We start from the raw sequence: 57,007 nt of genomic DNA, 5'->3' as shown, positions 1-57,007 counted from the left end.
GCGGGGCCTGCCGCTCAGCCCGCCTCGGGCGCGGCGTCGCCCATCTGATCGGCCAGCACGACGTCGTCGCCACCGGCGAGGGCGCGCTCGGCGCGGCGCCCCAGGACGAGCGCGTATGCCCACAAGACCGCCAGGGAGACCAGCCCCAGCGCCGCCTTGAGCAGCCACGGGATCTGGGCTCCGGTGACGAAGCCCTCCAGGAGCCCGGCGATGGCGAGCGCTCCCGTCAGCCCCACCGCGGCGGTGATGAGCAGCCGGCCGTCCTCGGCGAGCGCCCGTCCACGGGAGCGCGGTCCAGGGGCCAGAAGGGTCCAAAAGAGCCTGAGGCCCACGCCGCCCGCGAAGAACACGCAGGTCAGCTCCAGCAGTCCATGCGGGATGATGAGCGCGAGGAACTGGAGGAAGCGATCATGGTCGGCCATGACGGCGCCGGTCCGGCCCAGGGCCATGGCGTTGACGAGCATGAGGCCGGCGGGCACGACACCGATGATGCCCGCGCCGACGCAGATCGCCGCGATCCGGGCGTTGTTGGTCCACACCAGGGCGAAGAACTCGTGGGAGTCGTAGGTCGAGTAGTAGTCCTCGAAGCTCTGGGCGGCGTACCTGTCCAGTTCGGCGGGCGTCCCAAGGGCGCCCATGGCCTCCGGGCTGCGCAGGGTCCATACGCCGACGATGACGGCGATCGTCGTGAACGCGGCGCCCACGCCGATGGCCCACCAGCGCGCCCGGTAGAGAGCGAGGGGGATCGTCTCGGTCAGGAAGCGGGTGATATCCCCGGCCCGGATCTCCCGAGCGCCGGTGAGCCGCCCCCGCGCTCGGGCCACCCGCGCCGACATCTCGGCGATGAGTTGGGGGTCGGGCGCGGACGCTCTGAGGCGGGACAGGTGCTGCGCGGCGATCCGGTACAGGATCACGAGCTCATCGGCCTGGGCGCCGCTCAGGCGGCGCCTGGCGACCAGGGCGTCCAGCCGCTCCCACTCATCGCGGTGCGCGGCGGCGAAGGCATCGATGTCCACGGTTAGGAGCATGGCATGGAGGATGGAACGACGGCCTCATCCGAGCGGATGATGGAGGAGGTCCGGATCGTCACGGGCGAGGCGGCGCTCCTCGACGCCGCCCCGGCCTCGGCCGCGGTGCGCATGCTCAGCGGCCTCATCGACTACGGCCTGATGATGATCGGGCTCTTCGTGTCCCTCATCACGCTCGTGCCCCTCCTGCGCCCGAGCTCGGCGGCCTCGGAGCCACTGTCCATCATCACGGTCTCGCTCCTCCTCCTGACCTGGCTCATCGCCCTGCCGCTGACGATCGAAACCGTCTCCCAGGGCTCCTCCGTGGGCCGATGGGTCCTGGGACTGCGAGTGGTACGGGACGATGGCGGCGCCGTGAGGATGCGGCACTCCCTGGTCCGCGTGCTCGTGGGCAGCATCGAGATCTACGCCGCCCTGGCGACACTGGCGATCATCTCGTGCACGGTGACCAGGCGCGGCAAGCGGCTGGGGGATCTGCTCGCGGGGACCTACGTGGTCCGCGATCGGGTGGAGACGGCCGCGGCACCGCCGATCCTCATGCCGCCCGAGCTCGCGTCCTGGGCGGAGCGGGCTGATCTGCGCGCCCTGCCGGGGGACCTGGCACTGGTCGCGCGGACCTTCCTACAGCGGGCCTCGACGATCGAGCCCCGTTCGCGGGAACGGATCGGCGCCGAGCTCGCCGCGAGCATCTCCTCCAGCGTCTCTCCCCCGCCGCCGGAGGGCACGCACCCGGAGAGATTCCTCGCGGCAGTGCTGGCGGAGCGGCGGGATCGCGAACTCGCCCTGGCGTGGAAGGACCGCCAGGTGGCCGAGTCGACTCGCGCCCGGATGGCCCTCCTGCCCCACGGCGTCGGCGAGCAGGAGGGCATCCCACCCACCTCGCCCACCCATAACTCCGCCTTCTGAGCGAGACCGGTCGAAAATAGGAGCGAGACCGGTCCGCGGACCGGTCTCGCTCCTATTTTCGACCGGTCTCGCTGGGAGAGAGGTCAGTCCTCCTTCTCGCCGCGCAGGACCCGGAGATGGCCGCGGCGGGTGATCTCCCCATCCCCGAGGCCCGTGAGGTGGTCTGGCAGGACGTCGGGGTCATGGGTGAGCGGGGCCGGCATGATGCCGCCGGGGCGGCCCACGTGCTCGGCGGGCCGGGCCGGGGGCCGGGGCGCGCGCGAGGCCTCGCGGACGGCATCAGCCAGGGCGAGCAGGTCATCCTCCGAGGGCGGCGCGGGGGCGAACTCGGTGGCCAACCGGATGATCTGCCACCCCCTGGGGGCGGTGAAGGACTCGACGTGCTTGGCGCACAGGTCGTAGGCCTCGGGCCGGCGCTCCGTTGACAGCGGTCCGATGACGATCGTGGAATCCGCGTAGACGCTGGTGAGCGTCGCGACAGCAGGGTTCTCGCAGCCGGGCCGCCGGCAACTCCTCACATTCCTCACCAGCGCAGGTTATCGCGCCCGGCCATCGGGAATCACTCCGGGCGACGGCGAGGCGCGCGCGGCCGCCCCTCAGCCCGGCACGTATGGTGGCTGCGTGAGACGCCCCCGCTCCTTCCAGCCCCGAGCCCTCCCGGCCCCGGCCCCGAGGTCGGCCAGGCGCCACCGGGACCGTCACGGGCACGGCCTGCGCGGCCCGCTCATGCCCCCGGTGCTGCCGGCCTGGCGGACCCGCGCCGAGCGCTTCGACGCCCTGGTCATCGAGGTCGCCGACGATCTGGCCCGGAGGCACCCCTTCGTCGCGGACGTGCAGTTCGCCGTCGAGGAGGTTCCGCCCTCCGACCCCGCGCCCTGGGAGCCGGGGATCGTCCTGGGGCGCGGTTTCGCGCCGGAGCCCCGCGCGGGGCTGCCCGGACGGGTGGTGGTCTACCGCCGGCCAGTGGTCTCCCGGACCCGGGACACCACCGAACTGCGCGCGCTCGTGCGCCACGTCGTCGTCGAGCAGGTCTCCACGATGATGGGCCGCCGCCCGGAGGAGATCGACCCGGACTTCTTCTGACGCCCTGCCCGGGCCCCGGCGGCGCGGCTCGCGCCCGGGGCCGGTCAGCCGAGGCTGATCCGCGTGGAGGCCCGCGCGGCGGAGTCGGCGATGACCGGCAGGACGGCGATGAGCGGGCCGGCCGCATCCCCCGAGGCCTCGCGGGTGAGCAGCACGGCGGCGCTCAGGCCGTCAGGCCGCGCGGCGCTCAGCCGCACGGCGCTCACCCCCGCCGGCACCTGGGCCGTCACGCTCGACCCCGCCGGGATGTCGACGGTGGTCGACCACGACCCATCGGGACTGGCCAGGTCCACGGTCCTGGCCTCGCCCGCCGTCGAGGAGATGACGAGCTCCGGCGAGACGCCGTCGCGGGGCATGAGGGCCGTCGCGGAGGCGAGAGCGCCGGACGGGGCCGCCTGGCTCCAGGCGACGTCGTGGGCCAGAGCGCCGGAGCGCGCGGGCAGCTCGCCGCCGACGCGGACCATCCTGGCGGCGGCGCTGACGGGAGCGTCGGAGGTGACCCGGATGCCGTAGGCACCGGGGTCGACGCCAGTCAGGGTGATGTCGAAGACGGAGCCGGGATCGATGGTGACGGCCTGCGCGCCGGGCAGTGGGGTGGGGCCGGCGCTGCCGAGGAGCGTGACCGCGACGGTGGCCGGGGTGTCCCCGGGGTTGACCACGCGCAGGACGGGCTCGTCGGAGGACACCGCCCCGCTCACAGCCTCGGAGCCCTGCTCGGCGGCCTTCGCCAGGGCCACCGCGGGGATGGTCTGCTCGGTGGCGGGCGCGGCGCCCGGGGTGAGCATCTCCACCCCGGCGGGGGTCTCACCGTCAAGGCCCTCGGTGACGAGGGTGGACACGATGCTCCCGCCGTCGGATTCAACGGACAGGGCAATCCTCGGATCGGCGGCGCCAGCGGACTCCAGGAGGAGGGACGAGGTCTTCCCCGGCTCGACGACGACCTCGCCATTGGAGGGAAGGGAGATCGCCCCGGCCGAGCCGTACAGGCGCACGCGGGCGGACACGGTGGTGACGCCGGGGTTGGTCAGGCGCAACTCGGCGGAGGAGCCGAGAGCGGTCGAGCCCCCGACGATCCAGGCGACGGAGCGGCCGGGCGCGCAGGGCGCAGCGGCCAGCCCGCGCAGGTCCCCCGCATCAGTGGCCGAGGTGACGGCGCCGGCGGCACCGGCGGGGCTGGAGTCGTTGGCGGGGGCGGCGGTGAGGATTCCGCCGCCGGAGCCCTGGGGGCCGGTGAGCGTCGTCGGGGAGGAGGGCCCGGCATTCACGGCCGTGCCCGCGTAGCGCAGCGAGGCAGGCGATCCGACGGGGAGGATCGTGGTGGTCGTGGTGGCCTGCCGCACATCGACGCCGCTGAGGGTGTTGGCGGGGGCGGCGGGGCAGCCGTAGGCCGCGGTGCCCGCGGGCGCGTCGATGCCGACGGCGTCGACCTCCCGGATGGGCGCCGCGGGAGCGGGGCCAGCCCAGGCCGCCAGGCCGACGGCGCCGGCGAGGAGGACGACCCCGGCGCCCAATCCGGCGGCGCGCCGAACGGGGCTCGGCCCGAGGCTGAGGTGGGGGCTCATGCGGACCTCCTACGGCGCAGCGGGAGCGCGGCCAGGGCTGTGATCGCCCAGACCGTCATGATGGCGACGGCGAGCATCCGCTCGTCGGCGGAGGAGTGGGTGAGGGTGAGCTCGCCGCCACTGGCGGGGACGAGGAAGGCCTGCTGCCACTGGCCCCGGCCATCGGTCCGGGTGGTGGCCTGGAGGGGCTCGCCGTTGAGGGTGGCGCTCCAGCCGGGATCGGCGCGCTCGGCGAGCACGAGCACGCGGTCGCGCCCGGAGGCGGAGCCGGGGATGGTCGTGGTGGTGCTCTGGCCGGTGAACGGGACGGTGGAGGCGCGCGGGGCGCCGCCGTCGGCGGTCTCGAGGAGGACGGCGCGCGCCGACTGCGCGGCATCGCTGGGGATGACGCGCCAGGAGACGGCGGCGTCCGTGCGCGCGAGCTCCTCCAAGCCGGGGGTGGAGGCCAGCCCGGCGCGGGCGGAGGCCGTGACCTCATCGCCCTGCCTGGTGGTCAGCAGGACGACGCCGATGCCGTGCGCCGAGAGCTCGTCGGCGGCCGTCTCGCCCTGGCCCGCGACGGTGCTGGCGATGGCCGCCGCCAGTGAGGAATCGGCGGTGTCAGCGAGGCCTTCGGCCCCGTCCGCGGCCGAGCCCGCTGAGGCGGACCGGCCAGCGCGGCTGTCGAGACGGGCCCCGGTGGGCTCGGGCAGCGCATCGGTGAGCAGGAGGCCGTCGCCGCGCCAGATGGAGGCGGTCAGCACCGACCCGTCGCCGGTCCCGGTCGAGCCCAGGACGAGGACGCGACTGGCCTCGGGGGCGCGCTGGAGCTCGCGGGCGATGAGCGGGACCTGCCGGGCCGCCGGCCGCAGGGCCATGAGGGGGGCGCCCGGGTTGGTGGCCCGCGCCTGGCCGGGGACGCGGTCGCCATGCGCGACGGCGAGGGCCCATCCGCCGCCGAGCAGCAGGGGCGGGACGAGGGCGAGCGCGCAGGCCAGGGGCGCGGCGATCTGGAACCAGCCGCGGGAGCGCTGGACCAGGGCGGCGCGGGTGGCATCGGCCCCGGCCAGGGCCGCGGCGAGCACCCCCGCCAGGGCGAGGCTCTGCGCGGCGCCCGGCCAGCCGACCACGGTCATGCGGGCGCCGCTGGGCGCAAGGCCGGTGCCGATGATGGTCCCGGCGGTGACGACGGCGAGGGCGAGGGCTCCGATCGCCGTGAGGGCGCCCGCGCGGGCCCTGCCGCCCCGGCGCCCGGAGGCCAGCAGGCCGGTGAGGGCGAGGAGTGGGGCGAGCGCCAGCAGGAGGCGGACGGCCAGGAGCGCGTGCTCGCCGGGAATGAGCGAGGCCAGGTCGATGGGCGAGCCGAGAAGGAGGTCCGCGCGGCCGGGCGCCGGGGTGACCACGGGCGCGCCGGGCTCAGTGAGGAGGAGGCGGAGCGCCGCGGCCCCGTCGCCCGCCTCGCGCAACTGCCAGGCGCGCCACCACACGGGCGCCGGGGTGACGGCGGCCGGGACGAGGGTGAGCAGGAGTCGCCGCGCCCCGCCGGGGGCCCGGCTGGGGCCGAGCGCCCGCTGGAGCGCCTTGACGACGATGAGCAGGAGCAGCGCGGGGACGATGATGGCGGCTGTGGCGGGGACTGCCGCGGTGATGGCGGCCAGGAGCAGCCCGGCGACGGCGGCGGCCGTCGGGGAGCCGGGGCCGTAGTGCTCGACGGCGGCGGTGGCCCGGGCCGCGGCGGCCGCCTGCTGGATCCTGGCGGCCAGCCGTTCGGACAGGGGCTGCCTCGGCGGGGCCCCGGCGCCTTCCCCGGGGCCTTCCTGGGCGTCGTCCTGGGCGTCATCCTCCCCCGCCTCGTCGGCGTGGGGCCCAGAGTCGTGGGGCCCGGAGTCGTCGGGCCCGAACTCTTCGGCGTCGTCAGGGCTCCGGGTGAGCTCCCCTGCCCCTTCGATGGCCTCAGCGGGCTCCTCCGGGCCGGCGGCGTCCGCCCGCAGCCCCGGGGCCCCGGAGCCCCCGGGCCCGTGCTGCTCGCCCGGCTCCCCGAGTTCCGCGAGCTCCTCTTCCGCGAGCTCCCCGAGTTCCTCGACGCGGGCGCTGCTGATGCTCTCGGCGTGGGCGAGTTCGTCGTCGGAGATGCGGTGGGCGCCCGCCAGGCCCGAGAGCACGCGATCGCGGCGGTCGGCGCCGACGGCGCGGGCCAGCGCGACCAGCGCCCAGGGCAGGAGGATGTGGACGATGAGCGAGGTCAGGCGCCCCTGCCCGGCGGCGAACAGCAGGCTGGGCGCGGCCGCCCAGGTCAGGGCGGCCCAGGCTCGCAGGGCGATACGGCGGGTGACCGCGCCCGCGGCAAACCAGGCGCCGGCGGCGGCCAGTGGCAGCGAGGCGAGCAGGAGCAGGTGGACGAGCGCGTCCCCGCTGATACCCGCCGCGCCGGCCAGCGCCATCGGCAGGGCGAGGACCGCGAGGAAGGGCGTCATCGCGGTGGGGTAGCCGTCGGCCGAACCCGCCCAGGTGCTCCAGGCCGCGTCCCACAGGGCCCGCCAGTCCTCGCCGAGCGAGGCGAGCGCCCCGCCCATGACGGAGCGGGCGGTGAGCGCCTCGCTCAGGGCGGTCAGGCCGCAGATGGCGGCCAGGGCCAGGACGGCCCCCAGAGCCCGCCGACGGCGGGTGGCCAGGGCCGCGAGCTCGCCGAGCTCGAGCTCACTGGGCGCGGCGGCGCGGGCGAGGCGCTGGCGCTCCTGGCGGCCCCGGTCCCTCCTGGCCGCGCGGATCTCGGCGGGGTCGAGGTAGAGCTCGGCGAGCACACCGCGCGGGACGGCGGTGAAGGAGGCCAGGCGCCGCCGGCCGCGCCGGATGCGGGCGGGCCGGGAAGCGGCGGTGAGGGCGGCCGCCAACTCGTCGCCCGCCAGGCCCGGGGCCTTGGTGAGCAGGCGCCAGGCCCCCCGCCCGAGGGCGAGGAGGATCATCCAGGCGAGCAGCGGGAGCAGGGGCCGGGTGGAGATCGTGGCCCAGGCGACCAGTTGGGCGGTGCGGCGAGCCCGGAAGGAGCGGTCGAGATCCGGTGGCTCCTCTGAGGCGGCGGCCTCGGGGGCCTGCCCGGCATCGGGGGACTCGGCGCGCTCCACCGGGGAGGGCGCGCCGGCAGCCTCATCGGCGTCGGTGGGAGCACCGCCCGCATCGGCGCCGCGCAGGCCGAGGTAGGTGGCGCGCCGGTGCCGGATGACGGCGCTCGGGACGACGACGACCCTGTGCCCGGCCAACCGCAGGGCGTGGGAGAACTCCAGGCCCTCGGAGAGCAGGGGCATGTCGGGCGAAGCGCCGCCGACCTCCTGCCAAGCCTGATAGGAGATGAGCGCGCCCGCGGTGCCCACGGCGAGCACGTCGCTGCGGTCATCGTGCTGCCCCTGATCGATCTCGCCGGGGACGATGTCGTTCGCGCGGCGCGCCGAGCCCGTGGCCCGCAGCCCGACCTCGAGGAGCAGATCGGGGTTGTCCCAGTCCACCTGCTTGGGGCCGGCCAACGCGATCGAGCGGGCGGTGGTGACGGCCTGGAGGAGCTCGGCGAGGCAGTCGGGCTCCGGGGCGGAGTCGTCGTGGAGGAGCCACAGCCACTGGGCGTCGGAAGGGTCGAGGTCGAGGCTGAGGAGCGGGCGGCCCTCATCCTCGTCACTGACCTCCGGGCGGGGCCGGGCCGCGGCCCGCTCCTGGGCAAGAGCGAGCCCTCGGGCGACGGCGCCGCCAAGGGTGAGCGCGGCGGGGGCGCGCAGGATGCGCACGGCGGTGACGAGGTCGAGGCCGGAGGCCTCCACGGCCTCTTCGACGGGGGTGCCGTCACCCAGGCCGTTGGCGCGCGAGGCGACGTCGACGATGAGCACGGCGGCCGGGAGGGCGGTCTGCGCCGCGAGCGCGACCAGCGCCCGGGGCAGGAAGGCAGTGACCCCCGCGGTCACGACGACGGCGAGGGTCTCATCCTGAGCACGGCCGGCCCCGGCGCCGGGAATACCCTCGGCGCTCGAGCGGGCTTCGGGGCCCGGCGCGGTCATACGGCCCGGCGCTTGAGCTTGCGGCGCTCCCGCTCCGACAGGCCTCCCCAGATGCCGAAGCGCTCGTCATTGGCGAGGGCGTACTCAAGGCACTCCTCGCGGACCTCGCAACTGGCGCACACGCGCTTGGCCTCGCGGGTGGAGCCGCCCTTCTCCGGGAAGAAGGCCTCGGGATCGGTCTGGGCGCACAGCGCGCGCTCCTGCCACGGCAGCGGGCCGGACTCGTCCCCACCCCCGAAGAGAAGGATGATCGCGGCGTCGTCAGCATCATCGGACAGCGCCAGAGGCCCGTCACCGAGGATGTTCCACACGATGGCTTCCCTTCAGAGAGGATCAACTGATGAAACCAAACTACACGTCTGTAAGACCAGGTATCAAGCCGAGAAAGGCCACATGATCTGCTGAGACCGAGTTGAGACGCGCCACTCAAGCCCGCAGATCACCCGCCGTTCCGCGGAAAACCCCGTCACCGAGCCTCGCCGGGGACCCTCAGAAGCGCCTCAACTCTGATTGAATCCGGCTATGAACGACCCCCTCATCCCACTCCTCCCGACCTCGGCCGACGGCGATCGCCCCTGGCTGATCTGGTACGCGCCCGAGGAGCGCATCGAGCTGACGGGGCGCGTGCTGGCGATGTGGTCGTCGAAGACCGCCGCCTTCCTCGACGCCGAGGCGGGCCCCGCGCCCCTCGTCCACTGCGCGCTGGAGCCCCACTGGAGGACGGTGACCTGGTGGCTCGGGACCTGGCAGGCGGGGGGCGGCGTCCTGGACGCGGGCGCCGACGAGACCAGCACCGCCGTCGCGCCCGCCGTCAGCGTCGCCTTCTCCCCCGACCGGCTCCACCAGGACGCCGACGTCCAGGCCCTCGTGGCCCGGGCCTCGCTCGCCCTGCGCTGGCCGGGCGCGCTGCCGCCCCTGGTAAGCGACGGCGTCGCCGATCTCATGGCCCATCCGGACTCCTTCCCAGCCCTCCCGGCGGCGCCCGGAGCCCCCGCGCTCATCGAGGCCACCGGGGCGCCTGGCGGGCCCGGCGCGGGGCGGAGCCTCGACCGGGGGGCGCTGGTCGACTCCCTGCCCCCCGCCACGGGCCCGGCGGGCGCCACGCCCGGGACTCCCGGCGCGGTCCTCATCCGCCACGAGACGATGCCGGCCGCGATGCGCGCCATCCTCGCCGCCTGGAGGGATGGGCGCGCCGCCGTGCTCCTGGCGCCGGGCGCCGACGACGCGCTCGCCACCGCGGCCGCCCGTCAGGAGGGGGCCGCCTGAGGGTCAGGGCACATCCGCCTGGACGACGCTCCCGTCGCCCTCGACGGTGAGCGCCCGCTCGTCCGCCCCGACGAACAGCGCCTGCCCCCGCTGGAGCCGCTCGCGCCCCGCCGTCGTCGAGACCTCTACGCGGCCGTCGATGCCGAGCAGGATGCGCGGACCGCGCCCGGGGACCCCCACGGCGCCATCGGCCGCCGCGACGTCGGTGACGAGCAGTTCGAAATCGTCCACCGGCGCGTAGTAGGCCCGGGTCGCCCGCGAGAGGTACTCGGGGGCGGGCCGCACCGGCGGCGCGGCCACGTAGTCGACGCAGGCGAGCATCTCCGGGATGTCGATGTGCTTGGGGGTGAGCCCGGCCCTCAGGACGTTGTCGGAGGAGGCCATGATCTCCACGCCGAGCCCGCTGATGTACGCGTGGACGGAGCCCGCGGGGACGAAGAGCGCCTCCCCTGCGCGCAGGGTCACCGGGTTGAGCAGGAGGGCGGCGGCGATCCCGGGGTCGCCGGGGAAGGCACGGGCCATCTCCACCGCGTTGGAGTCCGCGCGCCGCGACGGCGAGACCCCCGCGGCCAGGCGGGCCGCGAGCTCGGCGACGAGCTCGGAGATCTCCTCACCGCTGGGACGGCTGTCCACGGAGACGATGTCGGTGAACGCCTGGCGGATGCCGAAGCGGCCGGGCGCCAGGCGCAGGGTCCGGCGCATGCGGCGGGCCAGGGGGGAGGAGAGCCCCGAGAGCACCTCCGCCGCGCGGCGGGGGGCGCGGAAGCCCGCGACCGCCTCGAAATCGGTCAGGGCCAGGACCATCTCGGGCTTGTGGTTGCGGTCCTTGTAGTTGCGCACGGGGCTGGCCAGGTCGATGCCGGCCCGATCCTCGGCCTCATAGCCCTCGATGGCCTGCCCTATGGAGGGGTGGACCTGGAGGGACAGGGCACGCGCGGGGGCGATGATCTTGAGCAGGAAGGGCAGCCGGGGCCCGAAGCAGAGCATGACGTCCTCACCCAGGAGGCGGGCGGGCTCGGCGGCGATCCGCTGGGCGAGGGTGCCCGCCCCCTCCCCCATGGTGGCCGGCCCGAGGGGGTGGGCGCCGAGCCACTGCTCGGCCCAGGGCGCGCCGTCGGGCGCCTCCCCCAGGAGTTCGGGGATGGCGGTGGGGTGCCCCCAGTCGTACCTCTGGCGGAAGCCGTGGAGTCTCTCCATAGGCACACCGTAGCTGCAGCACCGGCGGGTTTCACCCGTGGGAGGGTCGGATGGTACACACTTGGGGACTATGCGAGGCATCATCCTGGCCGGCGGCTCCGGCACACGACTCAACCCGATCACCCTGGGCACCTCCAAGCAGCTGGTGCCGGTGTACGACAAGCCGATGATCTACTACCCGCTGTCCACGCTCATGCTGGCCGGCATCCAGGACGTCCTGGTCATCACCACCCCGCACGACGCCCCCAGTTTCCACCGCCTGCTGGGCGACGGCTCGCAGTTGGGGGTCAACCTGTCGTACGCGGTCCAGGAGACGCCCAACGGGCTGGCGCAGGCCTTCGTGCTCGGCGCCGACTTCATCGGGGGCGAGAGCGCGGCCCTGGTCCTGGGCGACAACATCTTCTACGGCCCCGGCATGGGCACCCAGTTGCGCCGCCACACGAGCCCCGACGGCGGAGTCGTCTACGCCTACCAGGTGGCCGACCCCACCGCCTACGGCGTCGTGGAGTTCGACGCGGACTTCAAGGCCGTCTCCATCGAGGAGAAGCCCGCCCACCCCAAGTCCGACTACGCGGTGCCCGGCCTGTACTTCTACGACAACGACGTCGTCGCCATCGCCCGCGACCTGGCCCCCTCGGCCCGTGGCGAGTACGAGATCACCGATGTCAACCGCGCCTACCTGGAGGCCGGGCGCCTCACCGTGGAGGTCCTGCCCCGCGGCACCGCCTGGCTGGACACCGGCACCTTCGACTCGTTGGCGGACGCCACCGCCTTCATCCGCACCATCCAGCACCGCCAGGGCCTCAACATCGGCTGCCCGGAGGAGATCGCGTGGCGCATGGGCTTCATTGACGACGACGGCCTGCGCCAGCGCGCCGAACCCCTGGTCAAGTCGGGCTACGGCCAGTACCTCCTCGACCTCCTGGCCCGCGGGCGCCGCTGAGGACCGCCGACGAGACGAAGGCAACACGGCCTCCTGTTCAATTTCTGAGCACATGGGACTAGCCTCGAACATACGAGATTCCCATTCAGATCCGAACAGGAGGCCGTCCCATGCCCGGCACCCTCACCCAGCCCCAGTTCGACACCCTGGCCGCGCTCCTGCGCGCGGACGCGGCCCTGACCCAGCGGCAGATCCAGGAGTCCACGGGCATGTCGCTGGGCAGCGTCAACGCCGCGGTGCGCGAGTGCGAGGCCGCCGGCTACATCGCCGAGCGCGAGCTGACCGCCTCCGGCAGGGCCGCACTGGAGCCCTACCGGGTGGACAACGCGATCATCCTGGCGGCGGGCATGTCCAGTCGCTTCGCCCCGATCTCCTACGAGCGCCCCAAGGGCATCCTCAAGGTGCGCGGGGAGGTCCTCGTCGAGCGCCAGATCCGCCAACTCCACGAGGCCGGGATCACTGACATCACGATCGTCGTGGGCTACAAGAAGGAGTACTTCTTCTCCCTGGCCGAGCGCTACGGGGCCAGGATCGTGGTCAACAAGGAGTACGCGACCCGCAACAACAACGGCTCCCTGTGGCTGGTCAAGGAGGACCTGGCCAACACCTACATCTGCTCCTCGGACGACTACTTCACGATCAACCCCTTCGAGTCCCACGTCTACCAGGCCTACTACTCGGCAACGTACATCGCCGGCCCCACCCAGGAGTGGTGCCTGACCACCGGCGCGGGCGGGCGGATCACCGGGGCAACCGTCGGAGGGGCTGACGCCTGGACGATGCTCGGCCACGCCTATTTCGACCGGGCCTTCTCCACCGCGTTCCGCACGATCCTGGAGTCCGTCTACGAGTTGCCCGAGACGGCCCCCAAGCTGTGGGAGTCCATCTACCTCGATCACATCAAGAGCCTCGACATGGTGATCCGGAAGTACCCCGACGGCGTCATCCACGAGTTCGACTCCATCGACGAGCTGCGCACCTTCGACCCCGCCTTCATGGAGAACATCGACTCGGAGGTCTTCGAGAACATCTCGACCGCCCTGGGCTGCGAGCGCGGCCAGATCGGCGCCTTCTACCCCCTCAAGCAGGGCATCACGAACCTGTCCTGCCACTTCTCCGTAGGCGAGGACGAGTACGTCTACCGCCACCCCGGCGCAGGCACCAACCAGCTCATCGACCGCCGCGCGGAGATCGAGGCCCTTCGGCTCGCCGGCGAGCTCGGCCTGGACTCCACCTTCCTGGCCGGGGACCCGGAGCAGGGCTGGAAGATCTCCCGCTACGTCCCCGACTGCCGCAACCTGGACGTGTCCAATCCCAGCGAGTTGGAGCGGGCCATGCGCATGGACCGCGCCCTGCACGAGTCGGGACGCGAGCTCGCGCGCAGCTTTGATTTCGTGACCGAGGGGCTGCGCTACGAGTCCCTTCTGGCGGCCCGGGGCCCCATCGACATCCCCGGCTACGACGAACTGCGCGCCAAGGTGCTGCGCCTCAAGGAGTTCGCCGACGCCGACGGCTTCGGGCTGGCCCCCAGCCATAACGACTTCTTCCCGCTGAACTTCCTCGTGGACGCCTCCGGCGAACTCTCCCTCATCGACTGGGAGTACGCCGGCATGTCCGACGTCGCCGCCGACTTCGGCACGATGGTGGTCTGCGCGCAACTGGGCGCCGAGCGCGCCGAGGACGCCCTGGGCTACTACTTCGGCCGCACCCCCACCCCCGTCGAGCGGCGCCACTTCTGGTCCTACGTCACCTTCGCCGGCTGGTGCTGGTACGTGTGGTCCCTGGTCAAGGAGGTTGAGGGCGACGACGTCGGCGAGTGGTTCCTCATCTACTACCGGCACGCCGTCGACTACGTCGACTCCCTCCTGGACTCCTACATCTCCGGCACGGACCTCACGGGCCCCCCGGAGGCCCTGAGCGCGAGGAGGAGCGCCTGATGCGCTACGGAGCCATCAGCGGGGCCACCTGGGGCCTCGACACCGTCATCCTGGCCATGGCCGTCGCCCTCGCCCCGTTCCTCGGGGCCCCGCAGGCGCCCATCGCCAGCGCCCTCCTCCACGACGTCATCTCCGCGCTGCTCCTCATGGCCTACATGGGCGCACGGGGGCGCCTGCGCCACACGCTCGCCGCCCTGCGCACCCGCTCGGGAAGGGTCGTGGCGCTGGCCGCCCTCCTCGGCGGGCCGGTGGGCATGAGCGGCTACCTCATCGCCATCAACAACATCGGCCCCTCCTACACCGCGATCATCTCCACCTTCTACCCGGCCCTGGGCACGCTGCTGGCCTACCTCATCCTCGGCGAGCGCATGAGGCCGCGCCAGGTCGTGGCCCTCCTCGCGGCCCTGGCCGCCATCATCGCGATCGGCTGGTCCTCCTCCGCCGACTTCGGCGGCGGCAACGCGATCCTGGGGATTATCGCGGCCCTGGCCTGCGTCTTCGGCTGGGGATCCGAGGCCGTCATCCTCACCTGGGGGATGCGCGACGACTCCGTGGACAACGAGACCGCCCTGCAAATCCGTCAGACGACATCGGGCCTGACCTACCTGCTCGTGGTGGCCCCGATCGTGGGGGCCCTCGGATTCTCCGCGCGCGTCTCCCTGACGCCGGCCACCGGCGTCATCGCCCTGGCGGCCATCGCCGGGACCACCTCGTACCTCTTCTACTACAAGGCCCTGGGCACGATCGGCGCCTCCCGGGGCATGGCCCTCAACATCTCCTACTCCGCGTGGGCGGTCATCTTCGCCCTCGTCCTGCAGGGGACCATCCCCACCGCCTCGCAGGTGGTGTGCTGCGCCGTCATCCTCGTGGGCACGGTCCTGGCCGCCACCGCCAACTGGTCCGACCTGCGGCTCACGCGCCGCGCCCCCGCGCTCGCGAAGGAGGCGTGAGGACGGGGCCGCGCCCGGCCCCACCCGCTCGCCACGCCGCGCGCCGCGGGGCGGTCCGACACGTCGCGCCGCGGCTTCCTGGTCGGCGCCCCCGCGGGAGAGGATGAGCCCATGAGCACCACCGGCTACGACGATCCCGCCCTCCTCAAGCGCGTCCAGAGGGCCACCGCCCTCGCACTGGCCGAGCTCGACCGCGTCTGCGCCGAGTTGGGACTGGAGTACGCCGCCTACGGGGGCACCGCGATCGGCGCGGCCCGGCACCAGGGCTTCATCCCCTGGGACGACGACGTCGACGTCGTCATGCCGCGCCCGGACTACGAGCGCCTCCTCGCCGAGGCCGATCGCGTCCTGGGCCCCGGCTTCGTGCTGCTCAGCTCCCGCAACTCCCCGGACTACCCCAAGACCTTCGGCGTGCTGGGCCTGGCCGGGACCGCCTTCATCCCGGAGATCGCGCGTGACCGCGCCTACCGGGTGCCCATCGGCGTCGACGTCTTCCCCTTGGACGTCCTGCCCGACGACGAGCGCGCCTTCAAGCGGATGGCGCGGCGGACCTGGGTATGGGGGCGGCTCATGTACCTGCGCGGGACGCCCACCGCTGAGGTCCCGCTGCCCGCGCCCGCGAGGCAGGCGGCCGCCGTCGTCCTGCGCGCCATCCACTGGGGCTTGAGGGCCGCCCGGGTCTCACCGCGCGCCCTGTACGAGCGCTGGGACCGCGCCGCGCGCTCCCACGAGGGCGAGGACTCGGTGTGGCTGGGCGATTTCTCCACCCAGGACCCCAGGCGCTGGTCCATCCGCCGTGATGAGTTGCTGCCCACCGTCGCCCTGCCCTTCGAGGACATGACGATCCGGATGCCCCACGCCTATGACGCGGTGCTCACCCGGGGCTATGGCGACTACATGACGATTCCGCCGGTCTCAGAGCGGGTCAACCACAAGCCCTCACTGGTGGACTTCGGGGATCACGACCTCGGGGAGGAGTGAGACGGCGTCAGCGGGGGCTCCCCGATCCGGCGGTAATCGCGGGCCAAGAACAGGGCCAGCAGTACCACGGCCAGGGAGTAGGACAGCACGCCGACCCAGCTGACCCCGTTCATCCCGAAGGCGTCCACGAGCATCTTCATCGAAACCAGGGAGGCCAACGCGGCGAGGGCGTTACCCAGGAAGCTCGCCTTGAGGTCGCGCACGGCGATGAGCAGGTCGTTCATGAACCAGGCGAAGGCCGTCATGACCGTGCACACGACCGCGGGCAGCAGCAGGTCCGTGTGCCCGATGATCTTGTCGCCGAAGATGAGCCGCAGCACGGGATCGCCCAGGAGCAGCAGCAGGGCCGCCGTGACGGCGGTGACCACGAGGATCCCGCCGATGGTCCGCCACAGGAGGGTCAGGGCCGAGCGCTTATCGGAGTGGAAGCGGTCCGCGAACTCCCCCATGAGGGGGCTGTAGACGTAGACGGCGCCCATCTGCACGATGACGACGGGCGAGGCCACGGAGTTGTAGATCCCCAGCGCCTCGCTCCCGACGGAGGACTCCAGGTACTGGCGGGGCAGCGTCAGGACGGAAGAGCTGCAGACCTGGGCGATGACGAGGGGGAAGAGGGTGACCAGCAGGGACGCGGCGGCGCGGAGGTCGATGACGGGGCGCAGGCGCTCGAACTGGGCCGAGCGCGGCACGTCGTAGACGACACCCACGAGGATGGTCACCACCGCCATGGTGATGATGGCCGCCATGAGGGAGTTCGCCAGCCACAGGACAACGCAGAAGCCCGCCAGGGTGGTGACGCCCTGGAGCATGTAGGACTTACCGATGTAGTCCATCCGCCGGTGCCGCTGATCGATGGCGTGAAGGACCTCGATGAAGTTCGTCGCCAGGGAGTAGACCAGGTACACGGCGATAAGCGGCAGGGCGTCGAATGACGCCGTGGCCAGGGAGTAGACGATGCCAAGGAGGAAGGCCAAGGCAGTGGTCAGCACCCGCAGGCCCACGTACTCCCCGGCGCTGCGCTCGCCCTTGGTGTCGGTGACCTGGATCGTGCGCAGGCGGTAGTCGGCGAAGGGGTTGATGAGGTTCGCGATCGCCATGACGAGCGCGAGCCCGCCCGCGGCGTCGAACCCGTGCGAGAGCCGCACGACGGCGACCCCCACCAGGTAGTTGCAGGCCAGCCGGATGATCGACCCGGCTGAGCTCCACAACATGTTCGTCCGGAGGGACAGGGCCTCCACCTGCGCCATCGGCACTCCTATCTGAACAACGCGTACCTGGCCACCAGCGCGGGCAGGTAGCAGGCCAGGGCCACCGGCTTGTTGGGCGCCATGCGCAGGGCTCCGGACTGCCCGGCCAGTCGGCAGCCCACAAGGTACAGCAGCGTCTCGCGGACCCTGCCCTTGATCGTGGTGGAGCGCTCGGCGCAGTAGCGCTTGTGCTTCCAGTAGCCGATGGGGTTCCGCTTGGCATTGGCCGCGAAATTGTGGGTGAGCCCGTCGGGCAGGTAGTGGCAGATCGTGAGGATCGTGTTGTCGGCGAGCATGACGTAGCGCTCGTCGAGACGGTAGTAGACCGAGGTCTCGGCGATGAAGATCTCCCCGGGGGCGACGTCGTAGGGGTAGTCCCGCAGGACCTCGGTGCGATGAATGAGGGAGGTGTCCCCCCTAAAGCCCATCGTCTCGAAGAGGTCCCAGTACTTCACGTCGCGCGCGCCCTCGGGCATCCACGTGTCCATGGGGGTGCGCTCATCCGTGCCGCGCAGGGCGACGATCCCGGCGTAGCGGTCCTGCCCCTCGATGGTCGCCCAGGTGGCCAGCACGTGCTCGATGGCGCCGGGGAGCAGCCAGTCGTCGGAGTCGACGACGAAGAACAGCGGGCTGGTGGCCCGCTCCACACCGAGGTTGATGGCCCGGGGCTTGCCGCCATTCGCGGTCTTGACGTAGTCGATCTCGATCTCGCCGCGCTCGATCCATGAGGCGACGAGCTCCTCGGTGCCGTCGGTGGAGCCGTCGTCGACGATCATCCACACGAAGTCGTGGGAGGTCTGCGCCACGAGGCTGTCGTAGAGGACGGGCAGGATGTAGGCGCGCTCATAGGTGGGGGTGAACACGCAGACGGTTTTGGGCGCGGGGCCGGTGCGGCTCTCCGCGGGCGCAGGGCTCTCAGGCGTCACGGTCGGCCCCCTCCACCCAGGTGACGGCGCGCAGGTGCGCAGGCGGGCGCTCCTCGGCGGGCGGGATGCGCTCCCAGTCGCCGTAGTAGTCGGCCAGCACCTGGGCCGCCTTGGCGGGCACGGGGTACGTCCCGCCCTCGAAAGCCGCGCGGGCCGCGGGGAAGAGCGCCCGGGGCTCCAGGGTGTTCTTATCCATGTGGTCGTCCACGAGCAGGACGTAGCGGATGTCGTCATCCTGGGCGGAGGCGTCCTTGATATTCACCCCGCGCGCCAGGGCATCGGCCTTGGCGGCGATCCGATAGGGGTCGAGGCGGCGGGTGACCGGGTGGATGACGCGCTTGACGAACTTGGCGGCGCCGGAGGTGGCGTAGCGGGGATCGGTGGCGGCGAGCGAGCGCCATCGCACGAGCCGGGCCGCCTTGGCGCGCACGCGGCGCATGCTCGGGTCGGACAGCCTCACGCGCTCCAGGGGGAAGATGTCGACCCACAGGCCCAGGGCCAACTCCTCATCGATGAAGGTCTCCTCCGCGCGCGTACGGGTGTCCACGAGCTTGAAGAAGGGGTAGATCGACGTGCGGTCCCGGTAGGAGACCAGCTTGTAGCGGTCCGCGAGGGCGCCCGCGCGGCACAGGCGGAAGAGGGCCTCGTAGTCGTCGCGGGGCATGACGACGTCGATGTCGTCGTCCCAGGGGATGAAGCCCTCGTGGCGCAGCGCGCCGATGAGAGTGCCGTAGGCCAGGAAGTAGGTCAGGCCGTGCTCCGCGCACACGCGATCCAGCTCGCGCAGGACGTCGAGCTCGATCTTCTTGATCTCCTCTTGTGAGAGCGCTTCCATCGCTGGCCTTTCTCATCGCAGGCGCCGGATCGTGCGGGGATCGAGCGGGGCGGGCACCCCGGTCGCGGAGGCGGGCGCGCCGTCGATGCTACCCGCTCCCTCCCCACCGCCGGGGACGCCCGGGGGCCGCCACCCCAGCACCGCGTCATCGATGGCCCCGCGTGTGAGACCATTCCCCCTGGGGCGCACCTTCGCCACCCCGCATCCCACCGATGGAAGCACGCATGAGACTCGCCCTGGTCATCAACACCTACCCGCCCCACCTGGGCGGCCTTGAGAACCACGTCTCCAACCTGGCGCAGGGGCTGCGCGATCTGGGCCACGAGGTGTGGGTGCTCACCCTTTCAGACAGCCCCGGGCTCCGCGATGACGACGGCGTGCGGGTCCTCACGGGGCGCGGCCACCTCCCCATCGCGGAGGTCATCAGCTTCCCGAGCGTGGGCACGACCAGGCGCATCGCCCGGTTCCTGCGCGAGAACCGGATCGACATCGTGGGCACGCACACGCGCTTCTTCCCCATGAGCCTCGTCGGGCTGCGGGCGGCGCGCATGGCCGGGATCCCGGTGATCCACACCGAGCACGGCTCGGGATTCGTGGCCACCCCCTCCCCCATCATCTTCGCGGGCTCGCGGGCGGTCGACCTGACGATGGGCCGCTACGTTCTGCGCCACGCCGATCGAGTACTGGCGATCTCCGCGCAGTCGGCGGCCTTCATCAAGCGCTTGGCAGGCGTCGGCGCCGAGGTCTTCCACAACGCCATCCCCGCGCCCGAGCCCCATCCCGCGCCCGCGGACAGGCCTGGCCACCTCGTGTTCGTCGGGAGGGTCGTGGCGGGCAAGGGCTGGGACGCCTTCCTGTCCTCCGTCGCCGCCCTGCGGGGGCGCGGCATCGACGTCGACGGCGAGTTGCTGGGCGCGGGCGCCGAGCTGGAGGACGCCCGGGCGATGGCCCGCGAGCTGGGCATCGATGACGCCGTGTCGATCCCGGGGCGCGTGCCGCCCAGCCAGGTGCGCCAGGCGCTGGCCGGGGCGACCCTGGTCAACCCGACAGTGCTCTCCGAGGGCTTCCAGACCACGCTCCTGGAGGTGATCGCCGAGAGCGGCCGCGTGGTGACCTATGAGGTTCCCGGCGCCCAGATCCTGGCCGACCAGGGGGCGCCCGTCGTGATCACCGGGGAGCGCAGCGCCGAGAACCTCACCGACGCCCTGGCGACGATGCTCGCCGCCCCACCGGCGCCGGCCCCCAGCGGCCTTATCGAGCAGTGGACCTGGCCCGTGCGCTCACGCCAGTACGCGGATATCCTCGCCGAGGTCCTGAGCGATCACCGGGCCTGAGGGCCCGGCCCCTCGCCGCTGGCCGGGCCCGGGCGCCGCGCGTCGATCCCCGCCTCGTCGATGCGGGCGGTGAGCCGATCAACCTCGGCGCGCAGGATGGCGATCTCCTCGGCGAGGCGACGCCGATCCTCGGCGTTGTGGGACAGGTCCACGCTGAAGCGCAGGGAGAGCAGCAGGAGGATGATCCCCGCGACGAAGAATCCCAGGTTGAGCGGCACCTCGACGCCCAGTCGGCTGGATACCGCCCGCAAGCCGCCGGGGATGAGGGCGAAGAAGACGCAGCCGATGGAGATGATGATCCACCACGTCGCGTAGGCCTCCTTCATCCCGGAGTTGCGCATGCGCAGGAAGATGGAGACCAGCACGATCATCGCGAAGATGATGCCGAGTATGTAGGTGGAGCTCATCGTCGTCCCTCCTGGTCCTCCGATGGGGGTACGGCGCCCGGGGCGGCCCGGTTGGGGCGGCTGAGCGCGATCCCCAGGGCGAGGAAGGCCCTCAGGAGGAAGCGCGCGGCCTTGAGCGGGTTGTGGGAGGGCTCGCCACCCGCGCGGGGGCGCATCCGCACGGCGACCTGGCGGACCCGCAGGCCGGATCGCTTGGCGACGACGAGCGCCTCGATGGTGTCGCCCAGGTACTCGGCGGGATAGTCCTGGGAGAAGACCGCCAGGGCCCGGCGGTTGTAGAGCTTGAAGCCGCTGGTGGTGTCGGTCAGGCGGGTCCCGCTGACACGGGAGAGGATCACGGAGAGCACCCTCATCGCCCAGTGGCGGGGACCGCGCACCGAGTAGTCGCCCTTGCCCGCGAAGCGCGCGCCGATGACGAGGTCCGCCCCCGTGGCGCGCGCGCATTCGAGCATCACGGGGACCTCGGAGGGATCGTGCTGGCCATCGGCGTCGAGCTGAACCGCGTAGGAGTAGCCGTAGCGCACGGCGTAGACGAAGCCGGCCCGCATGGCGCCGCCGACTCCCAGGTTGATGGGCAGATCGAGGACCGTCACCCCGGCGTCGCGGGCGAGCGCCGCCGTGCGATCCGTCGAGCCGTCCGAGACGACGACGGCATCGGCGGTGCCCCCGAGCGTCGCCAGGACCTCGGCGATCACCCCCGGCAGGGCGACCTCCTCATTCCATGCGGGGATGATGACGAGGAGGTCGTGGCGGCGCTCAGCGCTCATGGGACTCCTCTGCGGATGAATCGGTAGGGCCGTCCACCGGCAGGGCCGGCGGCCGACTCGCAGGATCGATGGGGCGCGTCGCGCTCTCGGCGGCGCCAGGCGCGTCAGGGGCGTCAGGGGCGCCAGGAGCATCGGGGCCCTCCGGGGCGGTCGCCTCCCCCTGGCCGGCCTGGATCCGCGCGTGCCGCCCCGGCGAGCTCCGGCTCACGAAGTCCTCGGCCGGCTCCTGGCGCTCCGGCTCGGCCTGGCCAGCCGCGCTAGGGGCGGTCGGCCCGGTAATGGCCCGCGCGGGTCGGCCCCACACCAGGATGGACAACGAGGCGATGGCGACGGCGTAGACCAGGACGAGCGCTCGCCAGGTGTACTCCGGGGTGAGCGGGAAATCCGGCCACCACCATCGCAGGAAGAGGTCGAGGCTGTAGATGGGGTGGTCGAGGTCGAGGCGCCCATGCGTGTAGCGCTCCATGACCCGCCGCAGCGCGAAAGCGTTGACGAGCACCGAGCCGATCCCGATGAGCCAGACCTGCACGCCGACCACGTGCCTGCCCTTGACCGACATCGCGAGCCAGACGAAGAGCAGGATCGCCAGGAGCGGCAGCATGTAGCGGGGCTGGTACTGGTAGACCCGCGAGAAGCCGGCCTGCAGGGAGACGACCAGGGGGACCCCGGCGATGGCGCCGATGACGATGAGGATGCTCAGCGCCTTGCGCCGCCCCACTCTCCGGGCGCCGGCGAACAGGCAGATCGCGGCCAGGCCGATGGCGATGCTCGCCGGGGCGCCGTCGAGGGGGATGTCGAACCAGCCCGCGCCCCAGCGCTGCCCGTAGAACCCCGCGAAGTACTCGGGAAGGGAGGTGAGCAGGGAGTGCAGGCGCTCCATCGACAGGTCGGTCTCCCCCGAGGAGGAGGTGGATTCGAGGGCGCTGGCCTGGCCCGTGGACCGCATGATCCACACGCCGATGGCGCTGGCGGTCAGGGCGAGAGCGGCCTCCGGGAGGATCCTCCTGGTCCATGGGGCACCGACGAGCACGGCCAGCGAGATGACGAGAATGAAGAAGGCCGAGTCCCCGCGCGCGGAGCACGCCAGGAGCGCTCCGACCGCCGCGAGCCCCAGGAGCGCCCAACGGCGCCGCCCCTCCGCGCGCAGCGCGCCGAAGAGGGCGGCGGCGTACCCCAGAGTGCCCGATAGGGCCCAGGAGGTGGGGTTGTTCGAGGCCACGAAGTAGAGCCCCATGGGCATCCAGGCCACGAGGATGGTCAGGGCGAGGCTCTCCCTGTAGCGCGCTGGCAGGAGGAACCCGATGGAGCCGAGCAGCACCATCGCGATGAGGAGGTTGACCCCGCGCATGATGAGCACGGAGCCGGTGACGTCGGCACTGACGAACTGGTGGTGGAACCAGTAGTAGCCGCCCGGGTAGTTGCCCGCGTCGTAGCGACGCGAGTACGTGTACTCGTCGTCGGACAGGGCCTCCTTGCACCGCATCGTCCCATCGCCGTCCGGGTAGGAGAAGCAGGAGGTCCGCTGCGAGACGGTCTCGGGCACGTAGACCTGGACCTCATTGTTGATGACCTTGGTCGCGCAGCCCGAGGATTCCACGGGCGGGGGGCACCAGATGGCGCCCAGGTGGTAGTCGTCGTCCGGGGAGCCGCCGACCGGCGAGGCTAATGCCCAGCCGAGGCCGGTGACGAGCACCGTGAGTGCCAGGAGCGCGCCGAGGATCCAGCGGGTGGCGGGCCGGTCCAGCCAGGCGGCGCGGCGGGAGGAGGGCACGGCGGCCGGGGAGTCGCCCCGCTTGGGGGAGTCGGGAAGGCCGGGGGCCTCGCCGGACCGGGCGGCCGCGGCGGCTGCGGGAGGAGGGTCCTCGTGGTCCCGCATGGTGTCGTGGCTCATAGGTTCGCGATGTAGGCGTCGAGGCGCTCCATCGAGTCGCCGGGGGTGAATCCGGTGGACTTGATCCGGCTGAGGTCCAGGGCGGACTTCAGGGGCCGGGGGGCGACGTCCTGGCCCGCGAAGTACTCCTCGGTGGTGATGGGGGTGACCTCGGAGGGATCGTGGCCGAGGCGCTCGTAGACGCGCTTGGCCACGTCCGCCCAGGAGACCACGGGCCCCTCGCCGGAGAGGTTGTAGGTGCCGTGGGGGGCAGAGGAGGACAGCAGGTGGATGATGCCGGCGGCCAGGTCGGTGGTGAAGGTGAGGCGGCCGGTCTGGTCATCGACCACCTTGGGGGCGATGCCGCGCTCGGCCAGCGAGGCCATGGTGCGCACGAAGTTCTTCCCGTCGCCCACCACCCAACTGGTGCGCACGAGGTAGTGGCTCGGGGCGGCGACGACGGCGGCGTCCCCACCGGCCTTGGATTGCCCGTACACGCCCAGGGGGCTGGGAGGCTCATCCTCGGCGTGGGGCTCGGTGGTGCCGTCGAAGGTGTACTCGCTGGAGACGTGCACGAGGGTCAGGCCGTGCCTGGTGGCGGCGCGGGCGAGGTTGGCCGGGCCGGTGGCATTGGCGCGCCAGGCGGCGGGCCGGCCCTCGGGGGTCTCGGCGCCGTCGACATTCGTCCAGGCGGCGGCGTTGATGATGATGTCGTAGGCGGACCAGTCGAGCGCGTCCATGGCGGCGGCGTCGGAGATGTCGAACTCGGGCAGGTCCACGCCGGTGGCCGCGTAACCGGCGTCGGCGAGTTGGCTCATGAGTTCGCGGCCGAGCTGGCCGTTGGCGCCGGTGACGAGCACCCGGCGCCCCGGGCCGGCGGGCCGGCCGACAGCGGGGAAGGGGGTGACGGCGGCCAGGCGCGGGTGGGCCCTGTCCTTGTCCGACAGGATGGCGTCGTCGAGGGGGATGGGCCAGGGCACGGCGACGGTCTCGTCGGCGAGGTTGAGGAAGGTGTACTGGGCGTCGGGCGACCAGTGATCGTTGACGAGGTAGGTGTAGGCCGTGCTCGGCTCGAGGGTCTGATAGGCGTTGCCCACCCCGCGGGGCACGAAGACGGCGACGGAGGGGTCGATCTCGCAGGTGTAGACGGCCCCGAAGCTGGGGCCCTCGCGCAGGTCCACCCAGGCGCCGAAGACGCGCCCGGTGGCCACCGAGACGTACTTGTCCCAGGGCTCGGCGTGGATGCCGCGGGTCACCCCGACCTCGTCGTTGAAGGAGATGTTGTTCTGCACCGGGCCGAAGTCGGGCAGGCCGAGCGCCACCATCTTCTCGCGCTGCCAATTCTCCTTGAACCAGCCCCGGTTGTCCCCGTGAACGGTCAGATCGATCCGAAGGAAGCCAGGGATGGGGGTGGTCTCAACACCGAGGGGCTTCGCAGTGGTGGTCATGGGCTGGTAGTCCTCATTCCTCGTTGCGCCCAGCGCGCACCGGGCGCTGATTGGGATCGGGCCGAGTCTATCCTCCGCGCGGGGTGGCGGGCACCGTGATCGCCGCAACCAGGCCGGGCGCGGCGGCGGCGCATTAGAGTGGCGCTGCCAGGTCCACCCCCGCGCCACGCGGGCCGTCTTGGGAGAGCCCATGAACAACCCCGGGATCAGCCCCATGAGCAGCGCCACGGTCGCCGTCGTCGTCACCTATGAGCCCGGGCCCCTGGGAGGCCTCCTGAAGGCGCTCGCCTCCCAGTGCAACGCCGTTCTCGTGGTTGATAACGGATCCGCCGCTCCCGGGTTGGAGCGGGCGCGCGAGGCCTGCGCGGCCCATGGCGCCAGGCTCATCGAGCTGGGCGAGAACCTGGGGATCGCCGCCGCGCAGAACCGGGGCATCGCGGCCGCTCGGGCCCAGGGCGCCCGGTACGTGCTGCTGTCGGACCAGGATTCGATCCCCTCGCCCACCATGGTGGCCCAGCTGCTTGAAGCGATCGATGAGGACCCGCGGATCGCCGCCGTCGGGCCGCTGCCGACCGAGGAGCGCGAGGGCGCCGATGAACTCGTCTACGTGGACCGGGGCTGGAGCCCCAAGCGCGCCACCAAGGCCGAGCTGTCCCGGCCCAGGCTGGAGGCCGCCTTCCTCATCGCCTCGGGCTGCCTGGTGCGCGTCAGCGCGCTGGAGGAGATCGGGCCGATGCGCGAGGACCTGTTCATCGACCATGTGGACCTGGAGTGGGGAGTGCGGGCCCGGCGCTCGGGATGGCGGCTCGTCGCGGTGCCGGCGGCCCGGCTCGCCCACTCGCTGGGCGATGAGGTGGTTCGCCTGCCGGGGCGGGAGCAGCCGATCCACGTGCACGCCCCGATCCGCAACTACTACATCCTGCGGAACACCCTCGCGCTGGTGGGCCGCGGCTCGCCGCTGCCGGCGCGCTGGCGCGTCCGCTACTCCTACTGGGCGGCGAAGTACGCGCTGTTCAACGCCGCCCTGCCGGATCGACGCGCCGAGCGCCACCGGATGCTGCGCCGGGGCCTGGCCGATGGCCTGCGCGGCCGCCTGGGCCCCTACGCCTCCCGCCACCCCAACCGCTGATCCCCGCGAGACCGGTCGAAAACAGCGCCGAGACCGGTCGAAAACAGCGCCGAGACCGGTGCGCCGGCGCGGGGCCCTCAACTCCAGATGGCCTGGCGCAGAGCGAGGAGGTAGGTGCGCCCGTAACGCGTGGTGGGCTCCAGGACAGCCGACTCGGCCCACTCGTTCCAGGCGTTGATGAACACGAGGCGGTCGGCCTCCTCGCGCCCGGCGACGGCCCGGATGAGGCCCGCCACCCAGCGGTGGAAGCTGTAGGGGTTGGAGCCGTACCAGGCATCCGCCCTCCACTGACGGCGGGCGGTGTTGTCGAAGGTGACCATGGCGCCGGGGTACTCGTGCTCGGTCAGGCGCACCGCGTTGCGCAAGGAGGCCTTGAGGGTGGCCTGATAACTCATGAAGTTGCCGCGCCAGCGCTTGTCCAGGCCGACGTCGAGGGCCGGGCCCGCGATCCACGGCAGGTTGTGGGGGGCGAACTCCAGGGTGCCGTCGAGCCCATTGGCGTGGTAGTCCTCGCCGACGCCGTCGAACTCCTTGGCCACGGACACGGCGATGACGTGGAGCTCACCGACGCCCGCGGCCCGGGCGCGCTCGCGCCAGGCGGCCACGACCTGCGGGAAGTTCTCCATCTGGGCGGGTCGGTAGACAGCGATGAGCGCCTTGCCGTCCACGCGCATGTAGCGGGGGTCCAGGAGGAACTCCATGACGTCGTCGATGAAGTCCTCGGCGGGGACCTTGTGGTAGTCCTGGCCGATGAGGACGTCCTGGCTGCGGCCGTCCCAGCGGCGCGTCCAGTTCTCATTGGCCCACATGATGCAGTACGGGAAATCGAGGTCCGAGGCCCGCAACTTCTCGATGGGGCGGTTGAGGATCCGCTCGCCGGAGAACCAGTAGTAGTAGTACATGAAGCCGGCCAGGCCGTGGGAGCTGGCCAGCTCGGCCTGAGCGGCGCGCACGGAGTCCATCTCCAGGTCGTAGTAGCCCAGCTCCGTGGGCTGCTTGGGCTGGTAGTGGCCGCGCCACGCGGGCACGGCGCCCACGACGTTGGACCACTCGGTGAAGCCCTTGCCCCACCACACGTTGTTCTGCGGGGAGTCGTGGAACTGGGGCAGGTAGAAGGGGATGACGGTGGCGGCCGGGACTCGCTCGGCATCGCGGTCGAAGCGGTGCCAGCCCTGACGGTCGGTGCCCGGGGCGGCGAGGATCTCCTGGATGGACTCGGGCTCCACGGTGCGCAGCCCGGCCTCCCTGGTGACGATGCCGACAATCCTCTCGACGGCGTGCGCGGTGGTGCCGTCCACCTGGCCAGCCTCGGGGTCGAAGTCGGCCGCCTGGAGGTTGAGGGCGCGCAGGCCCTGGAGTATCAGGCCGCGGCACCAGTACATGGAGCCGGAGGCGAACTCGAGCTCGTCAGGATCGATCCTCAGTTCGAGGCGGCGCAGGAGCTGCTCAACGATGCGCTGGTCCCCACCCCAGAACTGCTTGCCGACGATGGAGTCGGTGGCGGTGAGCACGCCCAGGGCGGGATCGGCGGCGAAAGCGGCAAGGATGCCCTCGATCGTCTCCCGCGACCCCGCGAGGTCGTCCAGGAACTGCTGCTTCCAGGTCTCACCGCTGCCGGCGAGCTCGGCGTGCTCCTCGCGCCAGGGGCTGCGCTTGGTGTGCATCTTGAGGATGAGGTCGTAGGGGTCGAGGATCCCGGAGTTGACCAGGTTGACGGTCGGCAGGATGTCACGGCCGTGGTTGTCCACCTCGACGACGACGCTGGTCCCCAGGTGGGACAGGTCGTCAGGGACCCGGACCGCCTCGCCGGAGGCGTTGGTGATGAACAGGTCGAAGTCGACCGGCATGAGGCGCAGGTGGGCGAAGAGCTCGTCCATGAGCTCGGGGTAGAAGCAATGGATGACGACGGCGATGCGCGCCGGCGACTCGACGCGGAAGGCGGGGTCCACGCGCCACTTGTCCGGGAAGCCGGAGTCCTGGCGCCCGCCGAGGCGGTCGACGAAGGCGGCGAAGTCCGCGGGATGCTTGGGCCGGTAGCCGCGCACCGAGCCGGTGGCGATGAGGTTGGCGGCGGCGTTGCGTCCGCGGGCCGCGAAGTAGGTGGCGCGGCGGGCGGCGCCGTGCTTGGAGATGCGGGTCATGTCTCGTGCCTCTTGCTCACCACTGGTGGATGTCGATGTTGTACATGCGCTGCAGATATTCGGCGCTGGCCGCCGCCTCAGCGGTCAGGTCCGGATGGGTCAGGATCGTGCGCTTGAGGAAGGGGGCGCCCGAGGTGATGATCCCCTGCCAGGCGCGGATCGTGGGGTTCTCATAGCCGGCCCCGATGTCCGGCCCGGCCACCCACTCGTCAATGGAGTAGGCCTCGGAGAAGGCGAGCCGGGACAGGCCCAACTCATAGGCCATGACGACGTCCTCCTTGGTCGGCTGGACGCGGATGCCGTCGAAGAAGCGCACCCAGGCGCGCTCAGCGAGGATCCCTCCCCGGAAGGACAGGAAGTAGCTCTGCATGTGCCTGCCGAACTGGTGGGAGGTCGTCAGGCAGCGAATGTCGGGTCCCGGGGGCTCGGCCGCCCACTCCAGGAGGCCGTCGATGGGGGCGAAGGGCCCGAGCATGGAGTCGTTGGTCAGCAGGACGACGGGCTTGGAGCGCACGCCCGGGATCCAGCCCAGCCCGGTAGTCCAGGAGCCGAAGTCGTAGCCGAGGTTGGGGCGGCGGATGATGATGGTCCGCTCGGGGATGCCGTGTGGGAACTCAAGGGGCTCTGGGCTCTCGCAGGTCGACACCACGATGGTGGCGTAGTCGGAGGCGTCCAGGGCTGCCAGGTAACGGCTCAGGGAGAGCGGCTGGTCCGGGGTGGCGGAGTACTGGGCGACGATGGCGACGCGCTCGGCGGCGTCGACCGTGCTCCTCTTGCCGCGCTCGACGCGGATCCGGCCCCGGGTGACGTCGACGACGCGCGGCCCCTCGTTGAGGGCCTGGGCGCGCTGGGCGCGCTGGAGGCGCCCCAGGAGGCGGCTCACCGGGGCAGCCTTATGCGGACGGCCGACTTGACGAGCCGGACCGGTGCGGTGAGGTGCCAGGAGGTGGAGTGGCGGATGTCGCTGAGCTGCTCCCAGGCGCCGTCGAGCTTGCGCTGCATGATGCGCTGCTCCTTCTCTAGGCGCTGGATCTCGGCGTGGAGTTCCCCGGCCTCGACGTGCGCGTGGCGCAGCGCGGCCCGCAGGCGGCGGATCTCGTCATCCTGACTGACTGTCATCGGTCCTCCTCGTTCAAGGGCTCGGACTGCTCGGCCTGGGGTGCCCCCGTGGCATCGACGCTCAGGGCGGGGCTCCAGCGCCCCTCGGGCATGGTGATGAGGCCCGGCTCGTCGATGACCCTGCCCTCGTGGATGAGGAGCTCGGTCTGGCGGTCGGAGTAATCGTAGGTGGCGCCGTCGCGCAGGAGGCAGGTGGTCAGCCACAGGCGCCCCGGATGGAGGACCACGGGGTCCATCGTGTAGTCGATGAAGCCGTCCTCGCCCGCGCGCAGGTCGTAGAGGCGCCCGGCATGGCGGGAGTTGGGGCCGGAGATCATGACCCCGCCGTCGGTGATGAAGGCCAGGCCGAGCTCGACGTCGCGCAGGTCCTTCCGGGCGTGGACGTGGACGCGCAGGGTGGCGGGCCTGCCGGTGGTGAGGAAGGGGACCTTCTTGCCCTCGCCGTCGAAGATCTCGACGCCGGTCATGCGGCACTCCCCCGAGCCCTGGTTGAGCCGGAAGTCCTTGTCCTCCTCCCGCTCGGCCTCGGTCTGCTCGGCGGCGCGCTTCTCGGCCTCCTTGGCGTTGACGGCGGCGATGTAGGCCGAGACGCCCTCGTCGGCGGGGCCGATCATCTTGACGCGGCCGTGGTCAAGCCAGACGACCTCGTCGCACATCTCCTTGGCCAGGGACAGCGAGTGGGTGACCAGGGCGATGGTGGTGCCGTGGTCGCGCAGGTCGCGCATGTACTCGAAGCACTTGCGCTGGAACTCCTCGTCACCCACGGCGATGATCTCATCGACGATGAGGATCTTGGGCCGGATCGCCACGGCGACGGCGAAGCCTAGGCGCACGGTCATTCCCGAGGAGTAGACCTTGACGGGCTGATCGATGAAGGCGCCGATGTCGGCGAAGTTGATGATCCAGTCGATGGTGGACTCGATCTGCTTGCGGCTGCGCCCCAGGATGGCGCCGTTGAGGAAGATGTTCTCACGCCCGGTGAGTTCGCCGTGGAAGCCGGCTCCGAGCTCGAGGAGGGCGTCGACGCTGTCCGAGACGGTGACGGTGCCGCTCGTGGGGCGGTAGACGCCGGCCAGGAGCTTGAGCATCGTGGACTTGCCCGAGCCGTTGTGACCGACGAGCCCGAAGGTGCTTCCCTTGCGGATCTTGAAGGAGACGTCGTCCAGGGCGTGGAAGACGCGCTGCTCGGAGGTGGCGCGCCCGCGCACGAAGCGCTCCTTGAAGGTGGAGCGGCGGTCGGCCTGCATCTCGAAGGTCTTCGAGACGTGGTCGACGACGATGGCGTAATCCTCAGGCGCGGAGGCCGCTGAGCCCGCCGTGGCCGCCTCGATCATGTCAGCGCTCATCTCAGATCATCTCCCCCAGGTCGGCGCCCCACTTTCTGATCACGACGCGGGCCGCGAGGTAGGCCAGCAGCGCCCAGCCCAGGCAGGCGGCCCAATGCGTCAGGGCCCCGGCCTGACCAAGGTAAGCCAGGTCCCGGAAGAGCCCGATGTACTCGGCGACAGGCATGTGCGTGACCAGGGACCGCAGGGGGATGCCCCAGTGGTGATTCGGGACGAGGTCCGCGTTGTAGATGATGGGGGTGGCGTAGAACATGAGTTGGAGGATGACGCCGACCAGCTGGGCCAGGTCGCGCATGTAGACGTTGCCGATGGCCAGGATGACGGAGACCGCCTGGACGAAGACGACGACGAGCGCGACGAGCAGCGGGATCAGCAGCCAGGACCAGTTCAGGAATCCCATGAGGGCCAAGACCACGAGGAGCAGTCCCGCCTCGATGCCGCTCTGGATGCCGACGGCCATCCCGGCCCCGAGCACGGGGGCGTAGGCGGGGAAGTAGACCTTCTGAAGCAGCCCTCCGGAGGACAGGAGCCCGTTGATGCCCGCGTTGATCGAGTTCTGGAAGTAGCCCCAGATGGTCAGGCCGGCGAAGAGCCAGAGCGCGAACAGCGCGATACCGCCCGTGCGGTCCGCGACGGCGGGGGGCTGCATCTTGAACAGGCCGCCGAAGATGAGGGCGTAGATGCCCAGGGTGGCCAGGGGGACCACGAGGGACCAGACCCATCCCAGCAGGGTCCCGTTGAACTTGGCCTTGAGGTCCCTCTGCCCGAAGGCGTTGACGAGGCTCGCCTGCTGGGCGAGGGTCAGGGGCGACCTCACGTCGATATGCTCCGCCATGGCCTCACTCATCCGGGTCCGGGTGCGAATCCGCCGCCCTGGGAGATGGCGACTCGAAGCCCCAGTCTAGACCAGGGCCGACGCCGCGCGGGCCACCCGGCCTGTGCGTCCGGCTACGACCGGCGCGGTCAGGCGATCCAGGCGCCGGAGGGGGCGAAGCGGTAGTTCCTCCCATCGATGCTCTGCGTCCCGGTGACCATGCGCCCGTCGCCCGGGCCCAGGTAGTACCAGTCGGAGCCGATGCGGTGCCAGCCCGTGGCCATGCCTCCCCAGCCCTCCGCCAGGTAGTACCAGCCGCCATTGACCAACCGCCAACCGGTGGCCATGGCCCCGCTGGAGGGGTCGAGGTAGTACCAGTCGGGGCCGATCCTCTGCCAGCCAGTGAGCATCGCGCCGGTGGAATGCAGGTAGTACCAGCGTCCGCCGGCCTTCTTCCAGCCGGTGGCCATGGCCCCGCTGGAGGGGTCGAGGTAGTACCAGGCATTGCCGTCCCACAGCCAGCCGGTGGCCATGCGGCCGGAGCCGGGTGAGAGGTAGTACCAGGTCGAGTCCACCTCGAGCCAGCCGGTGACGAGCTTCAAGTCGTCGGAGTAGTAGTACCAGGCACCCCCGGCCCGCACCCATCCGGGGCGGAGGGCCGGGGCGCTCATCTGGGTCGCGGCGATGGAGCGGATCTGGTCCAAGCGGGAGTAGCCGACGTCGCCAGGGCAGCTGGTGTAGCCGACGTCGCGGTGGGCGAGGATGCGGGGCAGGGAGACGACCTGCCCGGCTTCGTACTTCTGGGAGGAGCGGATGGTGAAGTCCGCCCAACCGCTCACGTCCGTCACCCCGCCCCGGGCGAGGAACCACCCGGCGAGCCCGCCGACGCGGTCGAGCTGGGCCCGCGTGGGGGCGACGGCCGAGTAGTCGCCCATCATGGAGACGCCCATGGTCCCGGTGTTGGCGCCGTAGGCGTGACCGCCCACGGACATCGTCCCCGGAGCGGAGTCAAGGGTGCCCAGGCGGCCCTCGTAGACGGTGCCGTACTTGTCGACCAGGAAGTTGTAGCCGATGTCCCCCCAGTCCAGCGTGACCGAGTGGTAGTGGTAGATGCCCTGGATGATGCCCTTGGACTGGGCGGCGGTGTAGTTGTTTGTCCCCGCGGTGTGGTGGACGACGACGTGCTTCGCGCTCGCGTACTCGACGTCCCAGTCGGAGCTGGAGGAGGCGCCCCAGGCCGAGCGCGGGATGACGCCGAAGGGCAGGCCGTCCACGGCGATCGCCCCGGCGAGGCTGGCCAGCGAGCCCCCCGCCCCGGCGGCGCCGGCGCCCGCGCCCGCCGGAGTGGGGGCCTCGACGGTCCCGGCGGCGGCGGCCTGGCGGGCGGTGGCGGCCCGGTCGACGGGCGTGGCGGGCGCGGTGACGGACTCGAGCTCGGAGGCCTCGATGGTCTCCTCGGAGCCGCTGGGGGCGTCGGGGACGAGGTGGAGGCGCAGGCCGGCGGGGATGGAACGGGCGTCGTCGATGATGAGGGCGGCCTGGACGGCGTCGGCGCCACCGGTGACGAAGGGCTCGGTGCCGGTGGATCGGGCGGGGCCCGAGTCGCGCCCCCCGGGGCCCTCGACCTCGAGGAGGTGCCAGGTGGACCACTCGCCGCCCTCGCGCACGCGCAGGTAGGCGCTCGCCCCGTCAGGCAGGCCCCCGTCGCCCCAGGTGAAGCCGGCCACCACGAAGCCGTCGACGGCCAGCGGCTCGGTCAGGATGGTGGCGTCACGCTCGGGGTCGATGCCGGAGGAGAGGTCTGCCGTCGCCAGGGGGAAGCGGGCCGTTCCAACGCCGGTGCCGGAGGCGGCTGGCGCGCTGCCGGCCGGGCTGGGGGCGGCGGACGGCGAGGCCTTGAGGCCCGCCTGGGCGAGGGGGGTGGGGGCGCCGTCCCCCGAGGTCAGCTCCAGCACCTTCGCGGGAGCGCCGTCGGGAGGAAGGGCGAGCGGACGGGCCGGGACCGCCGCGGGCGGGGCTAACGCGGAGGACGCCGCAGACTCACTGGCAAGGCCGAGGGCGATCAGGGGCAGGGTGGACATCATCCCGAAGGAGCGGCGGCTGAGCATGGAATCCTCTCGTGTCGCGCCACCGGCGCGACAATGCCGGTGTGACAATTGGGGTGAATGAGACTATTGGGGCCAGTTCGACACCCTACCCTCCCCTTTCGGGCCCTTTCACTGTGAGCCTGGCGATGATCATCGAAATGCAATGTTTGCCGGCTCCGGCAGCCCACGCGCCGCCCGCCCGCCCCGTGGGGCCCGGGGCCCCGTGGGGCGCCGCGCCCGGGGCCTGTGGCATGATGGCGGGCGGAAGAACTCGGCGTTCTCACGGCATCGCATCCTCATTGCCTGTTGGCCGAGCAGTGTCGACCACGGAGTCCCTCATGAACGTCCTCATCACCGGTGGCGCCGGCTTCATCGGCGCGAACTTCGTCCACCAGACCCTGTCCCGCTACCCCGACGCGCGCGTCGTCGTCCTCGACAAGCTCACCTACGCGGGCAACAAGGGCTCCCTGGCGGATGTGTCGGACCGCGTCGAGCTGGTTGTCGGCGATATCGCCGATATGGACACGGTGGACCCGCTGGTGGCGGACGCGGACGTCGTCGTCCATTTCGCCGCGGAGTCACACAACGACAACTCCCTCAACGACCCCTCCCCCTTCATCCGCACCAACCTGGTGGGCACCTTCACCCTCCTGGAGGCGGTGCGCCGCCACGGGACGCGCTTCCACCACGTCTCCACCGACGAGGTCTACGGGGACCTGGAACTCGACGACCCGGCCAAGTTCACCCCGGAGACGCCCTACAACCCCTCCTCGCCGTACTCGTCATCGAAGGCGGGCTCAGATCTTCTCGTGCGCGCCTGGGTGCGCTCCTTCGGCATTGAGGCCACGATCTCCAACTGCTCGAACAACTACGGGCCGTACCAGCACATCGAGAAGTTCATCCCCCGCCAGATCACCAACCTCATCGACGGCGTGCGCCCCAAGCTCTACGGCGCTGGCGAGAACGTGCGCGACTGGATCCACGTCCTGGACCACAACGACGCCGTGTGGGACATCGTGGAGAAGGGCCGCATTGGCGAGACCTACCTCATCGGCGCCGACGGCGAGAAGAACAACAAGGAGGTCGTCGAGCTGATCCTGGAGTTGATGGGCTTCGAGATCGACGACTACGAGCACGTCAACGACCGTCCCGGCCACGACATGCGCTACGCCATCGACAACACCAAGCTGGTGACCGAGCTCGGCTGGGCGCCCAAGTTCACGGACTTCCGCTCCGGCCTGGCGGCCACCATCGACTGGTACCGGGACAACGAGGCCTGGTGGCGCCCGCTCAAGGCGGAGGTCGAGGCCAAGTACGCCGCCCAGGGCCAGTGAGGCCGGCAACGGGCCTCAGCCGCAGGCGGTGATGCGCCAGAGGGTCGCCGTGGACCCGGCGCCCGACGGCGCGGAGTCGACCTCCTCCAGGTACTCGTGGGGCACCTGGTCCATCCGCCAGCCCCACAGGGGTTGACGGCCGCCACCGGTGGCGCCATCGGGGCGGGCGTCGTCGGAGTAGTAGTGCGTCACTCCGCGCTCGTTGAGGATCCGGCACACCTCGGGATCGGAGCCAAGCTGATCGAGGTGCTCCCCCAGCCACTCCAACTCCGGGCTGATCGGCAAGAGCCGCGTGGGGTAGACCGTGCGCACACCGGCCACGCTCCACAGGTAGGCGCTCCCGTTGGACGGGTTCCCTATGACGAGCGCGTGAGCGCCAAGCTCCTGGGGGGCGCGGCGGATCATCGCCAGCTCGGCGTCGGAGAGCATCGTGCCGTAGGAGATGCGCCGCGGATCGTGGACCGCTTCCATGATCTCTGCCTTGAGCCCCCACCTCCACGCGGGGGCGAGGACGAGTGAGGCCGCGAGCGCGGCCAAGGCGACGCGGCGCGGGTGGGAGCCCAGCCGCCCACGCCATCCGGGCAGTGCGGCCCAGGCGCGGGCGAGGTCGCGGGCGCCGAGCGTGGCGAGCACGAGGAGCCCGATCGTCACGAGGACGATGATGCGGGCCCGCTGGGTGTACCACGGCCCGGCCAGGACACGCAGGGGCCACTGGGGCCCCGCGGCGAGGAGCAGGATGAGCGCGGCCGCCCCGGTGCCGATGGACCACAGGCGCGCCTGCTGGGCATCGCTGCCCCGGGCGCCCCGCCATGCCCCGACCACGGCGACGAGCGCCAGGGCGACCACCAGGGCATTGCCCGGGATGTAGGGGGTGAACCGGGCCAGCAGGGGATGATCGGTGGTGAGCGCGTAGACGGTCTCCGCGAGGTTGCTCGGGGGGCGCTGGTAGGAGAAGACATCCACCAGCGAGCCGCGCACCCGCCAGCCGGCCCCGGCCGCCAGGAGCCCGCCCGCGGTGGCGGTGGCGATCAGGCCTCCTCTCCCCCGCCCGCCGCGGCGCCAGGCGGCGGCCACCGGGCCCCACGAGCCCCGCACCACCAGCGGACCGGCCAGCACGATGAGGTTGAAGACGGCCGCGCCGTGCGCGCCAATGACCCCGAGACCACCCAGGGCGGCCAGCGTGAGGGCATGCGCGCGCCGTCGGCCGCCCATGGCGCCGGATCCGCAGGCGCGCGTGACCAGGGCGAGGCATCCGGGCAGGAGGCACACGGACAGCGCATAGGGCCACACGCTGGTGAGGAGGAGGAGGACGGAGACCACGGAGCCGGACAGGGCGGTCCCCAGCCCCAGGAGCGCGCCCGCGCCCCGATCCTCATCGGAGCCCGCGCGCCTGAGGGTCTCGCGCAGGAGGGCGGCCATGCTCAGTGGCCAGATGGCCGACGAGAGCACCACCACGAGCGTGTTGGAGCCCTCGATGACTCCGCCGGGCAGGAGCGCGGCGATGGCGTGCCAGACCATGGGGTAGTAGATGCGCTGGCCGTCGTAGAGCGGCCAGGTGCCGCCGAAGGAGCTCGCGTCCCCCGTCAGGCGCACGAAGGCGGTGGCGGACAGGTGGTAGATGGAGTCCGAGGCCTGCATCGGGGAGTCAAGCGCCCCGGTCGAGCGGATCACCGGAACCGCGGTCATGAACGCGGCCAGCCCCAGTCCCGCGCACAGCGCGAGTCGGCCCCGGGCGTCGAGGGGGGCCGGACAGGACGGTGGTCCGGCGGCGCCGGGCTCCCGGGGAACGCGGCGCGCGAGCGCGCCCGCGGCGGCGCACGCGGCCCACAGCCAGCCGACGGGGCCGATGAGCAGGTGGCCGCGGTCCCAGGGGATCCCCAGCGGCTGGGCCAGCGCGCTGCCCAGGGTGAGGATCCCGGCGGTGAGCGTCGGCGCGGCCCCCAGCGCTGTCACTCCGCGCAGCCCCCAGGCCTGGGCGATCGACCAGCCGGGGATGATGAGCCCGCCGAGGGCCGCCACCGCGATCGGCGGGGCGGCCGCCCACGAGGGGCCAACGGCGCCGCCGAGCCGGATCACCAGCGCGAGCGCCGCGATCCCGGCCAGCGGCAGGATGACGACGCGGGTCGCGGTGGATCCGATCCACGCCGCGGGACGCAGGCGCCAAGAGCCGCTCATGGAGTCGCCTCCTTCTGCTCGCAGGCGGTGATGCGCCACAGGGTGGCGTCCCCCTCGGAGTCGACGAGCTCGAGCCCCCGCGCGGGCGGGCGGATGAGCGACTCGTCCCACCACGCATCGGCGGCGCCGTACTCGGCGCCGGCGGCCGTCGGGTCCTCCTGGGCGAGGAAGTACTTCACGTTCAGGCGGTCCAATCGCGAGCAGATCTGCGCCGTCGTCGTCTCATCGACGCCGAGAGCGGGCCATAGGCGGGCCACGCTGCCCATGTCGGAGGGGTGGTAGGGCTCGCTGCGGGACATGTAGACCCCGTGGATGCCAGTCATGGGCCACACGTAGCCCGCGCCCCGGGCGGGGGCGCCCAGGACCACCGCGTCGTCGGGGAGGACGCTCCTCGACCTCTCCAGCAGGACCAGCTCATCGACGGTGGCCAGTGTGCCGTGCTGAATCCGGCGCGGGTCCCACACCGAGGCGACCAGGCCGTGCAGCAGCGGCACCCGGCAGGCCACGGTCACCAGTACGACGGCGACGAGCGCGCCGCTCAGCAGCCGGGCCCCGCCGCGCCGCAGCGGCGGGCGCGCCCGCTCGACGGCGAGCAGGCCGCTGATCCCACGCGCGGCGAGGAGTATCGCGGGGATGGTCACCAAGGGCATGATCCGCGCCTCCTGGAGGTACCAGGGCGAGCCGATCTGGCGTCCTGGCCAGGCGGGGCCCGAGGTGAGCAGGACGATCACCGTGGCCATGAGCCACAGCGCGACCCAGGGGCGCAGGGAGGGGTCATGGCGCGCCTGCCACGCGCCCGCGAGCGCGAGGGCGGTGAGCACCGCCCCGGCGGGGATCCAGGCGACGGGGGGCACGAGGCCGTACTGCGGGGCGTCGAGGATGATCCTCTTGAGCGCATCGAGGGTCCCGCCCCAGCCTCCCGCGGGCCGCTCGTAGGAGAGCACCGAGACCACCTGCTCGCCCATCACCCATCCGCCGAGCAGGGCCGCCGCGGTGAGCACGGGGAGGACTCGCAGCATGATGCGCCGCCCCCGCCCTCCCAGCCGGATGACGTGGCTCATCGCCGCGGCGACGAAGGGAAGGCTGATCACCAGCACGTTGAAGGCGCCCGCGCCATGGGCGAGCACCGTCCCGCCCCCGATGACGACGAGCACGCCCAGGCTGGTCCCGGGCGTGCAGGTGCGATCGAGGATGTCGCGCAGCGCGGTGCCCAGGACGGCGAGAACCCCGGGCAGGGCGATGACGGACAGGACGTAGGGCCATACCGTCAGGGAGGTCATGAGCACCGGCAGCGCCACGGTGGTCGAGGCCAGCGCGACGGTCAGGCCGGTGGCCCTGGCCCACCCCTCGCCGAGGGTCCTGCGCAGCGCCGTGAGCATGCCCGTCAGAGCCGCCGGCCAGACCAGGACGGCGCACCCCAGGAGCAGGGCGTTGGTGGCCTGGATGGCGCTGCCCGGGATGAAGACGGCGATCGCGTGCCAAAGCGTGGGGTAGAAGACGCGGTAGCCCTGATATATCGGCCACAATCCACCGAAGGGGGAGGCATCTCCGACCTCCCTCATGACGGTGATGGCGTTGACGTGGAAGGTGACGTCGTAGGCCTGGGCCGGCCAGGAGCCCTTGGGCGCGCCCGTCGCCGCCGCCATCGCCACCGCCCCGGCCACGACGGCGCCGCCGAGCAGCCAGGCGAACTCATCGGCCCGCAGCCTCGTGGAGCCCGCCAGGGTGGGGCCGATGCGAATCCACCCCTTGCGCCGCAGCGCGCGCGCGGGGAGGCCGAGCAGCGCCATGAGGCCGATGACGACCGGCGGCCCCCAGGCCATCCAGTGCAGTGACAGGACACTGGTGAGCATCTGCGCCACGGAGATGATCGCGGCGCTGACCGCCGGAGCGAGGGCGAAGGCGGGCAGCCTGCCAACCCCGGCCGACCGGGCGACGGCCCAGCCGGGCGCGAGGAGGACGGTCGCCCCGAAAAGCGCGCCGAGAAGGAGTGTCAGCACGTGCTCGTCCCCCGGCCTCGCCTACCCTGATACCCGGCCCTGTCCCGGGCTCGCATGAACGGCACCGGCCTCAGCCCAGACGCTGGCCCCCGCCGATGGTCAGACGGGGCGCGCCCGTCCGCCTCTCGGCGTCGGTGGCGGCGCCGCCCTTCTCGCCGATGGCCTCGCGGCCCTTCTCAGCGCACTGGGCGGCCAGGGGAAGCCCGATCCTCCCCAGGGCGACGACGGCGATGCGCATGGTGGTCCTTCCAGGCCGGGCGGCGGGTCTGACCGTATGGTACGGCCTCTCCGCGCCGCTCCCCGCAGACGGCTCCGCGACATCGGACAACGGCCCGACGCCGCCCCCTGCGGCGCGGCGGCTGACTCGGCGATCCGCACCGCCATCGCGGCTCCTCGCCGCCCAGCGGGAGAAGCCCGGCCGGGCGCCGTCGTTCACGCGGGGGTCAGGGGGCTATCGGCCCGCGCGTGCGACAATGCCGTGGTGAGCACGCCCGCAGCCTCCAGGCAGGACCCCTCCCCGGCGACCGACGCCTGGCTCGTCATCCCGCTGTACAACGAGGCTCAGGTCATTGGCAGCGTCATCGGGGCGGCTCGCGACGCCTTCCCCCACATCGTCGCCGTCGACGACGGATCGAGGGATGACTCCGCGCGGCAGGCCGAGCGCGCCGGGGCGATCGTCGTGCGCCACCCGGTCAACAGGGGCCAGGGCGCCGCGCTCCAAACCGGCATCGACTACGTCCTGGACAGGACGAACGCGGACTACATCGTCACCTTCGACGCCGACGGCCAGCACTCCCCCGATGACGCCAGGGCCATGGTGTCCGCCGCGCGCGAGGAGGGGCTCGGCTTCGTCCTCGGCTCCCGCTTCCTCGAGGGCCCCTCCCCCGTGGGCCCGGCCAAGCGCTTCATCCTCGGGCTGGCGGCCAAGGTCTCTTCCCGATCCTCGGGGATGCGGATGACGGACGCGCATAACGGGCTGCGGGTGCTGCGGCGCGACGCCGCCGAGAGGATCAACCTGCAGCAGGACCGCATGGCCCACGCCTCGGAGATCATCCGCCAGCTCGCCGCCACCGGCCTGCCCTGGCGGGAGCACCCGGTGACGATCACCTACACCGACTACTCCAGGGCCAAGGGCCAGTCCCTGTGGAACTCCATCAACATCCTCGTCGACCTGCTCTTCAGCTGAGCGGGCATCGGAGCACCGCACCCGCCGCCAGTCCATAGGACCAATCCATAGGAGCAGTCAGTGAGTCACCAGATCATCATCCAGGCCATCCTCGTCATCACCGTCGTCGCGATCGGCTGGACCATGGTGCGTACCCCGACCGGCGCGCGGCACGAGGCCAGCCGGCGCCTCCTGACCCTGACCTTCGTGCTCTTCGCAGTGATCGCGATCTGCCTGCCCCAACTGACCACCCAGGTGGCCAACGCCGTCGGGGTGGGCCGCGGCACCGACCTCCTCCTCTACGCCCTCGTCATCGCCTTCCTGCTCAACGTCCACTCCTCCTTCCGCCGCAAGGCCTCCCTGGAGCGGCAGATCACCCGGCTGGCGCGCCGGGTCGCGATCGACGCCGCGCCAGAGCCCCCTGCTAAGGCCCGCCGGGAGCGCCCCTGAGGGCGGGCGCGGACCGGCGGACGCGAAGCCCGGGAGAAGCCCCCTGTGAGGAGGCCGGGGCCCCGGGCTCAGCCGCGCCGGGCGGCGCGCACGGCGATCTCCTCGCGCGCGCGCAGGCCGGCGGACAGCGCCCAGCGCAGCGGCGCCTGCCAGGGAGCGGGGTGGGAGGCCCGCATGTAGCGGCGCGCCGAGGCGTGGTGGGCGCGGATCATCCGCTCGGGGCGCGCCTTCCAGCTCACGCCCTGCTCGTGGATGACGACAGCGTCGGGCACCTGGAGGTTGACGCGCCCGGAGGCCCCGACCCTCGCCCCGAGATCGACGTCCTCGAAGAACATGAAGTAGCCGTCGTCGAAGCCCCCGAGCTCGCGCCACACGTCAGCGGGCAGCAGGAGGCAGGCGCCCGAGAGCCAGCCCACGGCGTGGGTGACGTCCTCATTGCCGCCGTGGTAGCGGGCGGAGAAGGGGTTGGAGGGCCAGACCCTCCCCAGCAGGGCGTGCCCGGTGCCCGCCGCCAGCGAAGGCAGGGCGCGCCCGGAGGGGTAGACGGTCCCGTCGGCGTTGAGGAGCCGCGGGCCAAGCGCGCCCGCCCCGGGGTGGGCGATCGCGGCTTCGATGAGGACGTCGAGGCTGCCGGGGCGCCACACGAGGTCGGGGTTGGCCACGACGATCCAGTCCTCATCCAGCCCCTGGGCCGCGAGGTTGGCGCCCCCGCCGTAGCCGCGGTTGACGCCGTCGCCGACGACGCGGGCGCCGTGCGCGGCGGCGAGGGACTCGACGACGTCGTGTTCCTCGCCGTTGTCGGCGATGACGACGGTGATCTCGCGGGAGGTGGCGTCCTTGAGCGAGGAGAGGAAGCGCTCGAGCTCGTCCCCGGGGTTGTAGGCGACGGTGACCACGCGCGCGCGCCCGCCCCGGGCGCCCTGCCGGCCGACCCCCGGATCGGGCTCGGACCGAGCCACGGCATCGGGCGACACGCCGGGCCGGCGGCGCGAATCAGCCGGATCCGGCCGATCGGAGGGCGCGGGGACGAGGTCGGTCACGGGAAGAGCCTAAACGAGAAGGGGTCTTGCCGAGGCGGTGTGACGCCAGTCATCCAGACCGGAGGAAGATCATGTCTCGACGCAGTCACGGTGCTAGGTCACGCCTAGCGGATTCTCTAGACTCGCCACGTGCCCTACACCGAGAAGCCACGCGCACGGCATTCGATCAAGGACCTGGGGAGGCGAACCGCCCGCCGGGCCGGCTTGGTGTTCCTGTCACTCGCCCTGTTCGTCACCTCAGCGGCGGGATTCGCCTACATGGACCTGCAGGGCCAGGTCAAGCGCTTCGACATCTCGGGCTACCTGGACGGCTCCGCCACCCGCACGGACGCCATCGGCGACTCCTACGACGGGCACGCCCTCAACATCCTCATCCTGGGCTCGGACACCCGCAGCGGGGCCAACAACGTCGACGGCGCCGACGGCAGCGAGGACACCTCCGTCGCCCGCTCGGACACGGCGGTGATCATGCACGTGTCCGCCGACCGCTCCCGAGTGGAGGTGGTCTCCATCCCCCGCGACCTCCTCGTGGACATCCCCTCGTGCAAGACCTACGACGGCACCGAGTCGGCCCCCCAGCCGGACACGATGATCAACAACGCCTTCGCCACCGGCGCCGGCACCGGCACCAATGAGAAGGCCCTGGGCATCGGCGCCGCCTGCGCGATCAACACCATCGAGAAGATGACCGGCGTCAACATCGACGAGTTCATGGTCGTCGACTTCCACGGCCTGGAGACGATGATCGATGCCCTGGGCGGCGTCAACCTCTACGTCTCCGAGGAGATCGACGACCCCGATTACACCCAGCTCCACCTGCCCGTGGGCTGCCAGCACCTCAACGGCCCCGACGGCCTGAAGTACGCGCGCGCCCGCCACGGCTACGGCAACGGCTCGGACATCGGCCGCATCGAGCACCAGCAGAACCTCATGGCAGCCATGATCCGCACCGCCAAGAGCAAGAACATCCTCTCCAACGCCAACCAGCTCTACTCCTTCGCCCGCACGGCGCTGGGGTCGCTGACCACCTCCGAGAAGATCGGCGACCTGACCAACCTCCAGGGCCTGGCCAACTCGATCCAATCCATCGGCCTGGACCGCATCACCTTCCTCACCGTGCCCAACGAGCCCGCCGCACGGGACGCCAACCGCGTGGTGGCCACCAATGACGCCAAGGCGGTCTGGAAGGCCCTCAGGGAGGACACCCCCGTGCCCACCAGCTCGGTCAGCGGCAAGGCGGATGGCTCCCCCGCTTCTCCCGCGCCCGGCTCCTCCGACGCCGTCGCGGGCCCCTCCTCGACCGATGCGGCCGAGCAGACCGATGCCCCCGCCGGCAAGCCCAGTGGCGCCCCGGCCCCCCAGGCCCCCGCTCCCGCGTCTCCCTCCGCAGGCTCCGTCACCCAGTGCAAGTGAGGCGCGCGCCCTATGACGTCGAATGACGGTCTTCCCCCCAGCGTCACCCCGGGCTCTGGAGGACGTCCCGCCGGGCCCCCGAGGGTGCCACGCGCGGTGGGGCAGGGCCAGCAGCCGGATCCCCGGCCCGCGCCGGAGGCCCCCGCGCGCCGCAGCGTGCTCGGCGGGAACCAGGCGCAGGCGGGACCGCGGCCCCCAGCGCCGACGGCGGTCCCCCGCCAGCGGCCCGCGCCGCCCTCCGGCGGCAGCCATGCCAGGCCCGGATCATCGGCCCTCGCGCTCGGGGCCGCGCCGCGGCGCCCCGCCCCTGACGCCACGCGGGCCCTGCCCTCGGGCCACCCGGATACCCTCCCCGCGCCCTACGGACCCGTGCGGCCGGACCTACCCTCGGGCCCGATCAGCCCGGGGCGCCGCGCCCCCCGGCGCCGCCGCTGGCGCCGGGCCCTCGGCTGGACCGCCCTGGTGATCGCGCTCGTGCTCGGGGTCATCGTGGGCCGGGTGGCCTGGCTGGCCCACGAGGTCGATGACAAGCTCGGACGGGTGGACGCCCTGTCCGGCAAGAAGGACACCGCTGGGGAGACCTGGCTCATCGTGGGCTCAGACGCCCGTGGCGACGGAGGCATCGCCGACGACGGCACGGAGGGCTCCCGCGCGGACTCGATCATGCTGCTGCACAGGAACAACGGCCAGTCCTCGCTGACCACCCTGCCGCGCGACACGTATGTGGAGATCCCCGGCCACGGCGGGGACAAGATCAACGCCGCCTACGCCTACGGAGGGCCCGAACTCCTGGTCCAGACCGTGGAGCGGCTCAGCGGCCTGACGATCGACCACTACATGGAGGTCGGGATGGCCGGTGTCAAGGAGACGGTCGACGCCGTCGACGGCATCGACGCCTGCCTCGACTACGACGTGGACGACCGCGACTCCGGGCTGGTGTGGGACACCTCGAAGGGCACCTGCCAGCACATCGACGGTGAGAAGGCCCTGGCCTACTCGCGCATGCGCAAGTCGGATCCCACGGGGGACATCGGCCGGGGCCTGCGCCAGCGCGCGGTGATCAGCGCCGTCGTCGACCGGGCCGTGTCCGCCAAGACGCTCATCAGCTGGCCCCGCCAGGACAAGTTGGTCGACGCGGGCACGAAGGCGCTCACCGCCGACAAGGACACCGGCCTGACGGATATCGGGAAGATGGTGCTCGGCTTCCGCGAGGCCTCATCCCAGGGCCTCGCCGGGGCCCCGCCGATCGACTCCCTCGACTATGAGCCCGGCGGGATCGGGGCGGCCGTCCTCCTCAAGGACGAGACCGCGCCGGACTTCTTCTCCAAGCTACGCGCGGGCAGGCTCACATCCTCCGACTTCAACAAGATCGAGCCCACCTCCTAACCCCCTCGAGACCGGTCCTAGGGCCAGGAACGATGGCGAGATTTGAGGATTCCTTTTTATGACACACTGTCACATCTTGCGTTTGCCCAGGCCAGAGGCCTGCTCATAAAACTGAAGCCGGGCCCACACCCTCTTGGAGCCCGAGCAATCCTCAAACCGCGCCACTTCGTACTCGTCCCAGAACCCGCCGCACCGAGACCGGTCGAAATAACGATCGAGACCGGTCCCGACCTCGGGGGCGCGGGCGATCCCCCACCCGCGCCAATCCCGCGCGGAGCCCTGTGCCCCTACTTGACCGCGCCTGAGGTGATCCCGGAGATGATCTGCCGCTGGAAGATGGCGAAGAGGGCCACCAGGGGCGCGCTCATGACGAGGACGTAGGCGAAGATAAGGTTCCAGTTGTTGAGTTGGACTCCCGAGCTGGCCACCATGAACAGGTTGAGCGGCAGGGTGTCCATGCGTCCACCCACAATGAACAGGGCGTAGAAGACGTCGTTCCACACGTACAGGCTCACCTGGATCGCCGCGGTGGCCAGCACCGGGCGCAGCAGGGGCAGGATGATGCGCGTGAACACGCCCACCGGGCCGGCGCCGTCGATCCTGGCCGCCTCCTCCAGGGACTCGGGCACCGTGCGCACGAAACCGGTGATGAAGAAGATGACCAGGGACAGGTACATGCCCGAGTAGGTCGCGATCATGCCCACCGCCGTGCCGGCCAGCCCCAGCTGGCGCAGGAGGAGGACCAGCGTGACGATCGCCGGGGGCAGGATGATCCCCGAGATCATCACCGCGTACAGCACGGCCGCCCCTCGGCCGGAGCGCCGGGCGAGAACCCAAGCGGCCATCGATCCCAGGAGCAGGACCACGAGCACCGAGGGGATGAGCAGCACGAGGCTGCCCAGCAGGGCCGTGTCCACTCGCGCCTGCTCGACGATCTTGCCGAGGTTGTCGAAGAGCTCCCAGTGGCTGGGCAGGCCCAGGCCCGGGGACAGCGCCTCGGCCTGCGACTTGCCCGCGGTCACGAGGACGGTCCACAGCGGGACGCCGACGACGATGAGCGCCAGGACGATGCCCAGAGCGGGCTGGAGGATCCTGCGGTAGAGCCTCACGCGATGCTCCTCTCACGGCGGCGCAGCATCCCGATGACCGGGAACGCCAGGACGACGACAGTCAGGAAGAGCACGAGGCTCATCGTCGTGGCCTGCGCGTACAGGCCCTGGCCGAAGGTGCGGTAGATGAACAGGTTGAGCAACTCGGTGGACCCGCCCGGCCCGCCGTTGGTCGTGGCCTGGACGACGTCGAAGGAGTTCATCGACCCCAGTAGCGCCGTCGTCACGTTGAAGGTGATGGCCGGGGCGATGAGCGGCAGCCGGATCCTGGTCAGGATCTGCCAGGGGGTGGCCCCGTCGATGACGGCCGCCTCGAGGACCTGGCCGTCGATGGTCTTGAGGCCGGCGAGGTAGATGAGCATCGACATCCCCATCCACTTCCAGGCGTGGATGACGATCACGACGCCCAGGGTCCAGGTGGTGGAATTGAGCCAGCCGATCTCCACCGTGTGGCCCACCAGGGCCGACAGAGCCTGGTTCACGCCGCCGTCGGGTTTGAGCAGGGCCCTGAAGATGTACCCGGCCGCGAGCGCTGAGAGCACCACGGGCACGAAGAACACGACTCGCAGGATCTTGTTCAGGACGGTGTCGCGCTCCAGCAGGAGCGCCAGCCCCAGGCCGAACAGGTTCTGGACGACGGCGACCCCGGCCGCGTAGATGAGCGTGGTGATCAGGGCGTGGCGCAGCGCGCCGGAGCGGGCGAGATCGGAGAAGTTGTCCAGGCCCACGCCGTTGATGGCGCTCTTGAAGCTCGACCAGTCGGTGAAGGCGTAGACGAAGTTGTAGACGGTCGGCGTCAGGAAGAACACCGCGATCACGGCCATCGCGGGGACGACGAAGACCCAAGGGTGCGTGGAGCCCGCATGGCCGCGGCGCGGTGCTCGTTCCATGACTGCCATGACTACCGTGCCGATCAGAAGCCCGTGGCGCCGATGGCCTTGGCGAGCTGGGCGAACTGAGACTGGGTCTCCTCACCGACCTGCGCGGGGGTCTTGGTCCCCGCGATCATGTCGCCGAGGTTCTTGGCGAGGTCGGGGTTGGCGATGGCCAGGGACTGCATGGAGCCGATAGAGGACGACAGGGCGTCATTGGCCTCGACGGCCGCGGTGGGGACCGTGGAGGGGGTCTCGACGCCGGAGATGATCGACACGGCCTTCTGCTCCTTCACGAAGTCGGCGTAGCCGTCCGACAGCCAGAAGGCCAGGAGCTGGCGGGCGGCGGCCTCGCGCTTGTCGTCGCCGGTCTTGAAGGCGACGACGGCGTTGGTCTGCTCCGGGATGGAGGTGGCCACAGCGCCCTTCTTGGAGATCGGGAAGAAGCCGATCGTCTCGTTGAGGGTGGCCGTGTCCGTCTGCGCCGCCATGTTGGCGAGCAGGCTGTTGACGTGGATCGCCATGGCGGCCTCGCCGGCCAGCAGCGCCTTGGCCTGCTCGTCGAAGGTGGCCGTCTTGATGTCGGCGTTGTAGAGGCCGTCGGCGATCATCTGGGCGTAGGCGTCGATGGCGCCCTGGATGTCCTTGCCGGTAAAGGTGTCCTTGTTCTCGTTGACGCGGCCCCACAGGCCGTCCTTGGCGGCGTCCGCGAGCTGGACCTGGACGGCGTACTGGGACGCCCACCACTCCCCGCCCATCTCGAAGAAGGGGGTGACGCCGGCGTCCTTGAGGGCCCGCGCGGCGGTCAGCAACTCGTCCCAACTCTTGGGCGTGGAGACGGAGTTGGCGGAGAAGACCTTCTTGTTGTACCACACGCCCATCACGGAGGGCGCCGAGACGAAGGCCGCGTAGCGCTTGCCTTTGACGGTTCCGCCAGCGTCCAGGATGGTCTTGGCGGTCTTGGACTCCCAGGGGGCGCCGTCGAGGACCTGGAGGCGCTCGGCGGCGCCCAGGCTGGTGAGCGCCGACGTCGTGGGCTGCCACATGGCCAGGTCGGGCAGGTCACCGGTGGCGACCTTCGTCTGGACGGTCTGCTCGTAGGGGTCGGGGATGGTGACGATCTCGACCTTGGCGCCGGTGGCCTTGGCGAAGGCCTTAGTCACGGCGGCGGGGATCGTGGCGGAGGACTGGGCGGCCCATACGGTCAGGGCGACGCCGTCGAGCTTCTCCGTGGCTCCGGGCCAGTTGGCGGGCGCCGACGCGGAGGAGGAGCCGGTGCCCGGGTCGGAGCAGGCGGCCAGGCCCAGGGCGGCGGCCGCGGAGGCCATCGTGGCGATGTAGCCGCGCCGGGAGAGGCTGATGCGGGGGAAGGAGGTGGTGGTGCTCATCGGTTCTCCGATCGTGCGACATCCTCGTCGCGGTGGGTGGTGTCCCGGACCAGGTAGGCCCGGGCGGTCGGTGTAGTGGTTGTGGCTCTCAGGACGGGGCCGTGCGGCCCGTCCTCGACACTGATGCCCTCGTCGGCCACGAGGTCGGGGGGAGGCATGACCCGCGTCAAGCGCATGCCGGCCAGGGCTGGCAGGTTGAGGGCGGATCCAGGGCCGTCCTGGCCGGGGCGGGGCCGGTGCCACACGAGCAGCAGGCCCTCGCGGCCGGCGGGGGCGCGGCGGGCGGCGACGACCCATTCCTGGTCCCAGGAGGCGACGTCGTCGGGCCACCAGGGCAGTTCTTGGGTGAGGGCCGGGCGCAACTCCTTGGCCAGGTCGGTGGCGGCGCGCACGAGGCTGATCTGCCGGGGGCTCATGCGGTCCAAGTGGCCCGACAGATAGAAGGAGCCGGCCAGGGAGGTCACGAGGGTGTAGGTGATCTCCTCGTCGGTCATCTCGGGCTGCGGGTAGGCCCAGGAGCCCGCCTGCTCGGGGAGGAGGGCCAGGGGGGCGTTGGCCGCGATGGGCGGGTAGCGCACCGGATCTTGCAGGTCGGAGGTCGATTGGAGGCGGGCGTGTGCCAGGAGGGCGTAGTCCGAGCTCATGCCGCCCGAGGCGCAGTTCTCCACGATGAGGCCCGGATGGCGCTCGGGCAGCCGGGCGAGCCAGGCGGCCCACTGGCGGGAGTGCTCCATGAGCCCGTCTCCCGGGGAGTCGGCGTCGGCGTCGGGGCCCAGGCCCACCGAGTAGTTGTCGTCGACCTTGAGGTAGCCGATCCCGTAGGAGACCATCCGGTCCACGACGGCGTCGAGCGCCTCCCGGGCGGCCGGGTGGCGCATGTCCAGCCGCAGCCGCCCCTGCTCGACTAGTCGCTCGCCACCGCGGCGCATGAAGGCCTCGTCGGGGAGCTCCTCGGCGACGGGGCTGTTGACGCCGACGGCGAGGGGCTCGATCCACAGGCCCGAGGTCATGCCCTGGGCGCGGATGAGGTCGAGGGTGGCCTGGAGCCCATCGGGGAAGCGCCGCATCGAGGGCTCCCAGCGCCCGACGGCGTCCCACCACTCCTGGGCGTCGGAGTGCCATCCGTCGTCGATGCAGTAGACCTCCGCCCCGGCGGCGGCGGCCGCGGGCACGAGGGTGGCCAGCCGCTCCTGCGTGGGCTGGGCCATGAGGGTGTTCATGTAGTCGTTGTAGACGACGGGCGCGGCCTCGGTGGTGGGGGCCAAGGCGGAGCGCAGCGCCCTGCGGTAGCGGGTCATCTCGGCGGCCGCCCCCTGCCAGCCGTCCTCGGAGAAGGCCAGGGCGGCCCACGCGGTGGTGATCTCCTCGCCGGGCGCCAGGCGGTGGAGCCAGGCGTGCTGGAGGTCGGTGGGGCCGTAGGCGACCAGGCCGAGCCGGTCCGCGCGCCGCGAGATCTCGACGGTCCAGGCCCCGTTGTGCTCGACCTGCCATCCCACGGCCTGGCCGGTGCCTGGGTCGATGATGTAGCCGGCCGGCTCCCACAGGCCCGAGGACCACCCGGACTCCGAGCTGATCCGCAGCGCGTCGCGGGGCGACTGGCCGTGTGAGGCGGTGCCGATGTCGACCAGTTCCTCGCCGAGGCGCCGGTGGCGCCACCGCTGCTCGGCCATCCACCCCGAGCGGGCGGTGAGCAGGTCGAGGTCGTCCAGCGGGGCGCCGGGAAGCACGGTGGCTGACACCAAGGAGACGGCGGCCAGGGTGATGGTGGTCGCACCCTCGTTACGAAGCGTGGTGCGCAGGCGCCAGGACGCCTCGGTGGGGCGGGCGATATCGGTCAGGGCGACCAGGCCGGTGGCGCTGTCGCGCTGGGTCACGCGGGTGGTGGGCCAGGGCTGCCCGTCGAGAGCCTCGACGGCGTGATCGGGGTCGGGGCGCAGGGCGGCGCCAGCCGCGCCGCGGGTCAGGCGATGGTCGACGAACTCCCGCCCGCCGCCCAGCGCGTGCACCTCTACCAGGGGGCAGGCGCGCGCGGGAGTGTGGTCGCCACCCAGGGTGAGGTGGGCCGGCGCGTCACTGCTCACGTGCAGCCTGGCGCGTCCCAGTGACGTCGTCGTCGTGTCGCTCATCTGTCTGCCATGGGTTCGTAACGGGTGGGTCGCGCGGCGCTGGGGTGGAGGCGCGGTCCCGGGGGATGACGATCACGGTAGGGGGAGCCGGGCGGGGGCGTCCAGCATCTCCGAAACAGGCGTTTCACTCATGCTTCCCAGCCCCTGCCCCGTTTGCGCCCAAGCCTGTAGCCTGGCGATCCACCCCGTTCCCCCGGAGAGCATGCAAAGGAGCATGAAGATGATCAGCAGACGGCACGCCCTAATGTCCCTAGCCGTCATGGCCGGCCTGCCCGCCGCCACGGTTCTCGCGGCCCCACCCGCACAGGCGCAGGGCAAGAGGATCGACCCCACTGGTCCCGGATGGGCCCTGGCCCCCTCCCTCAGCGATGAGTTCACGACTCTGGATGAGAGCCGTTGGCGCAAGGGCCTGTGGTACCCGGTGTCCGCCGACGCCGGTCGCTTTGCCCCGGACAACGCCGTCGTATCCGATGGCGTGCTGCGCCTGGAGGCCAGGCGCGAGCCCTCCCAGGTTGGGGGCAAGACCATCCCCATGACCTTCGGCGCGGTGGAGTCGCGCTTCGACACCCCCGGCCTGAACTCCTACATCGAGGTGCGGGCCCGCTGCCTCGACACCGCCAACATCCTGTCAGCCGTGTGGCTGCAGTCCTCCACCCTGACCGGCGAGGACCGGCTCATCGCCGACCCCAACCCCGAGATCGATGTCCAGGAGTCCGTCACCGACCCGGACGTCAACTGGGCGCACCACCTGTGGCCCTGGACGGGTTCCGGCCACACGCGGCGCGACGCGCGGCCCTCGGGCGGGAAGCACTCCGCCGGGGTGGACCTGACGGCAGACTTCCACCTCTACGGCGTCGAGCGCTCCGGCGCGCACGTGCGCCTCTACCTCGACCGGGTGCTCTACGCGGATATCGACACCAGCGTGCTGGAGCCGGATTTCGGGTCCCTGGCCCGCATGTCCCGCCACGTGGTGCTCAGCCTGGAGGGGCACAGCCGCTCCCCGCACCACCCCGAGCTCCTGCCCAGGTCCTTCGACATCGACTACGTGCGCACCTACGTCAATGATGCCGATGTGGTCCGGGCCGATGGCAAGCGGCGCCTGGTGGCCCCCGATGGCCGCCTCCTGGCCAACAAGGGAGGCCGGCTCGTCCTGGTCCCCGCCTCCGATGCCGCCGAGGGCGCCTGGTGGGCCCTCACCCAGCATGACGACCTCACCTACGAGATCTCCGCCGACGGCGCCTACCTCGCCCAGGAGCGGCCCGAAGGCTGGTACGGGCGGGGCCTGCCGGTCGTGGCGCGCCCCGAGCCCGGGGCCGGGGCGGATGACGCCTCAAGCCTGGCGCGCTGGCACGTGCGCACCACCGGCGACTGCGCGCAGCTGCTCAACAAGGTCAGCGGCCTTCCCCTCGTCATCGACGACGCCGGCCAGGGCGTCTTCGTCCGCGGCGCGGACGGGGCGACGTGCTGGCGCTTGGAGGCGCCCGCGGCACCCAGCCCGAGCCCCTCGCCCAGCCAGGGGCCGGGGGCGCCCAGCGCCTCGGCCTCACCCGCGCCCACCGTCGCGCCGACCCCCTCGGCCGGCGCGACGGGCCCAGCGGACCCAAGCCACTCGCCCGCGCCCACCACCCCGCCCAGCGATGGGACGGGGAACGGGCCACTGGCCAGCACCGGGGCCCCCGCGGCCGTGACCGCGGCCGCCGCCGCGGCCATTGCGGCCACGGGAGGCATGCTCCTGCGCCGTCGCGGGGCATGAGGGGACGCCGGCCCGCATCCGCCTAGGATGCGCCCATGAGCCAGTCGGACGTTGACGGCCAGGAGCTCTGGCCGCGCCCCTGGAGGCCGCCAACGCTCGCCGATGTCGCCCGGCGCGCGGGGGTCTCCAAGGCCACCGCGTCCCGCGCCCTGGCCGCGGGCCGCGCCACGGCCAGGCCCGCGGCCACCGGGTGCGTCCAGCGGATCGCGCGCCGCCTGGGTTACACCACTCGGCGGCCGGATCTGCCGCGCCTGCTCGTCCTGTCCTCAGGGCTGGCGCGCACGGGGTACTGGGCCACCCTCTCCGGGGTCCTGGAGGCGGCTCAGGAGCACGGCACGGATCTGAGCATCCACGTCCTGTCCGCCTCCCCGGCCCGCCGGCGGGAGGCGCTCCTGCAGGCGCTGGGAACGCGAGTGGACGCCGTCGTCGTCCTGGAGTTCGACTCCTTGGGCCTGGCGGCGCTGCACGACCTGCCCGAGGGGCTGCCGCTGGCCGTCGCCGGGGGCTACCCCCGGCCCGACGACGGCGGCCTCAAGCGGGCCTGGACCGACGATCACGCGGGCGCGGTCATGGCCTGCGAGCACCTGCTCGGCCTGGGGCACACGCGCGTGGCCTATGTCGGCGTCCCCTCCGCGGGGCACCCCGACCCCCGCCTGGCCGGGTGGCGCGAGGTCATGGCCGGCGCCGGGCTCGAGGCGCCCGAGCCCGTGGCGACGGGATGGGGCGCGACGACTGGCGAGAGGGCCGCCGCGGCGCTGACCCGCAGCGGGGCGACAGCCGTGCTGTGCGGTAATGACGACCTCGCGATCGGCCTGCTCTCCGGCCTGGCGCGGGCCGGGGCGAGGGTCCCCGACGACATCTCAGTGGTCGGCGTCGACGACCACCCGCACGCGGGCGCCGCCACGCCCCCGCTGACCACCGTGCGCCTGGACTTCGCCCGGGTGGGCCAGGAGGCGGTCGCCCTGGCGCTGGGCACGAGGAAGGAGGAGCGGGTGGAGGTGCCCGTCGAGCTCGTCGAGCGCGAGTCAGTGGGCCGGCCCCGCCCCTAACCGCCGAGACCGGTCGAAATCAGGAGCGAGACCGGTCGAAATCAGGAGCGAGACCGGTTCCGAGCGGGGCGCGGGCGCTCGGGCAGGGGCACCCGCGCCCCCGTCGTCGTCAACCGGCGCGCTCCGCACCGCCCCGCGCGCGGCCGGTCAGGCGAAGTGCCGCCGGTTCGGATCGGCCTGCCAGGCGGAGTAGGAGGAGGCGACGATGTCGTCGAGGTCATGCTCGGCCCTCCATCCCAGCACCGCGCCGATGCGCTCGGCGTTGCCGATGAGCTGGGGCGGGTCCCCGGCGCGGCGGGGGAGCTCCTCGGGGGCGATGTCGAGCCCGGTGGCCGCGATGACCTTGGCGACGACGTCGCGCACGGACGCTCCCACGCCGGTGCCGACGTTGAAGACGTGCTCGGCCATCTCCTTGCCGCTGGCGAGGTAGTCGAGAGCGGCGATGTGGGCGGTGGCGAGGTCGCGAACGTGGATGTAGTCGCGGATGCAGGTGCCATCCGGGGTGGGGTAGTCGGTGCCGAAGATCTTGGGGGTCTCGCCCTTGGCGAGGCGATCCATGACCATGGGGATGAGGTTGAGGGTGGCCATGTCGCCCAGGTCGTCCCAGCCGGCGCCGGCGACGTTGAAGTAGCGCAGCCCGGCCCAGCGCAGGCCCCAGGCGGCCTCGGCGTCGGCCATCATCCACTCGCCGATGAGCTTGGTCTCCCCGTAGGGGTTGATGGGGTGGCAGTCGATGTCCTCGGGGACCACCTCGACGGGCGGCATGCCGTAGACGGCGGCGGAGGAGGAGAAGATCATCTGATCGACGCCCGCGGCCTCCATGGCGAGCATCATGTTAGCCAGGCCGCCGACGTTCTGCTGGTAGTACCAGGCGGGACGGGCGACGGACTCGCCGACCTGCTTGCGGGCGGCGAAGTGGATGACGGCGGTGACGCCGCGCTCCCTCATGACCTCGGCGAGCCGCTCAGGGGCGTCACCAGCGGCGACGTCGAGCTCGACGAGGGTCGCGCCCTCGACCCGGCTGGGGGATCCGTAGGACAGGTCATCGACGACGATCACCTCGTCCCCGCGCTCGAGCAGCAGACGGACAACGTGGGCGCCGATATAGCCGGCGCCACCTGCGACAAGAATGCTCATGCGCCCAGTCTAGAGGCTCAGGCCGTCCGATGGGTGGCGCTCATCACCCCGAGCGGCCCCGCCCGCCTCCGGGCGCGCGCAGTGGGGCGGCCCCCGGAGCACATCCCCCCGGAGCGCGCCCGGAGCGCCGACAGGCGCATTCCGCACCGAGCGGAGCCGCGCGCACCGAGCGGTGCGTCCTCCCCGCACCGGTGGGTGCAGCGGGCACCCGTGAGTGTGGCAGGCACCGGTGAGTGCAGCAGGCGCGCGCAGTGAAGCGCCCCCGGAGCGCCGACAGGCGCGTTCCGCACCGAGCGGAGCCGCGCGCACCGAGCGGTGCGTCCTCCCCGCACCGGTGGGTGCAGCGGGCACCCGTGAGTGCAGCGGGCACCGGTGGGTGCAGCACGCACCCGTGAGTGCAGAGGGCACCCGTGAGTGCAGACGGCACCGGTGACGACGCCGCGGGCCGCTGAGCGATCAGCGCGCTCCCGGGCCCGCCCCGCCCCCGGTCCGCTCACGGAGCTTGGCTCCCTTGGCGTGGGCGGCGTCGGCGAGTTCGCCCTGGAAGGCGCGCATGGCCCGACGAAGCCGCTCGGCCCGCTCCCCCTCCCCCGCGCCGAGGATCCGCGCCGCGAGCAGCCCGGCGTTGCGGGCCCCGCCGATGGACACGGTCGCCACGGGCACGCCTGCGGGCATCTGGACGATGGACAGCAGCGAGTCCATGCCATCGAGGCGCCCCAGGGGCACGGGCACGCCGATAACCGGCAGTTCGGTGACGGCGGCGAGCATCCCAGGCAGGTGGGCCGCTCCCCCGGCGCCGGCGATGATGACGCGCAGGCCCCGCGCGGCGGCGCCCTGACCGTAATCGATCATCTCGGTGGGCATGCGGTGGGCGGAGACGACGTCGGCCTCATAGGGGATGGCGAACTCGTCGAGGGCGTCGGCGGCCGCGCTCATGGTGGGCCAGTCGGAGTCGGAGCCCATGACGAGGCCGACGAGCGGTTGGGGGGTGGCATCGGGCGTGGCAGCCATGGCGGACCTTTCGCTGGGAGGGATGAGGCGGACCGGGTCGAGGGCGTCGGTGGAGGAGGGGCGGCGATACGAGGGGCGGCGATACGGAGGCGCGACTCAGGCGTCCCCGCGCAGGATGGCGACGACGGCGCGGGCCCGCTCGCGCAGCGCCTCCACGCCGTCGGCCGGCCCGACGAGGTTGACATGCCCGAGCTTGCGACCAGTGCGCCAGGACTTGCCGTAGAGGTGAATGCGGGCCTCGGGGTCGGCGGCCATCGCCCGGGCCAGCGCGTCCTCGCCGGGTTCATGCCGCCCCCCGATGAGGTTGACCATGACGCAGGCGCCCGCGGTCGGCTCGGCCGAGCCCAGCGGCAGGTCGAGGACGGCCCGCAGATGCTGGGCGAACTGGCTGGTCACAGCACCGTCCTGCGTCCAGTGCCCCGAGTTGTGGGGACGCATGGCGAGCTCGTTGACGAACAGGCGGGTCGGCTCCCCGAAGGCCTCGACGGCGAAGAGCTCGACGGCGAGCACCCCGGTGACGTCGAAGCGCTCGGCAATCTCTCGCCCGATGCGCATGGCCTCGTCGGCGGCGGCCGGGTCCAGCCCGGGGGCGGGCGCCAGCGCCTCGGAGCACATGCCGTCGGCCTGGATCGTCTCCACGACGGGCCATGAGGCGATCCGCCCGCTGGGAGAGCGGGCCTGGAGGGCGGCGAGCTCGCGGGTGAAGGGGATGGCCTGTTCGACGAGGAGGCTGGTCACTGCCCCTCCGCCGAGGCTGCCGCCACCGCCGGTCGCGTCACCGGTGGCGACGGCGTCGATCCACTGGCCGGCGCGGCCGGCCTCGAGATCGCTCTCCTGGCGCACGAGGAGCACGCCATGCCCGTCGTAGCCGCCCCGGGGTGTCTTGAGGATGACGGGCCAGCCGTGCTCGGCGGCGAAGCCTCGGACGGTCGCGCGGATGGCGGCTCCGTCCCCGGTGGCCTCGTTCCAGGCGGGCTGGGGCAGTCCGGCGACGTCCATGGCGCGGCGCATGGCGATCTTGTCACGGGCGAGCAGCAGGGCATCGGGGGAGGGCCGCACCCTCACGCCCTCGGCGGCCAGCGCGCGCAGGAGCGCGTCATCCTGGTGCTCATGCTCAAAGGTGAGGGCCCCGGCGCCCGCCGCGAGCGCGCGGACGGCCCCGGCGTCGTCGGCGGCGCCAACGGGAGAGTCGACGGTGACCAGCGCCGTCGATCCGTCCGGGGCCTCGACCAGGGCCCGTAGATGGATGCCGAGGGCGCTGGCCTCCTCCTGCATCATGCGGGCCAACTGCCCGCCCCCGATGACGGCGACGATGGGTGCGCTCACGGGCACAGGCTACGGCAGGGCGTCGAGCCCCGCTCGATCTGCCCGTACCCTGGCACCCGTGTCTGACATCCAATCGCCGGGGAGCCCGATCCGCCGGTCCGGCAAGACCGGGCCCGACCAAGAAGGGCCCGACCAAGGCGGGCCCGAGCCCTTGGCGAGCCCCGCCAGCCCGCCCGCTCACGCCCCCGGCGCCGCCCGGGCCCCGCGCCCGCCCCGCGCAGCGCGGGTCCTGGCGGTCTGGGGCGCGGCGAGCCTCCTGACCCTCCTCATGCTCAGGCTCGGGGCGCAGGACACGCCGGCGACGCCGTGGGCGGGTCCCGCCCCATCATGGAGCGAGCACCTGTCCTTCTGGGACGCGGGCTGGTACGAGCGCATCTTCCGCGAGGGCTACCCGGCGATCCTGCCCGAGGGCGGTGGCGGCGCCGTCGCCCAGAACTCCTGGGCGTTCATGCCGCTGCTCCCCCTGCTGGCCACCCCACTGACCTGGCTGGGCCTGCCCTTCTACCCGGCGGCGGCCCTCGTGGCGATCACCGCCTCGGGTGCGGGCGCCGTCATCATGGACCGCTGGCTGGCGCCGCGGGTCGGCGGGGCCCCCTCGCTGTGGGGCGTGGCGCTGACGTGGACCTCCATGTGCGCCGCCGTCCTCCAGGTCCCCTACGCCGAGTCCCTGGGGCTGGTGCTGGTCGCGGGCGCGCTCATGGCGGCCGAGCGCGGGCGCTTCGCCGTCTCCGCGCTGCTCATCATGGTGGGGTCCGTGGCCCGGCCGATCGGTCTTCCCCTGGCGCTCGCCCTGGGCCTGTGGTGGTTGTGGGAGATGGCGGCGGCGCGAGGGCACGACGGGCCCAGCGACGATCCCGGCGAGCTCGGCGGCGCCGGCGGCCGAGCCCGCGCGTGGGCGCGGCGCCTGGGGCCGACCTGGGCCCGGCTGGGC

46 protein-coding genes and 1 pseudogene are annotated in these 57,007 nt (G+C 72.1%); 17 read left to right on the top strand and 30 right to left on the bottom strand.

The window, feature by feature from the left end; genetic code table 11:
* Positions 1–14: 14 nt before the first annotated feature.
* Positions 15–1,028, bottom strand: coding sequence for a stage II sporulation protein M (locus GVV75_RS06935; RefSeq protein ID WP_236266092.1), 1,014 nt, complete (start codon positions 1,026–1,028; stop codon positions 15–17).
* Between the two features lie 3 nt (positions 1,029–1,031).
* Between GVV75_RS06935 and GVV75_RS06930 the strand changes: the two genes are divergently transcribed.
* Positions 1,032–1,934 carry an RDD family protein gene (locus GVV75_RS06930; protein WP_159814070.1) on the top strand — a complete coding sequence of 301 codons (903 nt, stop codon included), beginning with the start codon at positions 1,032–1,034 and terminating at the stop codon, positions 1,932–1,934.
* An 83-nt stretch (positions 1,935–2,017) separates the two neighbouring features.
* On the opposite strand, the gene GVV75_RS06925 is transcribed toward GVV75_RS06930, so the two are convergent.
* The gene (locus tag GVV75_RS06925; RefSeq protein ID WP_159524051.1) at positions 2,018–2,461 is read right to left on the bottom strand and encodes a DUF3499 domain-containing protein; all 444 of its coding nucleotides are present in this window, start codon (positions 2,459–2,461) and stop codon (positions 2,018–2,020) included.
* A 94-nt stretch (positions 2,462–2,555) separates the two neighbouring features.
* Here GVV75_RS06925 and GVV75_RS06920 point away from each other — a divergent pair, with 94 nt between their 5' ends.
* Entirely contained in the window at positions 2,556–3,017 is a 462-nt protein-coding gene (locus tag GVV75_RS06920) for a metallopeptidase family protein (protein ID WP_235905430.1), read from the top strand.
* A gap of 44 nt (positions 3,018–3,061) precedes the next feature.
* Here GVV75_RS06920 and GVV75_RS06915 read toward each other — a convergent pair whose 3' ends face one another.
* From GVV75_RS06915 to GVV75_RS06905, 3 genes are read right to left on the bottom strand one after another with little or no spacing between them, the layout of a single operon-like run.
* On the bottom strand, positions 3,062–4,579 hold the full coding sequence (locus tag GVV75_RS06915; protein ID WP_159814068.1) for a DUF5719 family protein: 1,518 nt from the start codon (positions 4,577–4,579) through the stop codon (positions 3,062–3,064).
* A complete protein-coding gene (locus tag GVV75_RS06910) occupies positions 4,576–8,598 on the bottom strand; it encodes a glycosyltransferase (RefSeq protein ID WP_159814067.1) in 4,023 nt (1,340 codons plus the stop codon). The genes GVV75_RS06915 and GVV75_RS06910 overlap by 4 nt, the downstream gene beginning before the upstream one ends.
* Positions 8,595–8,849 (bottom strand): WhiB family transcriptional regulator, encoded by a 255-nt coding sequence (locus tag GVV75_RS06905; protein ID WP_188640695.1) that lies wholly within the window; start codon positions 8,847–8,849, stop codon positions 8,595–8,597. Before GVV75_RS06905 ends, GVV75_RS06910 begins: the two co-directional genes overlap by 4 nt.
* Positions 8,850–9,120: 271 nt before the next feature.
* Between GVV75_RS06905 and GVV75_RS06900 the strand changes: the two genes are divergently transcribed.
* Positions 9,121–9,864 carry a TIGR03089 family protein gene (locus tag GVV75_RS06900; RefSeq protein WP_159814065.1) on the top strand — a complete coding sequence of 248 codons (744 nt, stop codon included), beginning with the start codon at positions 9,121–9,123 and terminating at the stop codon, positions 9,862–9,864.
* Positions 9,865–9,867: 3 nt separating this feature from the next.
* Here the strand turns inward: GVV75_RS06900 and manA are convergent, their stop codons facing one another.
* Positions 9,868–11,061, bottom strand: coding sequence for a mannose-6-phosphate isomerase, class I (gene manA, locus GVV75_RS06895; protein ID WP_159626588.1), 1,194 nt, complete (start codon positions 11,059–11,061; stop codon positions 9,868–9,870).
* Between the two features lie 70 nt (positions 11,062–11,131).
* On the opposite strand from manA, the gene rfbA reads away from it, so the two are divergent.
* The 4 genes from rfbA to GVV75_RS06875 all read left to right on the top strand — a co-directional run bounded on the left by rfbA (position 11,132) and on the right by GVV75_RS06875 (position 15,872).
* On the top strand, positions 11,132–12,004 hold the full coding sequence (rfbA, locus tag GVV75_RS06890) for a glucose-1-phosphate thymidylyltransferase RfbA (protein WP_159524046.1): 873 nt from the start codon (positions 11,132–11,134) through the stop codon (positions 12,002–12,004).
* 110 nt (positions 12,005–12,114) lie between these two features.
* Positions 12,115–13,941, top strand: a complete 1,827-nt coding sequence (locus tag GVV75_RS06885; RefSeq protein WP_159524045.1) for a phosphotransferase — start codon at positions 12,115–12,117, stop codon at positions 13,939–13,941.
* Complete coding sequence (locus tag GVV75_RS06880; protein ID WP_159814063.1) at positions 13,941–14,891, top strand: DMT family transporter; 951 nt, start codon at positions 13,941–13,943, stop codon at positions 14,889–14,891. Before GVV75_RS06885 ends, GVV75_RS06880 begins: the two co-directional genes overlap by 1 nt.
* A 111-nt stretch (positions 14,892–15,002) precedes the next feature.
* Complete coding sequence (locus tag GVV75_RS06875) at positions 15,003–15,872, top strand: LicD family protein (RefSeq protein WP_159524043.1); 870 nt, start codon at positions 15,003–15,005, stop codon at positions 15,870–15,872.
* On the opposite strand, the gene GVV75_RS06870 is transcribed toward GVV75_RS06875, so the two are convergent.
* The 3 genes from GVV75_RS06870 to GVV75_RS06860 are packed head-to-tail and all read right to left on the bottom strand — an operon-like array spanning position 15,851 to position 18,880.
* The gene (locus tag GVV75_RS06870) at positions 15,851–17,119 is read right to left on the bottom strand and encodes a lipopolysaccharide biosynthesis protein (protein ID WP_159524042.1); all 1,269 of its coding nucleotides are present in this window, start codon (positions 17,117–17,119) and stop codon (positions 15,851–15,853) included. The genes GVV75_RS06875 and GVV75_RS06870 overlap by 22 nt on opposite strands.
* An 8-nt stretch (positions 17,120–17,127) precedes the next feature.
* The gene (locus tag GVV75_RS06865; RefSeq protein ID WP_159626582.1) at positions 17,128–18,045 is read right to left on the bottom strand and encodes a glycosyltransferase family A protein; all 918 of its coding nucleotides are present in this window, start codon (positions 18,043–18,045) and stop codon (positions 17,128–17,130) included.
* Positions 18,035–18,880: a LicD family protein gene (locus tag GVV75_RS06860; protein ID WP_159524040.1), complete on the bottom strand. Its 846-nt coding sequence runs from the start codon at positions 18,878–18,880 to the stop codon at positions 18,035–18,037. Before GVV75_RS06860 ends, GVV75_RS06865 begins: the two co-directional genes overlap by 11 nt.
* Before the next feature lie 224 nt (positions 18,881–19,104).
* Between GVV75_RS06860 and GVV75_RS06855 the strand changes: the two genes are divergently transcribed.
* On the top strand, positions 19,105–20,214 hold the full coding sequence (locus GVV75_RS06855) for a glycosyltransferase family 4 protein (protein WP_159814061.1): 1,110 nt from the start codon (positions 19,105–19,107) through the stop codon (positions 20,212–20,214).
* On the opposite strand, the gene GVV75_RS06850 is transcribed toward GVV75_RS06855, so the two are convergent.
* The 4 genes from GVV75_RS06850 to GVV75_RS06835 are packed head-to-tail and all read right to left on the bottom strand — an operon-like array spanning position 20,202 to position 24,706.
* A complete protein-coding gene (locus GVV75_RS06850; RefSeq protein WP_159814059.1) occupies positions 20,202–20,621 on the bottom strand; it encodes a DUF2304 domain-containing protein in 420 nt (139 codons plus the stop codon). The genes GVV75_RS06855 and GVV75_RS06850 overlap by 13 nt on opposite strands.
* Positions 20,618–21,388, bottom strand: coding sequence for a glycosyltransferase family 2 protein (locus tag GVV75_RS06845; protein WP_159524037.1), 771 nt, complete (start codon positions 21,386–21,388; stop codon positions 20,618–20,620). Before GVV75_RS06845 ends, GVV75_RS06850 begins: the two co-directional genes overlap by 4 nt.
* Entirely contained in the window at positions 21,378–23,279 is a 1,902-nt protein-coding gene (locus GVV75_RS06840; protein ID WP_159814057.1) for a DUF2142 domain-containing protein, read from the bottom strand. The genes GVV75_RS06845 and GVV75_RS06840 overlap by 11 nt, the downstream gene beginning before the upstream one ends.
* The gene (locus GVV75_RS06835; RefSeq protein WP_159524035.1) at positions 23,276–24,706 is read right to left on the bottom strand and encodes a sugar nucleotide-binding protein; all 1,431 of its coding nucleotides are present in this window, start codon (positions 24,704–24,706) and stop codon (positions 23,276–23,278) included. Before GVV75_RS06835 ends, GVV75_RS06840 begins: the two co-directional genes overlap by 4 nt.
* A 190-nt stretch (positions 24,707–24,896) precedes the next feature.
* On the opposite strand from GVV75_RS06835, the gene GVV75_RS06830 reads away from it, so the two are divergent.
* The gene (locus GVV75_RS06830) at positions 24,897–25,835 is read left to right on the top strand and encodes a glycosyltransferase family 2 protein (RefSeq protein ID WP_236266091.1); all 939 of its coding nucleotides are present in this window, start codon (positions 24,897–24,899) and stop codon (positions 25,833–25,835) included.
* Between the two features lie 77 nt (positions 25,836–25,912).
* Here the strand turns inward: GVV75_RS06830 and GVV75_RS06825 are convergent, their stop codons facing one another.
* From GVV75_RS06825 to GVV75_RS06800, 6 genes are all read right to left on the bottom strand, one after another.
* Positions 25,913–27,976 (bottom strand): glycoside hydrolase family 99-like domain-containing protein, encoded by a 2,064-nt coding sequence (locus GVV75_RS06825; RefSeq protein WP_159814055.1) that lies wholly within the window; start codon positions 27,974–27,976, stop codon positions 25,913–25,915.
* Between the two features lie 16 nt (positions 27,977–27,992).
* The gene (locus GVV75_RS06820; protein WP_159524033.1) at positions 27,993–28,859 is read right to left on the bottom strand and encodes a rhamnan synthesis F family protein; all 867 of its coding nucleotides are present in this window, start codon (positions 28,857–28,859) and stop codon (positions 27,993–27,995) included.
* Entirely contained in the window at positions 28,856–29,095 is a 240-nt protein-coding gene (locus GVV75_RS06815; protein WP_159814053.1) for a methyltransferase, read from the bottom strand. The genes GVV75_RS06820 and GVV75_RS06815 overlap by 4 nt, the downstream gene beginning before the upstream one ends.
* Entirely contained in the window at positions 29,092–30,441 is a 1,350-nt protein-coding gene (locus GVV75_RS06810) for an ABC transporter ATP-binding protein (RefSeq protein WP_236266090.1), read from the bottom strand. Before GVV75_RS06810 ends, GVV75_RS06815 begins: the two co-directional genes overlap by 4 nt.
* Before the next feature lies 1 nt (position 30,442).
* A complete protein-coding gene (locus GVV75_RS06805) occupies positions 30,443–31,276 on the bottom strand; it encodes an ABC transporter permease (protein ID WP_159524031.1) in 834 nt (277 codons plus the stop codon).
* A 128-nt stretch (positions 31,277–31,404) separates the two neighbouring features.
* Positions 31,405–33,363: an N-acetylmuramoyl-L-alanine amidase gene (locus tag GVV75_RS06800; protein WP_159814051.1), complete on the bottom strand. Its 1,959-nt coding sequence runs from the start codon at positions 33,361–33,363 to the stop codon at positions 31,405–31,407.
* Positions 33,364–33,680: 317 nt separating this feature from the next.
* On the opposite strand from GVV75_RS06800, the gene rfbB reads away from it, so the two are divergent.
* Positions 33,681–34,676, top strand: a complete 996-nt coding sequence (rfbB, locus tag GVV75_RS06795) for a dTDP-glucose 4,6-dehydratase (protein WP_159626563.1) — start codon at positions 33,681–33,683, stop codon at positions 34,674–34,676.
* 15 nt (positions 34,677–34,691) lie between these two features.
* Here rfbB and GVV75_RS06790 read toward each other — a convergent pair whose 3' ends face one another.
* From GVV75_RS06790 to GVV75_RS06780, 3 genes are all read right to left on the bottom strand, one after another.
* Positions 34,692–36,851, bottom strand: coding sequence for a DUF6541 family protein (locus GVV75_RS06790; protein ID WP_159814049.1), 2,160 nt, complete (start codon positions 36,849–36,851; stop codon positions 34,692–34,694).
* Positions 36,848–38,851, bottom strand: a complete 2,004-nt coding sequence (locus tag GVV75_RS06785; protein WP_159524027.1) for a DUF6541 family protein — start codon at positions 38,849–38,851, stop codon at positions 36,848–36,850. The genes GVV75_RS06790 and GVV75_RS06785 overlap by 4 nt, the downstream gene beginning before the upstream one ends.
* Before the next feature lie 70 nt (positions 38,852–38,921).
* Positions 38,922–39,089: a hypothetical protein gene (locus GVV75_RS06780; RefSeq protein WP_159524026.1), complete on the bottom strand. Its 168-nt coding sequence runs from the start codon at positions 39,087–39,089 to the stop codon at positions 38,922–38,924.
* A 243-nt stretch (positions 39,090–39,332) separates the two neighbouring features.
* On the opposite strand from GVV75_RS06780, the gene GVV75_RS06775 reads away from it, so the two are divergent.
* Together GVV75_RS06775 and GVV75_RS06770 are read left to right on the top strand one after the other, a co-directional pair.
* On the top strand, positions 39,333–40,037 hold the full coding sequence (locus GVV75_RS06775; protein ID WP_442858384.1) for a glycosyltransferase family 2 protein: 705 nt from the start codon (positions 39,333–39,335) through the stop codon (positions 40,035–40,037).
* Positions 40,038–40,097: 60 nt separating this feature from the next.
* Complete coding sequence (locus GVV75_RS06770; RefSeq protein ID WP_159524024.1) at positions 40,098–40,466, top strand: DUF2304 domain-containing protein; 369 nt, start codon at positions 40,098–40,100, stop codon at positions 40,464–40,466.
* A 68-nt stretch (positions 40,467–40,534) separates the two neighbouring features.
* On the opposite strand, the gene GVV75_RS06765 is transcribed toward GVV75_RS06770, so the two are convergent.
* A complete protein-coding gene (locus GVV75_RS06765) occupies positions 40,535–41,506 on the bottom strand; it encodes a glycosyltransferase family 2 protein (RefSeq protein WP_159814045.1) in 972 nt (323 codons plus the stop codon).
* Between the two features lie 129 nt (positions 41,507–41,635).
* On the opposite strand from GVV75_RS06765, the gene GVV75_RS06760 reads away from it, so the two are divergent.
* Complete coding sequence (locus tag GVV75_RS06760) at positions 41,636–42,919, top strand: LCP family protein (RefSeq protein ID WP_236266089.1); 1,284 nt, start codon at positions 41,636–41,638, stop codon at positions 42,917–42,919.
* Positions 42,920–42,931: 12 nt separating this feature from the next.
* Positions 42,932–44,305: an LCP family protein gene (locus tag GVV75_RS06755; protein ID WP_236266088.1), complete on the top strand. Its 1,374-nt coding sequence runs from the start codon at positions 42,932–42,934 to the stop codon at positions 44,303–44,305.
* Between the two features lie 287 nt (positions 44,306–44,592).
* Here GVV75_RS06755 and GVV75_RS06750 read toward each other — a convergent pair whose 3' ends face one another.
* Genes GVV75_RS06750 through GVV75_RS06735 form a run of 4 tightly spaced genes read right to left on the bottom strand, consistent with a single transcriptional unit; the run spans position 44,593 to position 49,800 of the window.
* Positions 44,593–45,414 (bottom strand): carbohydrate ABC transporter permease, encoded by an 822-nt coding sequence (locus GVV75_RS06750; protein ID WP_159524021.1) that lies wholly within the window; start codon positions 45,412–45,414, stop codon positions 44,593–44,595.
* Positions 45,411–46,304: a carbohydrate ABC transporter permease gene (locus GVV75_RS06745; RefSeq protein WP_201288254.1), complete on the bottom strand. Its 894-nt coding sequence runs from the start codon at positions 46,302–46,304 to the stop codon at positions 45,411–45,413. The genes GVV75_RS06750 and GVV75_RS06745 overlap by 4 nt, the downstream gene beginning before the upstream one ends.
* A 23-nt stretch (positions 46,305–46,327) precedes the next feature.
* Positions 46,328–47,674, bottom strand: coding sequence for an ABC transporter substrate-binding protein (locus GVV75_RS06740; protein ID WP_201288729.1), 1,347 nt, complete (start codon positions 47,672–47,674; stop codon positions 46,328–46,330).
* Entirely contained in the window at positions 47,671–49,800 is a 2,130-nt protein-coding gene (locus tag GVV75_RS06735) for a glycoside hydrolase family 36 protein (protein WP_201288728.1), read from the bottom strand. The genes GVV75_RS06740 and GVV75_RS06735 overlap by 4 nt, the downstream gene beginning before the upstream one ends.
* Before the next feature lie 220 nt (positions 49,801–50,020).
* On the opposite strand from GVV75_RS06735, the gene GVV75_RS10460 reads away from it, so the two are divergent.
* Together GVV75_RS10460 and GVV75_RS06725 are read left to right on the top strand one after the other, a co-directional pair.
* Positions 50,021–51,553 carry a glycoside hydrolase family 16 protein gene (locus GVV75_RS10460; protein WP_159814043.1) on the top strand — a complete coding sequence of 511 codons (1,533 nt, stop codon included), beginning with the start codon at positions 50,021–50,023 and terminating at the stop codon, positions 51,551–51,553.
* A 35-nt stretch (positions 51,554–51,588) separates the two neighbouring features.
* A complete protein-coding gene (locus GVV75_RS06725) occupies positions 51,589–52,602 on the top strand; it encodes a substrate-binding domain-containing protein (RefSeq protein ID WP_159626551.1) in 1,014 nt (337 codons plus the stop codon).
* Between the two features lie 147 nt (positions 52,603–52,749).
* On the opposite strand, the gene galE is transcribed toward GVV75_RS06725, so the two are convergent.
* The 3 genes from galE to GVV75_RS06710 all read right to left on the bottom strand — a co-directional run bounded on the left by galE (position 52,750) and on the right by GVV75_RS06710 (position 56,076).
* Positions 52,750–53,739, bottom strand: a complete 990-nt coding sequence (gene galE, locus GVV75_RS06720; RefSeq protein WP_159717038.1) for a UDP-glucose 4-epimerase GalE — start codon at positions 53,737–53,739, stop codon at positions 52,750–52,752.
* Positions 53,740–54,195: 456 nt separating this feature from the next.
* On the bottom strand, positions 54,196–54,750 hold the full coding sequence (gene purE, locus GVV75_RS06715) for a 5-(carboxyamino)imidazole ribonucleotide mutase (protein WP_159814041.1): 555 nt from the start codon (positions 54,748–54,750) through the stop codon (positions 54,196–54,198).
* Positions 54,751–54,846: 96 nt separating this feature from the next.
* Positions 54,847–56,076 carry a 5-(carboxyamino)imidazole ribonucleotide synthase gene (locus GVV75_RS06710; protein WP_159626544.1) on the bottom strand — a complete coding sequence of 410 codons (1,230 nt, stop codon included), beginning with the start codon at positions 56,074–56,076 and terminating at the stop codon, positions 54,847–54,849.
* Positions 56,077–56,134: 58 nt separating this feature from the next.
* Between GVV75_RS06710 and GVV75_RS06705 the strand changes: the two are divergent.
* Positions 56,135–57,007: pseudogene (locus GVV75_RS06705) on the top strand (hypothetical protein); the annotation flags it as partial.

It is taken from the genome of Actinomyces sp. zg328 (assembly GCF_009829635.1).
Lineage (GTDB): Bacteria > Actinomycetota > Actinomycetes > Actinomycetales > Actinomycetaceae > Actinomyces > Actinomyces marmotae.
Note: the sequence above shows the minus strand (reverse complement) of the source record. Positions and strands in the feature narration are given on the sequence as shown.

Coding starts and splice junctions, on each gene's coding strand:
- GVV75_RS06935 (WP_236266092.1), bottom strand. CDS start 1,028: ATGCTCCTAACCGTGGACATCGATGCCTTCGCCGCCGCGCACCGCGAT.
- GVV75_RS06930 (WP_159814070.1), top strand. CDS start 1,032: ATGGAGGATGGAACGACGGCCTCATCCGAGCGGATGATGGAGGAGGTC.
- GVV75_RS06915 (WP_159814068.1), bottom strand. CDS start 4,579: ATGAGCCCCCACCTCAGCCTCGGGCCGAGCCCCGTTCGGCGCGCCGCC.
- GVV75_RS06910 (WP_159814067.1), bottom strand. CDS start 8,598: ATGACCGCGCCGGGCCCCGAAGCCCGCTCGAGCGCCGAGGGTATTCCC.
- GVV75_RS06900 (WP_159814065.1), top strand. CDS start 9,121: ATGAACGACCCCCTCATCCCACTCCTCCCGACCTCGGCCGACGGCGAT.
- manA (WP_159626588.1), bottom strand. CDS start 11,061: ATGGAGAGACTCCACGGCTTCCGCCAGAGGTACGACTGGGGGCACCCC.
- rfbA (WP_159524046.1), top strand. CDS start 11,132: ATGCGAGGCATCATCCTGGCCGGCGGCTCCGGCACACGACTCAACCCG.
- GVV75_RS06885 (WP_159524045.1), top strand. CDS start 12,115: ATGCCCGGCACCCTCACCCAGCCCCAGTTCGACACCCTGGCCGCGCTC.
- GVV75_RS06880 (WP_159814063.1), top strand. CDS start 13,941: ATGCGCTACGGAGCCATCAGCGGGGCCACCTGGGGCCTCGACACCGTC.
- GVV75_RS06875 (WP_159524043.1), top strand. CDS start 15,003: ATGAGCACCACCGGCTACGACGATCCCGCCCTCCTCAAGCGCGTCCAG.
- GVV75_RS06870 (WP_159524042.1), bottom strand. CDS start 17,119: ATGGCGCAGGTGGAGGCCCTGTCCCTCCGGACGAACATGTTGTGGAGC.
- GVV75_RS06860 (WP_159524040.1), bottom strand. CDS start 18,880: ATGGAAGCGCTCTCACAAGAGGAGATCAAGAAGATCGAGCTCGACGTC.
- GVV75_RS06855 (WP_159814061.1), top strand. CDS start 19,105: ATGAGACTCGCCCTGGTCATCAACACCTACCCGCCCCACCTGGGCGGC.
- GVV75_RS06850 (WP_159814059.1), bottom strand. CDS start 20,621: ATGAGCTCCACCTACATACTCGGCATCATCTTCGCGATGATCGTGCTG.
- GVV75_RS06845 (WP_159524037.1), bottom strand. CDS start 21,388: ATGAGCGCTGAGCGCCGCCACGACCTCCTCGTCATCATCCCCGCATGG.
- GVV75_RS06840 (WP_159814057.1), bottom strand. CDS start 23,279: ATGAGCCACGACACCATGCGGGACCACGAGGACCCTCCTCCCGCAGCC.
- GVV75_RS06835 (WP_159524035.1), bottom strand. CDS start 24,706: ATGACCACCACTGCGAAGCCCCTCGGTGTTGAGACCACCCCCATCCCT.
- GVV75_RS06830 (WP_236266091.1), top strand. CDS start 24,897: ATGAACAACCCCGGGATCAGCCCCATGAGCAGCGCCACGGTCGCCGTC.
- GVV75_RS06825 (WP_159814055.1), bottom strand. CDS start 27,976: ATGACCCGCATCTCCAAGCACGGCGCCGCCCGCCGCGCCACCTACTTC.
- GVV75_RS06815 (WP_159814053.1), bottom strand. CDS start 29,095: ATGACAGTCAGTCAGGATGACGAGATCCGCCGCCTGCGGGCCGCGCTG.
- GVV75_RS06810 (WP_236266090.1), bottom strand. CDS start 30,441: ATGAGCGCTGACATGATCGAGGCGGCCACGGCGGGCTCAGCGGCCTCC.
- GVV75_RS06805 (WP_159524031.1), bottom strand. CDS start 31,276: ATGGCGGAGCATATCGACGTGAGGTCGCCCCTGACCCTCGCCCAGCAG.
- GVV75_RS06800 (WP_159814051.1), bottom strand. CDS start 33,363: ATGCTCAGCCGCCGCTCCTTCGGGATGATGTCCACCCTGCCCCTGATC.
- rfbB (WP_159626563.1), top strand. CDS start 33,681: ATGAACGTCCTCATCACCGGTGGCGCCGGCTTCATCGGCGCGAACTTC.
- GVV75_RS06790 (WP_159814049.1), bottom strand. CDS start 36,851: ATGAGCGGCTCTTGGCGCCTGCGTCCCGCGGCGTGGATCGGATCCACC.
- GVV75_RS06780 (WP_159524026.1), bottom strand. CDS start 39,089: ATGCGCATCGCCGTCGTCGCCCTGGGGAGGATCGGGCTTCCCCTGGCC.
- GVV75_RS06755 (WP_236266088.1), top strand. CDS start 42,932: ATGACGTCGAATGACGGTCTTCCCCCCAGCGTCACCCCGGGCTCTGGA.
- GVV75_RS06745 (WP_201288254.1), bottom strand. CDS start 46,304: ATGGAACGAGCACCGCGCCGCGGCCATGCGGGCTCCACGCACCCTTGG.
- GVV75_RS06740 (WP_201288729.1), bottom strand. CDS start 47,674: ATGAGCACCACCACCTCCTTCCCCCGCATCAGCCTCTCCCGGCGCGGC.
- GVV75_RS06735 (WP_201288728.1), bottom strand. CDS start 49,800: ATGAGCGACACGACGACGACGTCACTGGGACGCGCCAGGCTGCACGTG.
- GVV75_RS10460 (WP_159814043.1), top strand. CDS start 50,021: ATGATCAGCAGACGGCACGCCCTAATGTCCCTAGCCGTCATGGCCGGC.
- GVV75_RS06725 (WP_159626551.1), top strand. CDS start 51,589: ATGAGCCAGTCGGACGTTGACGGCCAGGAGCTCTGGCCGCGCCCCTGG.
- galE (WP_159717038.1), bottom strand. CDS start 53,739: ATGAGCATTCTTGTCGCAGGTGGCGCCGGCTATATCGGCGCCCACGTT.
- purE (WP_159814041.1), bottom strand. CDS start 54,750: ATGGCTGCCACGCCCGATGCCACCCCCCAACCGCTCGTCGGCCTCGTC.